General features: G+C 40.4%; 56 protein-coding genes (1 of these 56 only partly in view). 36 read left to right on the forward strand and 20 right to left on the reverse strand.

Going from position 1 to position 57,671, the window contains the following annotated elements; all coding sequences use genetic code 11:
* Positions 1 to 561: 561 nt before the first annotated feature.
* Complete coding sequence (locus tag AC2HW8_RS07480) at positions 562 to 894, reverse strand: thioredoxin domain-containing protein (protein WP_484327364.1); 333 nt, start codon at positions 892 to 894, stop codon at positions 562 to 564.
* Between the two features lie 120 nt (positions 895 to 1,014).
* Here AC2HW8_RS07480 and AC2HW8_RS07485 point away from each other — a divergent pair, with 120 nt between their 5' ends.
* The 6 genes from AC2HW8_RS07485 to AC2HW8_RS07510 all read left to right on the forward strand — a co-directional run bounded on the left by AC2HW8_RS07485 (position 1,015) and on the right by AC2HW8_RS07510 (position 5,469).
* The gene (locus tag AC2HW8_RS07485) at positions 1,015 to 1,197 is read left to right on the forward strand and encodes a DUF1540 domain-containing protein (RefSeq protein WP_015524182.1); all 183 of its coding nucleotides are present in this window, start codon (positions 1,015 to 1,017) and stop codon (positions 1,195 to 1,197) included.
* Between the two features lie 69 nt (positions 1,198 to 1,266).
* Positions 1,267 to 2,193: an AEC family transporter gene (locus tag AC2HW8_RS07490; RefSeq protein WP_484327365.1), complete on the forward strand. Its 927-nt coding sequence runs from the start codon at positions 1,267 to 1,269 to the stop codon at positions 2,191 to 2,193.
* 61 nt (positions 2,194 to 2,254) lie between these two features.
* A complete protein-coding gene (locus AC2HW8_RS07495; RefSeq protein ID WP_484327366.1) occupies positions 2,255 to 2,794 on the forward strand; it encodes a nitroreductase family protein in 540 nt (179 codons plus the stop codon).
* A 12-nt stretch (positions 2,795 to 2,806) separates the two neighbouring features.
* Entirely contained in the window at positions 2,807 to 3,328 is a 522-nt protein-coding gene (locus AC2HW8_RS07500; protein ID WP_484327367.1) for a nitroreductase, read from the forward strand.
* A gap of 31 nt (positions 3,329 to 3,359) precedes the next feature.
* The gene (locus tag AC2HW8_RS07505) at positions 3,360 to 4,256 is read left to right on the forward strand and encodes a LysR family transcriptional regulator (RefSeq protein WP_021884069.1); all 897 of its coding nucleotides are present in this window, start codon (positions 3,360 to 3,362) and stop codon (positions 4,254 to 4,256) included.
* A gap of 100 nt (positions 4,257 to 4,356) precedes the next feature.
* Positions 4,357 to 5,469: a 5-methyltetrahydropteroyltriglutamate--homocysteine S-methyltransferase gene (locus tag AC2HW8_RS07510; protein WP_484327368.1), complete on the forward strand. Its 1,113-nt coding sequence runs from the start codon at positions 4,357 to 4,359 to the stop codon at positions 5,467 to 5,469.
* 55 nt (positions 5,470 to 5,524) lie between these two features.
* Here the strand turns inward: AC2HW8_RS07510 and AC2HW8_RS07515 are convergent, their stop codons facing one another.
* From AC2HW8_RS07515 to AC2HW8_RS07530, 4 genes are all read right to left on the reverse strand, one after another.
* Positions 5,525 to 6,457: an ABC transporter permease gene (locus AC2HW8_RS07515; RefSeq protein WP_117951428.1), complete on the reverse strand. Its 933-nt coding sequence runs from the start codon at positions 6,455 to 6,457 to the stop codon at positions 5,525 to 5,527.
* Between the two features lies 1 nt (position 6,458).
* Positions 6,459 to 7,370 carry an ABC transporter ATP-binding protein gene (locus AC2HW8_RS07520; protein WP_484327369.1) on the reverse strand — a complete coding sequence of 304 codons (912 nt, stop codon included), beginning with the start codon at positions 7,368 to 7,370 and terminating at the stop codon, positions 6,459 to 6,461.
* A 115-nt stretch (positions 7,371 to 7,485) separates the two neighbouring features.
* Positions 7,486 to 7,932, reverse strand: a complete 447-nt coding sequence (locus AC2HW8_RS07525; RefSeq protein ID WP_117968027.1) for a DUF3021 family protein — start codon at positions 7,930 to 7,932, stop codon at positions 7,486 to 7,488.
* 9 nt (positions 7,933 to 7,941) lie between these two features.
* A complete protein-coding gene (locus tag AC2HW8_RS07530; RefSeq protein ID WP_021884074.1) occupies positions 7,942 to 8,382 on the reverse strand; it encodes a LytTR family DNA-binding domain-containing protein in 441 nt (146 codons plus the stop codon).
* Between the two features lie 170 nt (positions 8,383 to 8,552).
* Between AC2HW8_RS07530 and AC2HW8_RS07535 the strand changes: the two genes are divergently transcribed.
* Both AC2HW8_RS07535 and AC2HW8_RS07540 read left to right on the forward strand, forming a co-directional pair.
* A complete protein-coding gene (locus tag AC2HW8_RS07535) occupies positions 8,553 to 9,071 on the forward strand; it encodes a hypothetical protein (protein ID WP_117951425.1) in 519 nt (172 codons plus the stop codon).
* An 88-nt stretch (positions 9,072 to 9,159) separates the two neighbouring features.
* Complete coding sequence (locus AC2HW8_RS07540; RefSeq protein WP_015524174.1) at positions 9,160 to 9,342, forward strand: hypothetical protein; 183 nt, start codon at positions 9,160 to 9,162, stop codon at positions 9,340 to 9,342.
* Between the two features lie 85 nt (positions 9,343 to 9,427).
* Here the strand turns inward: AC2HW8_RS07540 and AC2HW8_RS07545 are convergent, their stop codons facing one another.
* The 5 genes from AC2HW8_RS07545 to AC2HW8_RS07565 form a co-directional block, all read right to left on the reverse strand.
* Positions 9,428 to 11,572, reverse strand: coding sequence for a transglutaminase-like domain-containing protein (locus AC2HW8_RS07545; RefSeq protein ID WP_117968029.1), 2,145 nt, complete (start codon positions 11,570 to 11,572; stop codon positions 9,428 to 9,430).
* On the reverse strand, positions 11,569 to 12,531 hold the full coding sequence (locus AC2HW8_RS07550) for a DUF58 domain-containing protein (RefSeq protein WP_484327370.1): 963 nt from the start codon (positions 12,529 to 12,531) through the stop codon (positions 11,569 to 11,571). Before AC2HW8_RS07550 ends, AC2HW8_RS07545 begins: the two co-directional genes overlap by 4 nt.
* 2 nt (positions 12,532 to 12,533) lie before the next feature.
* Positions 12,534 to 13,460, reverse strand: a complete 927-nt coding sequence (locus tag AC2HW8_RS07555; protein WP_484327371.1) for an AAA family ATPase — start codon at positions 13,458 to 13,460, stop codon at positions 12,534 to 12,536.
* 598 nt (positions 13,461 to 14,058) lie between these two features.
* Positions 14,059 to 14,907 (reverse strand): HAD family hydrolase, encoded by an 849-nt coding sequence (locus AC2HW8_RS07560; RefSeq protein ID WP_046433624.1) that lies wholly within the window; start codon positions 14,905 to 14,907, stop codon positions 14,059 to 14,061.
* A 9-nt stretch (positions 14,908 to 14,916) separates the two neighbouring features.
* Positions 14,917 to 15,930, reverse strand: a complete 1,014-nt coding sequence (locus AC2HW8_RS07565; protein WP_484327372.1) for a peptidylprolyl isomerase — start codon at positions 15,928 to 15,930, stop codon at positions 14,917 to 14,919.
* 271 nt (positions 15,931 to 16,201) lie between these two features.
* On the opposite strand from AC2HW8_RS07565, the gene AC2HW8_RS07570 reads away from it, so the two are divergent.
* Positions 16,202 to 17,128 carry a S1 RNA-binding domain-containing protein gene (locus AC2HW8_RS07570; RefSeq protein WP_484327373.1) on the forward strand — a complete coding sequence of 309 codons (927 nt, stop codon included), beginning with the start codon at positions 16,202 to 16,204 and terminating at the stop codon, positions 17,126 to 17,128.
* A 68-nt stretch (positions 17,129 to 17,196) separates the two neighbouring features.
* Positions 17,197 to 18,366, forward strand: coding sequence for a DNA recombination protein RmuC (locus AC2HW8_RS07575; protein WP_298176359.1), 1,170 nt, complete (start codon positions 17,197 to 17,199; stop codon positions 18,364 to 18,366).
* A gap of 57 nt (positions 18,367 to 18,423) precedes the next feature.
* Here the strand turns inward: AC2HW8_RS07575 and AC2HW8_RS07580 are convergent, their stop codons facing one another.
* The 5 genes from AC2HW8_RS07580 to AC2HW8_RS07600 form a co-directional block, all read right to left on the reverse strand.
* A complete protein-coding gene (locus AC2HW8_RS07580; RefSeq protein WP_117968039.1) occupies positions 18,424 to 18,729 on the reverse strand; it encodes a hypothetical protein in 306 nt (101 codons plus the stop codon).
* 3 nt (positions 18,730 to 18,732) lie between these two features.
* Positions 18,733 to 19,986, reverse strand: a complete 1,254-nt coding sequence (locus AC2HW8_RS07585) for a M56 family metallopeptidase (RefSeq protein ID WP_482594289.1) — start codon at positions 19,984 to 19,986, stop codon at positions 18,733 to 18,735.
* Between the two features lie 3 nt (positions 19,987 to 19,989).
* Positions 19,990 to 20,370 carry a BlaI/MecI/CopY family transcriptional regulator gene (locus AC2HW8_RS07590; protein ID WP_015524166.1) on the reverse strand — a complete coding sequence of 127 codons (381 nt, stop codon included), beginning with the start codon at positions 20,368 to 20,370 and terminating at the stop codon, positions 19,990 to 19,992.
* A gap of 296 nt (positions 20,371 to 20,666) precedes the next feature.
* Positions 20,667 to 21,380 carry a queuosine precursor transporter gene (locus AC2HW8_RS07595; protein ID WP_296178567.1) on the reverse strand — a complete coding sequence of 238 codons (714 nt, stop codon included), beginning with the start codon at positions 21,378 to 21,380 and terminating at the stop codon, positions 20,667 to 20,669.
* A 1-nt stretch (position 21,381) separates the two neighbouring features.
* Entirely contained in the window at positions 21,382 to 22,077 is a 696-nt protein-coding gene (locus AC2HW8_RS07600; RefSeq protein WP_303672239.1) for a radical SAM protein, read from the reverse strand.
* Positions 22,078 to 22,498: 421 nt separating this feature from the next.
* Between AC2HW8_RS07600 and AC2HW8_RS07605 the strand changes: the two genes are divergently transcribed.
* From AC2HW8_RS07605 to AC2HW8_RS07660, 12 genes are all read left to right on the forward strand, one after another.
* A complete protein-coding gene (locus AC2HW8_RS07605) occupies positions 22,499 to 22,993 on the forward strand; it encodes a YceD family protein (protein ID WP_015524163.1) in 495 nt (164 codons plus the stop codon).
* 27 nt (positions 22,994 to 23,020) lie between these two features.
* Positions 23,021 to 23,209 carry a 50S ribosomal protein L32 gene (gene rpmF / locus AC2HW8_RS07610; RefSeq protein ID WP_015524162.1) on the forward strand — a complete coding sequence of 63 codons (189 nt, stop codon included), beginning with the start codon at positions 23,021 to 23,023 and terminating at the stop codon, positions 23,207 to 23,209.
* A 156-nt stretch (positions 23,210 to 23,365) separates the two neighbouring features.
* A complete protein-coding gene (locus AC2HW8_RS07615; RefSeq protein WP_303665244.1) occupies positions 23,366 to 24,673 on the forward strand; it encodes a DUF512 domain-containing protein in 1,308 nt (435 codons plus the stop codon).
* A gap of 4 nt (positions 24,674 to 24,677) precedes the next feature.
* On the forward strand, positions 24,678 to 26,000 hold the full coding sequence (der, locus tag AC2HW8_RS07620; RefSeq protein WP_015524161.1) for a ribosome biogenesis GTPase Der: 1,323 nt from the start codon (positions 24,678 to 24,680) through the stop codon (positions 25,998 to 26,000).
* Positions 26,000 to 26,725, forward strand: coding sequence for a glycerol-3-phosphate 1-O-acyltransferase PlsY (plsY, locus tag AC2HW8_RS07625; protein WP_015524160.1), 726 nt, complete (start codon positions 26,000 to 26,002; stop codon positions 26,723 to 26,725). Before der ends, plsY begins: the two co-directional genes overlap by 1 nt.
* 113 nt (positions 26,726 to 26,838) lie before the next feature.
* Positions 26,839 to 27,180, forward strand: a complete 342-nt coding sequence (locus AC2HW8_RS07630; protein WP_015524159.1) for a histidine triad nucleotide-binding protein — start codon at positions 26,839 to 26,841, stop codon at positions 27,178 to 27,180.
* A 15-nt stretch (positions 27,181 to 27,195) separates the two neighbouring features.
* Positions 27,196 to 27,732, forward strand: a complete 537-nt coding sequence (locus AC2HW8_RS07635; protein ID WP_015524158.1) for a phosphoribosyltransferase family protein — start codon at positions 27,196 to 27,198, stop codon at positions 27,730 to 27,732.
* Positions 27,733 to 28,099: 367 nt separating this feature from the next.
* The gene (locus AC2HW8_RS07640) at positions 28,100 to 28,627 is read left to right on the forward strand and encodes a hypothetical protein (protein ID WP_484327374.1); all 528 of its coding nucleotides are present in this window, start codon (positions 28,100 to 28,102) and stop codon (positions 28,625 to 28,627) included.
* A 12-nt stretch (positions 28,628 to 28,639) separates the two neighbouring features.
* A complete protein-coding gene (locus AC2HW8_RS07645) occupies positions 28,640 to 30,880 on the forward strand; it encodes a ComEC/Rec2 family competence protein (protein ID WP_484327375.1) in 2,241 nt (746 codons plus the stop codon).
* Position 30,881: 1 nt separating this feature from the next.
* Positions 30,882 to 31,925, forward strand: a complete 1,044-nt coding sequence (holA, locus tag AC2HW8_RS07650; protein WP_304004642.1) for a DNA polymerase III subunit delta — start codon at positions 30,882 to 30,884, stop codon at positions 31,923 to 31,925.
* Complete coding sequence (locus tag AC2HW8_RS07655) at positions 31,925 to 32,503, forward strand: ribonuclease M5 (protein WP_119252409.1); 579 nt, start codon at positions 31,925 to 31,927, stop codon at positions 32,501 to 32,503. Before holA ends, AC2HW8_RS07655 begins: the two co-directional genes overlap by 1 nt.
* A gap of 67 nt (positions 32,504 to 32,570) precedes the next feature.
* A complete protein-coding gene (locus AC2HW8_RS07660) occupies positions 32,571 to 32,963 on the forward strand; it encodes a putative ABC transporter permease (protein ID WP_015524153.1) in 393 nt (130 codons plus the stop codon).
* A gap of 45 nt (positions 32,964 to 33,008) precedes the next feature.
* Here AC2HW8_RS07660 and AC2HW8_RS07665 read toward each other — a convergent pair whose 3' ends face one another.
* Positions 33,009 to 34,307 carry a hemolysin family protein gene (locus AC2HW8_RS07665; RefSeq protein ID WP_295024039.1) on the reverse strand — a complete coding sequence of 433 codons (1,299 nt, stop codon included), beginning with the start codon at positions 34,305 to 34,307 and terminating at the stop codon, positions 33,009 to 33,011.
* A 253-nt stretch (positions 34,308 to 34,560) separates the two neighbouring features.
* Here AC2HW8_RS07665 and AC2HW8_RS07670 point away from each other — a divergent pair, with 253 nt between their 5' ends.
* The 7 genes from AC2HW8_RS07670 to mscL all read left to right on the forward strand — a co-directional run bounded on the left by AC2HW8_RS07670 (position 34,561) and on the right by mscL (position 43,847).
* A complete protein-coding gene (locus AC2HW8_RS07670) occupies positions 34,561 to 35,370 on the forward strand; it encodes a ClpP family protease (RefSeq protein WP_046433573.1) in 810 nt (269 codons plus the stop codon).
* Positions 35,371 to 35,514: 144 nt separating this feature from the next.
* Positions 35,515 to 36,474 (forward strand): undecaprenyl-diphosphate phosphatase, encoded by a 960-nt coding sequence (locus tag AC2HW8_RS07675; protein WP_295239599.1) that lies wholly within the window; start codon positions 35,515 to 35,517, stop codon positions 36,472 to 36,474.
* Positions 36,475 to 36,495: 21 nt separating this feature from the next.
* The gene (locus AC2HW8_RS07680) at positions 36,496 to 39,252 is read left to right on the forward strand and encodes a DNA translocase FtsK (RefSeq protein WP_484327376.1); all 2,757 of its coding nucleotides are present in this window, start codon (positions 36,496 to 36,498) and stop codon (positions 39,250 to 39,252) included.
* 19 nt (positions 39,253 to 39,271) lie between these two features.
* Entirely contained in the window at positions 39,272 to 41,185 is a 1,914-nt protein-coding gene (locus AC2HW8_RS07685; RefSeq protein WP_444449822.1) for a YgiQ family radical SAM protein, read from the forward strand.
* A 130-nt stretch (positions 41,186 to 41,315) separates the two neighbouring features.
* Positions 41,316 to 42,077, forward strand: a complete 762-nt coding sequence (locus AC2HW8_RS07690) for a ComEC/Rec2 family competence protein (protein WP_484327377.1) — start codon at positions 41,316 to 41,318, stop codon at positions 42,075 to 42,077.
* Between the two features lie 73 nt (positions 42,078 to 42,150).
* Positions 42,151 to 43,377 (forward strand): tyrosine--tRNA ligase, encoded by a 1,227-nt coding sequence (gene tyrS / locus AC2HW8_RS07695; RefSeq protein ID WP_303665081.1) that lies wholly within the window; start codon positions 42,151 to 42,153, stop codon positions 43,375 to 43,377.
* 32 nt (positions 43,378 to 43,409) lie between these two features.
* Positions 43,410 to 43,847 carry a large conductance mechanosensitive channel protein MscL gene (mscL, locus tag AC2HW8_RS07700; RefSeq protein ID WP_101029152.1) on the forward strand — a complete coding sequence of 146 codons (438 nt, stop codon included), beginning with the start codon at positions 43,410 to 43,412 and terminating at the stop codon, positions 43,845 to 43,847.
* Positions 43,848 to 44,240: 393 nt separating this feature from the next.
* On the opposite strand, the gene AC2HW8_RS07705 is transcribed toward mscL, so the two are convergent.
* A complete protein-coding gene (locus AC2HW8_RS07705) occupies positions 44,241 to 44,471 on the reverse strand; it encodes a helix-turn-helix domain-containing protein (RefSeq protein ID WP_303665938.1) in 231 nt (76 codons plus the stop codon).
* Between the two features lie 145 nt (positions 44,472 to 44,616).
* On the opposite strand from AC2HW8_RS07705, the gene AC2HW8_RS07710 reads away from it, so the two are divergent.
* Complete coding sequence (locus tag AC2HW8_RS07710; protein WP_484327378.1) at positions 44,617 to 46,431, forward strand: RICIN domain-containing protein; 1,815 nt, start codon at positions 44,617 to 44,619, stop codon at positions 46,429 to 46,431.
* A 128-nt stretch (positions 46,432 to 46,559) separates the two neighbouring features.
* Here AC2HW8_RS07710 and AC2HW8_RS07715 read toward each other — a convergent pair whose 3' ends face one another.
* From AC2HW8_RS07715 to AC2HW8_RS07725, 3 genes are all read right to left on the reverse strand, one after another.
* Positions 46,560 to 46,865, reverse strand: coding sequence for a phosphatase PAP2 family protein (locus AC2HW8_RS07715; RefSeq protein ID WP_302307646.1), 306 nt, complete (start codon positions 46,863 to 46,865; stop codon positions 46,560 to 46,562).
* 239 nt (positions 46,866 to 47,104) lie between these two features.
* Positions 47,105 to 48,937: an asparagine synthase (glutamine-hydrolyzing) gene (asnB, locus tag AC2HW8_RS07720; protein WP_484327379.1), complete on the reverse strand. Its 1,833-nt coding sequence runs from the start codon at positions 48,935 to 48,937 to the stop codon at positions 47,105 to 47,107.
* Positions 48,938 to 48,950: 13 nt separating this feature from the next.
* Positions 48,951 to 50,021: a nucleoside recognition domain-containing protein gene (locus tag AC2HW8_RS07725; RefSeq protein WP_484327380.1), complete on the reverse strand. Its 1,071-nt coding sequence runs from the start codon at positions 50,019 to 50,021 to the stop codon at positions 48,951 to 48,953.
* 73 nt (positions 50,022 to 50,094) lie between these two features.
* On the opposite strand from AC2HW8_RS07725, the gene AC2HW8_RS07730 reads away from it, so the two are divergent.
* The 6 genes from AC2HW8_RS07730 to AC2HW8_RS07755 form a co-directional block, all read left to right on the forward strand.
* Entirely contained in the window at positions 50,095 to 50,367 is a 273-nt protein-coding gene (locus AC2HW8_RS07730; protein ID WP_021884105.1) for a YabP/YqfC family sporulation protein, read from the forward strand.
* 9 nt (positions 50,368 to 50,376) lie between these two features.
* On the forward strand, positions 50,377 to 51,555 hold the full coding sequence (locus AC2HW8_RS07735; protein ID WP_484327381.1) for a sporulation protein YqfD: 1,179 nt from the start codon (positions 50,377 to 50,379) through the stop codon (positions 51,553 to 51,555).
* A gap of 81 nt (positions 51,556 to 51,636) precedes the next feature.
* A complete protein-coding gene (locus tag AC2HW8_RS07740; protein ID WP_015524141.1) occupies positions 51,637 to 52,410 on the forward strand; it encodes a TIGR00282 family metallophosphoesterase in 774 nt (257 codons plus the stop codon).
* Between the two features lie 221 nt (positions 52,411 to 52,631).
* Positions 52,632 to 54,278 carry a DAK2 domain-containing protein gene (locus AC2HW8_RS07745; protein WP_484327382.1) on the forward strand — a complete coding sequence of 549 codons (1,647 nt, stop codon included), beginning with the start codon at positions 52,632 to 52,634 and terminating at the stop codon, positions 54,276 to 54,278.
* 74 nt (positions 54,279 to 54,352) lie between these two features.
* The gene (recG, locus tag AC2HW8_RS07750) at positions 54,353 to 56,398 is read left to right on the forward strand and encodes an ATP-dependent DNA helicase RecG (RefSeq protein WP_484327383.1); all 2,046 of its coding nucleotides are present in this window, start codon (positions 54,353 to 54,355) and stop codon (positions 56,396 to 56,398) included.
* Between the two features lie 27 nt (positions 56,399 to 56,425).
* Positions 56,426 to 57,671 carry the 5' portion of a D-alanyl-D-alanine carboxypeptidase family protein gene (locus AC2HW8_RS07755; protein ID WP_484327384.1) on the forward strand. Its footprint extends 107 nt past the window's final position, so only the first 1,246 of its 1,353 coding nucleotides appear in the window; the start codon lies at positions 56,426 to 56,428; its stop codon lies beyond the right edge, outside the window.

Here is a 57,671-nt window from a genome sequence, read left to right on the forward strand (position 1 = left end):
TGTTTTACCTACAGGATTCAGTTGCATCCTAATTGTTTTTTGAACTGAATTTCTGTGTGTAAGATGCGATATTTTTTTATGCTCTTGCATAAAATATTAGCTCTCCTTTCGTGTTTAAAGTTATTTTTTCTTGTCTACAATAAAACTAATAATCTACCAAAGTAGAAATTACAAAACTCACATCACTCACAACATTAATTTTTATATTAGTTTATTGTAAGGGATTTGTTTTGTTAATTGAATTTTACCACATTTAAACAATAAAATACAATTATAATTGCCTACAAACTTATTCATATTTCTTTGTACAATATAACAGATACATATGTAATTATAAACAAATAATAATAGTGTTTTTTATAATGCCTATTCTTACACTCTTTTTCGGTTAATGCAAAAATGCACTCACAGACTTTTGATAAGAAAAAGGCTTTGACCTTTTACAGTCAAAGCCTCATACTGCCATGGCAATGTCTTGGGTTTATTAAGTTTTGTCTTACTGCTTTATAAAACCTCGGCATATTCTGTGGCAGTATTTTTGTTTAAATTTCGTTTGGATTTTTACTTTATCATTTTTAAAAATTCCTGTTTTGTCAAAAGCTTTGCAAAGCCGTAGTCACGACATATTTTTTTGCAAATCCTTTTTGTTTCATCGTCCATACCGCAGTCAAGGCAAATTACACAGTCATTTCTTCCTCTGCTTATCCATTTTACCTTTGCGGCAGCACTTCGCAAAATATATTCGGCATTTTCACATTTTCCGCTGACGGGAGCAACAAACATAACGGTATTATTTTTTCTGTTACGAAAGAGAAAAAATGTTAATTCACGGACAAATGCACAAATTCCGATTACGGCAAAAACAACAAGAAAAACAGCCGATACAACATTCATGTAATTCACCTCAGTACATTTTATTGCAGATGTTTCAAAGTGTGCGGTATAAATCCGCAAAATGCAGAAACAATATAAAAAGCGGCTAATCCGCAAAAATGAATGAGGAGAATGAATACTATGGAAAACAATGCATATTGTAACCAAAGCATTATGTGCTCGGTAACAAACTGTAAGCATCACAACAGCACAAAGGACTACTGTTCGCTTGAAGCAATCAAGGTCGGAACTCACGAGGCAAATCCGACTGTTTGTCAGTGTACGGACTGCCAGAGCTTTGAAGCAAAGTGCAGCTGCAAGTAATTTGATTTGAAGCTTACACCCTCAGCCCCTCGGACTGGGGGTGTTTTGGCTTTAAAAGGGGATGAATTTGTGGAGATTTTTTCATCGGTAATTTTTCAGATTGCGGTTTTGTTTTCGTTTATATTTATCGGTTTTACAATCCGACAGGGCGGATTTTTGCCGGAAAATTCAGCCGAAATTTTTTCAAAGCTTGAGAACAGAATTCTTATGCCCGCCGTTGTAATTAACACATTCCGCACCAATTGTACAGTAAAAAACATAAGCGAAAAATGGGTGTTCATTGCCTACAGCACGGGGGTTCTGTTGTTTTGCATTGCAACGGGATTTGTTGCGTCAAGGTTCCTCAGTAAGACGGAATATCTGAAAAAGGTGTACCGCTATTCAATTTCCGTTTCAAATTTCGGATTTGTCGGAACTGCAATGGTGTCGGGAATATACGGCGCAGAAAGCATGGAGCTTTTCGACTATCTTATGTTCACTTTACCGCTTAATCTGTTTACTTATTCAATAGGAATTGCGTGGCTTGTGCCGAACGGACACGGCAAATTTTCAATGAAAAATTTTGTTAATCCGATTTTTGTTTCAATTTTTATCGGAGCAATTCTCGGTTTATTGCCGATTCCGAAATTCAGACTTGTAACAACAATAATCAATTCAACCGCCGCCTGTATGTCTCCGATTGCAATGATTCTGACAGGCTTTGTAATAGGCGGCTACAGCTTTGCAAATCTTTTCGGCAAATGGCAGACCTATGTTGTTGCAGGAATCCGCCTTGTGTTTCTGCCAACGGTTTCGGTGCTTGTGTTAAAGCTTTTTAACGCACCTCAGGAGGCAGTTGTTGCAACACTTTGCGCAAATGCAATGCCGCTTGGACTTAACACGGTAATCATTCCGTCAGCCTACGGAAAAAGTCCCGATGACGGTGCAAGTATGGCGCTTGTGTCACAGTTGACGGCAGTTTTTACGATACCGATTTTGTTCTATATTCTGCTTTAACCCTTGATTAATTCCCACTCCATTGGTACAATATAGGTATAAAAATGTTGGAGGTTTGATTATGGAATTATCTGAGGCTTTAAATAACAGAAAAAGCACAAGACATTATATAGATAAAAAAGTTGACAAAAGCCTGCTTGATGAAATGCTTTCGGCGGCAAATCTTGCTCCTTCGTGGAAGAACTCGCAGACGCCGCGCTTTTATGTTGCAACAGGCGATAAAAGTAAGAATGCCGTAAGAGAGGCACTCCCCGAATTTAACAGAAAAAATTCAGAAAATGCGTCTGCATATATCGTGACAACCGTTGTTCTCAACCGTTCGGGTTTTGACAAAGACGGTACTGCCGTGACTGAAATCGGCAACGGCTGGGGATATTACGATCTCGGTCTTAACAATATGGCACTTTTGCTAAAGGCAACCGAACTCGGCATTTCAACCCTTGTTATGTGTATCCGTGACGGTGAAAAGCTCAGAAAAGAATTTGACATTCCCGAAACAGAGGCTGTTGTCAGCGTTATCGCAGTTGGTTACACTGATTCCGAAATCGTAAGACCAAAGAGAAAATCTGTTGAGGATTTTGCAAAATTTTATGAGGAATGAGAGGTTTACATAATGAGTGAATTTATCGAAAAACTGAAATCAAGAAGAAGCGTCCGCAGTTTTAAGTCCGATATGCCGCCAAAGGAAGTTATTGACGAAATCATTTCCGCAGGTCTGTATGCACCGTCAGGAATGAACAGACAGCCGGTTATTATCGTTGCCGTTACAAACAAAGAAATGCGTGACAAGCTTTCAAGAATGAATGCCGAAATTATGGGAAAAGATGTTGATCCGTTCTATAACGCTCCCGTTGTTCTGATTGTGCTTGCCGACAAAGCTGTTCCTACATATTTGTATGACGGTACTCTTGTAATGGAAAATCTTATGCTTGCCGCCCATGATGAGGGACTTGGAAGTTGTTGGATTCACCGTGCAAAGGAAGAATTTGAAAGCAAAGAGGGCAAAGAAATTCTCGAATCACTCGGTATTGAGGGTGACTATGAGGGTATCGGTCACTGCGTTATCGGTTATGTGAACGGTGAATATCCCAAAACTTCACCGAGAAGAGAAAACCGTGTTTTTTATGTTGAATGAGGGAATTTGTTTTTGAAAGGATTGAACAAGGTTGACTTTGCAACAGTTAAAATATGTTGTCACCGTTGCCCGCACAGGCTCAATGAGTGAAGCGTCAAAGGAACTTTTTATTTCCCAACCGGGACTTACAACATCAATTCGTGAGTTGGAAACGGAAATGGGCATAAAGATTTTTACACGCACAAACAAAGGCGTTGTAACTTCAAACGAGGGTGAAAGATTTCTCGGTTATGCACGACAGGTTCTTGAACAGGCAAGCCTGCTTGAGGGAGTGTATAAGTCGGGAACAAAGATAAAGCAGCAGTTCTGCGTTTCAACCCAGCACTACTCGTTTGCAGTCAATGCATTTGTTGATCTTATCCGACGGTTTGCAGGCGAGGAGTACGATTTTTCACTTCGTGAAACCGAAACCTACGAAATTATTGACGATGTTGCAAAGATGAAAAGCGAAATCGGAATTCTTTATCTCAACAGCTTTAACAAAGATGCGCTGATGAAAATTATAAAATCAAAGTCGCTGACATTCACCGAGCTTTTTACGGCAAAGCCTCATGTGTTTGTATCAACCGACCATCCGCTTGCAGACAAAAAATCCGTTACAATGGAGGAGCTTGCCGATTATCCGTATCTCTCGTTTGAACAGGGTGAGCATAATTCTTTCTATTATTCGGAAGAAATTTTCAGCACGGTCGGGCGTACAAAAAATATCAGAGTGACCGACAGAGCAACCCTGTTCAACCTTTTAATCGGACTCAACGGCTACACAGTTTGCAGCGGTGTAATCGACAATGAGCTTAACGGTGATAATATAACCGCAATCCCCCTTGATGAAGAGGGCAATATGAAAATCGGTTATATCGAAAATAAAAAGATTCTGCACAGTAACCTTGCCGAGGCATATATTGAGGCTTTAAAGAAACATATTTGATATAAGAAAAACTAATAGCAAACGGCTGATAACAAGTATTTTACAAGTCTGTGAATTCATAATATAATTAACTCATCAAATTTCCACGGAGGTATTTAAGATGAGTAAACAGCACACACCATTTAGATTTGAAACAGTAGGCAGCTTTTTAAGACCCGATTATCTTAAAAAAGCAAGACTTGATTTTGAAAACGGTAAAATCACAAAAGAAGAGCTTACCGCAGTTGAGGACAAGGCTATTCTTGACCTTGTTGCAAAACAGAAAAAAGCCGGTATAAAAGCGATTACCGACGGTGAATTCCGCAGAGCAACATGGCATCTTGACTTCATGTGGGGATTTAACGGAGTTGAACACAAAAAAACCGAAAACGGTGTTGCATTCCACGGCGAACAGGCTTTGATTGACGATACATGGCTTTCCGGCGAAATCTCGGTTGACAGTCATCCGTTTGTTGAACATTACAAATTTGTAAAGGCTCTTGAGGATGAAAACACAGTAGCAAAGCAGACAATTCCTGCTCCCGCACAGTTTTTCCAGCAGTTCATCATTCCTGCAAATATTGAAACGACAAGGAAGTTCTATCCGACAGATGAAGAACTTATCAACGATATTGCAAACGGATACAAAAAGGTAATCAAAGATCTTTACGATGCAGGTTGCAGAAATATCCAGTTTGACGACTGCACATGGGGCGTCCTTGTTGCGGAGGGTAGCGTAAACCGCTATGGCGAGGATGCAGATTTTAAGAGTATCAGTGAGAAACTTCTCAAGGTAAACAACCTTGCAATTGAGGGTAAGCCCGATGACCTCGTAATCAATACTCATGTTTGCAGAGGTAACTATCATTCTGCATACTTCAGCAGCGGTGCATATGATCCTGTTGCAGAGAAACTTTTCGGTGAAGAAAATGTCAACGCTTATTATCTTGAGTTTGACGATGAGCGTTCAGGCGGTTTTGAACCGTTAAAATATGTGAGCGGTGACAAAAAGGTTGTTCTCGGTCTTATCACAACAAAGTCACCTGTTCTTGAGGATAAGCAGACTGTAATCAATCGTATTCATGAGGCGGAAAAGTATATTCCGCTTGACAGATTGTATCTCAGTCCGCAGTGCGGTTTTGCATCATGCGAAATCGGTAATAAGCTTACCGAGGAAGAGCAGTGGGCAAAGCTTGCTCTTGTAAAAGAAATTGCAGAAGAAGTTTGGAAGTAACTATATATAAAAAAGCCGACACTCCGAAAAGTGTCGGCTTTTTATCTGTCATAAATCAGTCCTTGCGTTTTGAACTGAATTTGTATGATATAAGGTTGAGGACAAGGAAAATTAAGATTGCACCGATTGAGTACATCATCATAAATGTGAAATCCACTTCGTTTCCGAAAAGGTTGAGGTTGGTTGCAAACGCTTTTTCTGCCTCTGCGGCAAACATTCCGTGGTCTGCTCCTGCGAGTGAGGTCGAAATATCGTTAATGCACGGACTGACAAGCACATTTCTTATCATAGCCGCAATGTGTGAGCCGGGGATAAGATTTACAAATGTCTGAACTCCGTCCGAAAACTGGCTGACGGGAATGTATGCACCGATTACAAAACCGATTGCAACCGAAATAAGTGTGTTGAATGCGGCATAGGTTGAATTCTTTTTGAAGAATGACGCAACAAACATAAGAATAAGTACAGCCGAAACAGAGCCTAAAATCACAAGTCCGTATAATTTTAAAAGCTCCGTAAATTCGGGAAAGCTTGAACCCGATATGCACGAAAATGCGATGCCTGCCGTCAGCAAAATTGCGCTGATTACAATTGTGTTTACAACCGCACCCGAAAAGTAGGAGAGAACAACCGTACTGCCCTTTACGGAAGAAGCGTTGTAGTCGTAGTCAATCTTGTTCTGCTTGTCGGAAATCATTACCGAAAGCGAGTTCATTGCAACCGTTACAACAGATGTTCCGATAACGCCCGATACAAGCCATGAATTTACAAGTGCGTTAATCAAATTGTCCTCTGTTTTGATGTTGAAGCCGTCGAGCATTGAAGTCATTGAATCGACATAATTCTGCTTGAGAAACAAAAGATATAATCCGAGTATGATAATCTGCGTCATCATTGAGAAGATAATTGCGGTTTTGTCCTTTAAATATACCTTTATATTTCGTTTTGTCATACCCTTGTATGAGCAAAGTGTTCTTTGAAATTTCATATCAGTCACCCAGCCTTTTACCCGTTACGGTCAGAAACACATCGTCCATATTGCCTTTGATAATCTCAAAATCGACAATTTCAGTATGTTTGTTTGTGATTTCAAGAGCCTGTCTGCTGTTTTTGATTTTGATTTTATACGCATCTCCGACTCTTTCAAATTCGAGATTATCGGCCTTGAGAAGATTATCGTTTCCAGAATTTTCTTCCGTGTACCAAACAAGGCTGTTTGACGAATAATCTTTTTTGAGATTATGCGGAGAATCGTTGGCAACAATTTTGCCCGAATCAATAATCACCACATTGTCGCAGTCAACTGTTTCTTCCATATAGTGGGTTGTGAGGAATACCGTAAGTCCTGTTTCTTTGCGAAGATTGTGGATGATTTCCCACACCTGCAGCCTTGTTTTCGGGTCAAGTCCCGTTGTCGGTTCGTCAAGGAACAGGAGCTTAGGTCGGTTAATAAGCGCCCTTGCAATGTCAACCCGTCTGCGCTGGCCACCGCTCAATGTTCCGTATTTTCTTTTGAGAATTTCCGAAAGGTCAAAGGTTTGTGTAAGGCTTTCAATTCTTTTGGCGATTTCTTTTTTGTTGAGTCCGTAATATGATGCTCTCGATTCAAGATTTTCTTTAACGTTAAGCTGTTTGTCAAGTACAGAACCCTGAAAAACAATTCCGATAAGCTCCTTGATTTTGTTTTTTTCTTTGTCAAGGTCATATCCACCGATTTTAACATTGCCCGATGTTTTTTCAAGCACCGTACAAAGAATGTTGATTGTGGTTGATTTGCCTGCGCCGTTAATTCCGAGAAATGCGAAAAACGAACCTTCTTCAACCGTGAATGATATATCATTTACTGCGTGAACATCTTTATAATTCTTTACAAGATTTTTAACTTCGATTATGTTACTCATTAAAAATCCCCTCCTTCTGTCAACATAGTAGCACCTTGCAATTCAAAAGAAAAGCAATTTTAGCTGTGTTGCAAAAAGAGGGGAGTAAGTTGCGATTTTGTATGTCAAAATGCAGTTATTCGTCCTGATAATCCTCGTCTGCGTTAAATTTTTTGAGCGATTCATTAATTGATTTTGCCGTGCGTGTCCGTGTAATGTAGCTGAAAAGGAATGTCAGCAGATACACGGCGGTAATCATTGCAAAAACCAAAAGCGCCATAGGAAAATTCTTGTACCAACCAAGCAAAAATCCCTCGGTCATAACAATTGCCTGAATAAGGCAGAAATGAATGACAATTCGTATGCGAGCCTGCAGTTTGGTGGGTTCTTCTTTAAAGTAAAAAAGCAGAGTCGGAATTGAAGTTACCGCAGCTGTTCCCATTACAACCCACGGAAAATCGGGGGGATAGTATTCGATTAACGCAATTGAATTTGCAAGGCTTACAACAAAAAGCATTGCAACCGTGATTATGAAATAGTCCTTTATGACTTCTTTTATAATTTCTTTTAAAGAATCATTCATAACAATACCTCACATTCCAAGCTTTTTCTTCAAGGTCGGCACATACTGCCTTGAAATAATTGCCGTTTCACCGTTTACAAGCTTTGCCTCAAAACGGCTGTTGACAGACGGTGATACGGAACGGATTTTACCGATATTCAGTATCATTGACTTTGAACATCTGAAAAATTTTGTTCCTTTTAAAATTTCTTCAAGCTCATACAGCTTTTGTTTGGTTTCATAAATATTGTTTTTGCAGTATATAAAGGTTTTGTTGTCAACCGATTCTATGTAGAAAATTTCCTTTGTGTCAAGCTTGAACATCTCGCCGTCTTTTGATGCAAGAAGAAAACTTTTCTGCCCCTTAATGCTGTTTGCAAGCGACATAACCTCGTCGCTGATTTCATGACAGCAAATTATAATTTCTTCCCGTTCCTCAATCCCAACCTGACGGATTGTAACATTAAACATCGCATTCCCTCCGTTCATCAACCATTTTACCATATCAAAAAGAAAATTAACAGTACCGAACCCTAACTTGCAAAATTATGTCGGTAAATTACAATTTTTTGTTGACAAATAAAAATATTACTAATAGAATAATACTATTATTTATTATCTGATTTATTGGAGAGGTTTAAATGAGAGCGTTGACATTTAAAGGATATCTTCTTTCACAACTACAGGAATTGTCGGGAGTGGGCGGAACATCGTTGTACTCGTTTTCAAAACTTGCCGAAAATAATTTTCGCCTTAAAGATGCTTTATGCCTTTATCTTATGATGTTTACCGATAAAAATTTAAAGAATAAACTTCTTAAAAAGTACGACTATCTTAATGACGGTTGCGAAAAACTTTCGGGAATTACGGACAATAATGTTGAAAAATATGTTTCCGAAAAAGAATTAAGCGAGTACAAAACAATCTATGATAACTACCTTTACAGATTAAACAAACACAATAATGAAACAAAAATCAAAAATTTGATGTATAAAAAAATCTGTGAAGTTAAACAGCAAAAGTGTATTACAAACTACCGCATTTATAAGGAATTGAACCTTAATGCAGGTAATGTCAATTCTTTTCTCAAATACGGCAACACTGATAAATTGAGTGTTGAAACAGTAAGAAAAGTTCTTGCATTTATTAATGAATATTAATAAAAATATATTGACAATATAATATTGCAATGATATAATCAGCTAAACAAAAATACTAACATTGTATTGCTTTTGAGAGGTGTTGTTTATGTTTTGGTTAGTTTTCTGGTTTTTGGTGTGTGTTGCAATTCTTGCTTACGGAATTCGCAGAATGGCAAATCACGATTATCGTTTTGGCTCGGGACTTTTCAAGAGCAGTGACAGCAATCTTGACGAAAAGGACGAGTTTGTCGATAAGGATTATTATGACAAAAAGAATCTTTTTAAATAATATAAAGCAAAATCTAAGGCTCTTGAGTTGTTTTCAAGAGCCTTTTGTTGTGTAAAAACGCTCCCGTATTGTACGGGAGCATTTCTTATTTTATTGCCTTTATAAACTTGTAATACGGCTTTTTGATGCGAGGAAGATTATTGTAAATTTCTTCAACGGAATTATAGTAAGCGTTTTCAATAATTTTCAGTTCATCATCGCTTATCGTGTGATTGCTGAATCTCGCCTTTTCGTACACGGATTTCACTTCATCTGTAATCAGAAGATGCGAAATTTTCGTGAGATTTTTAAGTTCTTTATAAATGCAGATTGCCCGTTTATTGTTTCTTCCTGTTTCAAATCTTTGTTTTCTCTTTTTGATAATGATAATTCTTCTTGAGAAAATTGCGATTAAAGCAAGGGCAACAATTCCCAATGACATCATAGCGATTGTAAATCCGTTAAATTCAAATAAAGATTTACTGTCATTTTTCGGCTTTGTGCCGTGAGAAACCGTGCCGTTTGTCGGAGCAGTCGGTGCTGTTGTCGGTTCAACGGTTGTTGGCTGAGTTGTGTCCGTACTGCCGCCGCTTGCTCTTTGAGAGCCGACATACCTTGCCGGCTGAAACGATGACGGTGTACATTCAAGCGGAATCCAACCCGCCGTATCGCTGTAATACTCAACCCATGCGTGAGCGTTGTCGGTTGTTACAGTCACGGTTTGATTTGCGTATGCGGTTGCATAGTAGCCTGTAACATATCGTGCCGGAATCCCGAGTGCCCTCAGCATAAGCGTGCCGGCTGTGGCAAAATGAACACAATATCCCGTGTTGCTCTCGTTGAGAAACCAAGTTGCAAAATCTTTGCCCGACGGCATTTTCGGAGTTTTCAACGAATAGGTTTTACTGTTTGAAATATAGTTCTTTACCATTTCAATCTTTTCGGAAACGGTAAGCTCCGAGTCGAGAAAGCCCTCTTGGTCAGCAATCCTACGCAATTCAATTTGTGTTTTTCCCGGAATTTCAAGATAGGTGTCATACACAAATGCTTTGTAATCTTCCGCTTCGGCTGAATTATTGTATCTGTATGTGTTTTCAGCATAAAACGGATAGTGCGAATAATTAAATTCGTTTTTATCCGTATCGTTTTTTACGCACACATCAGCAACCGAATTGAGATTGTCGGGTAGACTTTCCAAAAAGTAGGGAACATAGGCAATCTTACTTTCATTCAGCATATGAACCCTTGTATCGGTTAAAGCGTTGTTTCCGATTGTTGCCGTAAACGGTACGAAATCCTGCGGATATCTTGCGGCATTATTGTCTGAAATGATACTCCATATATTGTCCCTATAGTTGGCATATGCTGTGCCTTTGAGATAAATATTACCGCCAACTGCCGAAGTGACCGTCATAACAGGTGTATGCGTCTGCGTCAGCGGAGAGATATCGCTGAGATTTTCTTTTTCTTCAAGTGAACCTTTGATTTCATTAAGGTTTTTTTCTGCGGTAGTTTTTCGTCCGTCATCAATATTAAAGCTGTTTTCAATGCTCTGCAAAAGGTTTTCCTGCCAGTCAAATCGCTCATATTTTTCAATCGGATTGAACGCAAGCAAAATTGTCATCACAACAAGCATTGTTCCGAATGAAATTGCCGCAATCACACCGCCCTGTGACGGTCTGAATTTGCGTGTGTTCTTTGAAATGTACAAGGCAATAAGACTTGCAATTGCAATAAAAAGACAAACGAGCGACGGAAGAGTGTTTATAAGAATGAAGCAGGGGACAAGCAGTACCATTGACAGCAATGACGGAATCAAAATACGCTTGTATCGTATCAGGCTGATTGTAAAAACTGCACTCAGTATTGCCGAAATGAACACAAAAAGTCCTGTTGCACTTGTGCCGAGGGTATCTCCCAAAATGATTTTGTTCTGTACGGGAAGATATTGCGAAAGCAGTTTTAAAGCCTGAGTAATAACATAACTCAATTGCTCAAGTATGCTTTCAAGTGAAAACAGCAGAGTGAATACAAAAACAATCATAGTGATTGCTACGCTGATAAACAGTACACCCGACTTTTTGACAAGGGAGGCAAGCAATCCGTAAATTGTGCAGAAAATTGCCGTAGGAATTACTATGATGTACCATTCTGTTTTTATATCAAAAGAGGTGACAAGACAGTAAAACAGGCTTGAAATCAATGTTACGCAGAGAAGGATGTCAATCGTAAAGCTTGTTTTGTTTTTCACAACAAGTCAACCTCCTCACGATCGGCAAAAATATTGTAATGCTGAAAATCATTTGTGTCGGCAACAAAGCTGCTTTCCGTGTTTAGATAGAGTGCGGAAAAATAGTTTAATATATCGTTTTCGCATCTTATCTCAAAAGGATTGCCGCTCCTGTCACAGGCAAAGCAAATGCCTATGCTCTTAATCATATATCGGCAGACATACATCAGCTTTGCAAAAACAACATCATTTTCGTCTGCATTATCTCCGAAAAAAGGCATTATAAGACAGTTCTTGATTATCGGAACATTCGGTTCTTTTACAATCAGCGCATCGCTTTTTGACGAAAGCTTCCAATGAACATTGCGCAGACTGTCACCGTGACGGTATTCACGAAGCTCATAAATTTCGCTGTTGCCGACAGGCTTAGGCTTATATCCCGTAACCGTGAAATTACTGCTGTCGGGGATAATTTTCGGTTTTTGTTGTTTTGGAAGGACACGAACAAAGCTACGCTTTTTAATCCTGATCGGAAGAAAAAATATGCCGAGCATATCGTAAATTTTACCGTTTTTGCATACAATGTCAAGCTGTCCGCAATGCTGTGTAAGACTGTTGCATTGTCTGATTAACGGCTTTGTAAATGTACCCGAAAATCTGATTTTTATGTTTTCACAAAGATTTGCTGTAAGGTTGGTTGATTTTATATTCAGCGTGAGCATAGGGCAGAAGAGCGGTTTCTTCTTCTTGCCTGATATTGCAATGTAAAACTCATCCTTGATAAAAACATTTTCTTTTGCAAAAATTTCAATATCGGAGCGTACACTCCGTATCATAAAAGGCAGGCTCAGCAAAAGCGAGATTATCGGAATTGAAACAACCGTCAGGAACAAAAACCATGAGAACCAGGCGTAATAAAAAATGCTGAACAAAAATGTTCCCGTCAGCAGACAAAGATAAATTATTATGTTCCTTATCATTTTCAAGTCCTCGGTTTTGGAGTTTTTCTGAGAATTTCGTGCAGAATTTCTTCGCTGTTCTTTTTTGATGCAGAGGCTTTTGCGTTGAGAATTATCCTGTGGTTTACGGTGCAGATAAAAATATTCTGCACATCTCTCGGCACAATGTAATCTCTGCCCTCGGCAAATGCGACAGCCTTTGCCATATCGGTCAGTGAAAGCGTTGCTCTCGGGCTTGCACCTCTTGAAAGCAACGGATGTTTTCTTGTTGCTGAAATGAGTGACACAATATATCTTGCCATATCATCGCTGACAAAAACATTCTGAACCTCCGACTGCATCTCAAGAAATTCATTTTTGGACACAATGCAGTTTACTGAGTTAAGGGGATTTTTACCGCTTCTGTTAAGCAGCATTTTACATTCCGCATCGCTGTCGGGATATCCCATTGAAAGCCTTACCGTGAATCGGTCAATCTGTGAATCAGGCAAAAGCTGTGTTCCCGACGCTCCTGTCGGGTTTTGCGTTGCAATAACAGAAAAAGGCTTTTCAAGCTTGAAAGTGTTGCTTTCAACAGTAACCTGCCGTTCTTCCATTGCCTCAAGCAAAGCCGCCTGAGTTCTGCTTGAAGTTCTGTTTAACTCGTCTGCAAGAAAAAGATTACAGAATACAGCGCCCTTGTTGAAAGTAAATTTTCCTGTATCCTTGTTATAGACCGCAAAGCCCGTGATATCTGACGGCAAAGTGTCGGGAGTGAACTGTACTCTGCCGTATTCAAGACCGAGCGCCTTTGAAAACGCAACCGCCATTGTTGTTTTTCCCACACCCGGAATATCCTCAATAAGAATGTTTCCTCCTGTGAGCAACGCAAGCAGAGTGGTGACAACCGCCCTGTCTTTACCGTTTATTACCTTTTTTACCTCATTGGTTATAAGTTGAAATTTATTCATTATTTGTTCCTTTGTGTTAAAATTTGTTGTTATATTATTTATACAATAATTGAATCTGAGCAACGCTCTCTACTTAAATTATATTTGATTTGCTTTTTTATTGCAAGTCTTTTTCGTAAAATACAGACCAACTACAGATGTGAAGATATGTTTTTAGGTTATGCAGAATATATGCAAAAAAAACGGCAGTCCGTAAAGAACTGCCGTCTGAAAATTAAATTGACAAATAAGAATTAAACTGTTAGAATAAAACCGTGATACCTGCATTAAACGGTAGGCGGTTTCTCCTCACAAGAGGAGGTGATAACCATGACAATTTCCGATGTATGTTTACTCGGCACTTTAATCGTCAGCGTTATCGCTCTTTGTTACCAAGTTTTCGGTAACAAAAAATGACTTCTTTTTAGTACATAGCAATATGTACACTTAAATAAAAAAGAAACTAACCGCCCAAAATTCTCCCAACGGCGGTTAGCTTCTAACCAATACAGTGGAGAACCCGCTTATCGCAGGTATCTCTTTCTATAAATATATTAAACCAAATAAAGAAAAATGTCAAGCATCGTTTTGATACTTGACTTTTTTTATTCAACCGAAATTATCTTCCGAGAATTTCTTTTTTCTGCTCATGGTTTTCATCGTACAAAAGACCGCAGACAGCCATTTTTCTGATGATATTTTTAACGGTGAGGTCAAGACCTGTGTTTTCCGAATAGTCGGCAGGATAGATAAAATCAACTCTGTCTTTCATCAGCAAGTCCTCAACCTTGCTGTCCTTTTTTCGGTAAACCGCAATTGAATACCCGCCGTAGGCTTTCATCATTTTCATACACGGAACATCTGAAAGACCGTCGCCTATGTAAATCATATTGCAGAACGGAACCCGTTTGCTGTCCTCCGGCATTGAACGGTTGAGGTCAACATCATTTGCAACATCAAGAACACCTTTATTGATTCTGTAAACAAACTGCGTTTTGTTGGTGTAATTTACATCGGTTTTAGGCCATACGGCATTGCCGTTTTCATCGTAAAGAAATTCACACGCAAAAATGCTTTTGAAGTTTTTGCTGATTTCCGTACCTTCAATAATTTCTTTCATACCCGAGGAAATTACATAATGTTCAACCTGCATTCCAAGCTTTTCGCCAAAGTCGGAAATCCTTTTGAACCAATCCTTTACGCCGTCAAAAAACTCAACATTTTTTCCCATTTCAACAAGGTCATTTCGCAAAAGAGGCATATTCCTTTCACGGGACATTTTTACCATTGCGTACATATACGCAAGAATTGAGTCCATATGTTCGCTTTGACCGAGTTCGTTTGAAAATTTCCAGAACTCGTCTTCGGTCATATTAAGACGGGGGATAAAGCTGTAATCCTGCATATCCTTCGTACATAGGGTACGGTCAAAGTCATACATAATCGCTGCAACGGGCATTCTGTTCATAACCGCTCCTTATCCGACTGTGGTCGGCTGTGTGACGCTTTTGGCAGATGTCGAATCTGCCTGAGTTGTTGATTCCTCTTTATATTGTGTAATTTTAATGCTTTTGATAACAATGTTCTTAACGGGAATGTCATCCTTGTCAACCTTAGCCGAGGCGATTTTGTCAACAACATCCATTCCGTCAATTACCTGTGCAAATACCGTGTAGCCTCTGTCAACCGCATTGTATGCACCGTCAAGATAGGCGTTTCCGCCGTTTTCCTCATACAGCTTTTTAACGCTGTCGGGAACGCTGTCGGTATCGTAACAGTTTGTGCCGTTTTTCTCAATGAATGCAGTCAGAAGGTTTGAATCCTTGTAGTTTGCAAGCTGGGTTTTGATAGAATCCCATTGACTTGCAAGATGTTCCCAGCCGCCTTCATTCTTATATGTTTCGGCAGTTTTCTGATTGATGAAGAATGCACTTTCGTTTGTGTCCGCACCTGTGTTTGACATTGCAACAGCGCCTCTGATATTGAAAAGCCTGTCGCAAAATTCATCTTCAAAAGCCTCGCCGTACGAGCTTGTACCGCAGTAACCGCCGTTGATCATAAAGTCTTTTGTTACTTTGCTGAAAAGTGAATTGTTATACTTTCCTGCTTTTGCAAGGTTTACAAAGTTTGTAACCGCCTTTGGTGCCTGTTCGGGGAAAAGTCGCATTGTTATGTCGCCGTATGAGGTGTGAACAACTGCGATTGTATCGCCGTTCTTCGGCATATCAAGCTGAAAACCGACAGGGTTTGAATCGTGAATAATGTTCGGATTGATTCCGAGAGTAGCGGTATCAATGCCGATGCTTTCAAGATAGTTCTGTGCGGTAGGTTCATCAGCCGTGCTTACGGCAGTAGTTGCAGGTGTTATTTCGTCGGGAGTCTGCGAGACTTCAGCCTTCTTGTTACCGCAACCCGAAAATGCCAATGCAGAAACACACATAATTGATGCAACCGATACGGCACACATTTTTTTAAGATTGTAAGTATTCATAGATTTGTTTCCTTCCTGTCAAGCCTCGTTGTTATGTAATGTTTACAAAGTTTCCAAAAAACAACCTCGGCTCTTCTAATCTGGATTTTATTCTAAAACACACATATTTATAGTACCATAATTTAAATATAAATGCAAGTTTGCCGCTTTTTATGAAGGAAAGCGTAGCAAATGCAATAAAATTTTTCTGCAAAAAATTGCGTTCGTGTAATAAGACAGAAAACTTTTTCATATGATTTTCTGTAAACCTAAATATGACGGAGGCTTTAAAATGTCAGAATATTTACCCGAAGGAAAACTTATATCCGAACAGGAAAACATAAATATACTTCACTCATTAAAGATGCTTGAGGATGCAAAAAACAGCGAAAAGATTCTTGAGGCAAAGGCTTGTGTGTGCGACAGCAGTCACAACCTTATTGTTGACCTTGCAGGCATAAAAGGCATAATTCCGAGGGAGGAGGGTGCAATCGGAATTAAGGACGGCTCTGTTCGTGACATAGCCGTGATTTCAAGGGTGAACCGTCCCGTCTGTTTCGTTGTCACCAACATAACCGAGGACGAAAACGGCAAACCGATTGTAATGCTTTCCCGTGAAAAAGCACAACGCAAATGCCTTGACTCATACATTTCAAGGTTACGGTGCGGAGATATTGTGCCTGCCCGCATAACTCATCTTGAAAACTTCGGTGCATTCGCAGACATAGGCTGCGGAATCGTTGCACTTATGCCCATTGACACAATTTCGGTTTCAAGGATTGAACACCCTGCCGAGAGATTTACTGTAGGAATGGACATCAAAGCTGTTATCAAATCTGTTGAAAACGGTCGTATAAGCCTCAGTCACAAGGAGCTTCTCGGCACATGGGAAGAAAATGCCGAAAGGTTTTGTGCCGGTGAAACCGTGTCGGGAATTATCCGAAGCGTGGAAAACTACGGTGCTTTTGTGGAGCTTACACCAAATCTTGCAGGACTTGCAGAAACAAAAGAGGGAGTCCGTGCAGGTCAGCAGGCAAGCGTTTACATAAAAAGTATCATTCCCGAAAAAATGAAAATCAAACTGATAATTATTGACACCTTTGATTACAAATATAATCCGAAATGCCCCGAATACTATTGCGACAGCGACCGTATCGACCGTTTTGTATATTCACCTGAAAATTGTCGGAAACGGGTTGAAACAATATTCGATACCTGAGTTGACAGAAAAACTCCCGAATGATATTATTTAATTGTGAAATCGAATTATTGTTCGGGAGGTTTAATATGCAGTTTACGACATCCGAGATTATTGTGCTTTTATTTTGTGCAATAACGCTCATTCTAAGCGTTGTCACATTAATAACAGTTCTCAAAAAGAATAATAACAACAGAACGGAGGACGAACTTCAAAGGATATTGCTCAATCAGCAAAGCTTTGCACAGTCGCAAAATGACAGGGCGGTTCAGCTTGAACAAAGACTTCACAGCTTTTCAGCCGACAATGTTCAGAGCCTTGAAAATATCAGACGCTCGGTTGACGAAAAGCTTGAAAGTATAAGGCGGGAAAATCTCCGTCAGCTTGATGAAATGCGACAGACAGTTGATGAAAAGCTTCAAAAAACACTTGAAGAAAAAATGAATAAGTCATTTTCGCTTGTCAACGAAAGACTTGAACAGGTTTATAAGGGACTCGGCGAAATGCAAACGCTTGCGGTAGGTGTGGGCGATTTGAAAAAGGTTCTTTCAAATGTCAAAACAAGGGGCATACTCGGCGAAATTCAGCTTGGTGCAATTCTCTCCGAAATTCTTACAAAGGAGCAGTATGAGGAAAATATTGCAACAAAAAAAGGCTCAAAAAATGTTGTTGAGTTTGCAATCAAACTGCCTGCTGACGGTGCCGGTACAGTATATCTGCCTGTTGATTCCAAATTTCCGGGCGATACATATTCTGCTCTCCGTGATGCGGTTGAAAGCTGTGACAAGCAACGCATTGAATCGGCACAAAAAGCACTTGTTCAGCGTATAAAGGGCGAGGCAAAGGATATTCACGATAAGTACATTGATCCGCCGAACACAACGGAATTTGCGATTATGTTTCTTCCGTTTGAGGGGCTTTACAGCGAGGTTGTCAATATGGGACTTGTTGAAGTCCTTCAGCGTGAGTATAAGGTGAATATTGCAGGTCCGAGTACAATGGCGGCTCTGCTCAATTCGTTGCAAATGGGATTCAAAACCCTTGCCGTGCAAAAGAGAAGTGCAGAGGTTTGGAAAATACTCGGCGGTGTAAAGACCGAGTTTGACAAGTTCAATGATGTGCTTGTAATGACACAACAAAGACTTGATCAGGCAAACAAGGAGCTTGACAAGCTTGTCGGAGTTCGTACCCGTCAAATTCAGCGTCAGCTTAAGGATGTTGAATCGGTTCCCTTGTCAGAACAGAATCTTTTTGAATAAACAAAAAATTAAGGCGAAACAGACTTATGTCTGTTTCGCCTTTGTTGTTATTGCAGATTAACCTTTGTAGTCAATCCATTCGTCGTCAACCCATTCTTGCTTTGTATCGTTCCATCTTCTGTACTGGAGCTGTCCGTGACTTCCACGACGCCATTTCTTGTAAATTACATCAGCTATCGGCTGAACAGAAGTTGAATCGGCACCGCTCTCCAAAGCTGAACTGTCAGGAGTTGCAACTTCAACAACTGCAACGCTGTCGGGGGTTGAATCTGTTTCTGCTGCACTTGCAACCATAACGGTTCCCTGTGCGATAATTGCTGTCATAATAAATGCTGTAAAAATTCTTGCGGCTTTCTTTTTCATCTGTCATTTCTCCCTTAATATAAGACAATAATTATAGTAGCCGTCTTCTATATCGGAATAGGGGATAATAATAGAATCATCTTTTGTATAGACAACGCCTTTCTTTTCATCGTAAGGCTCAAAAATAAGGTGAGTGGTTTTGTCTTTTTCAACGTACACATACATATTTGTTTCGTCATATACTTCGACTTTATCGTTGTATTCGCCCGATGATACAAGATCGGCTACACAATCCTCGTATGTGGCGTCCCAACCGGGGACAATCAAAAAGCAGTATGAAGCAAAGAATATACCGACAATAAGCAATGCCATAAAAGCTGTAACAATATTGTTTATAATTGTCTGCTTTTTCTTCGGGTACAGAATCATTTCCATTCTGCTTACAATTTTTTTGCCCTTTTCGTTGGTTACAAAACTCATTCCGACAAGCGCACTTTTCAGTGCAGTTTCCCTGTCGCTCTCTTCACTTTCTTGTTGTTCTTTATAGGCTTTCATTTGCGTTACAAGAACTTCGTAATACACAGTACATCTGTTCTCGCTAAGCTTGCTTGTAACACGCTTGTCACACCTGAGTTCAAGACAGTAGGTTAAATCCTTTTTCAAAAGGTGGGCAAACGGATTCCACCAAAAAATTCCGCAATAAATTTCCGTCAGCAATTTAATCCAAATATCCTTGTTTTTTATATGACAGCATTCGTGCGTTGCGATATATCCAAAATCCCTGTCGTCAAATTCATGATTCGGAATAAGAATAACAAGATTGAAAAATCCGTATGTAACAGGGGAGATAACGCAATCGGTAATTTTTAGCTTAACTTTTCTTCTGATTCCGCACTTTTGCGAAATGAGGTCAAGCTTTGCCTGCATTTCGGGTGTGCCGTCAATAACATTTGCTTTCAGAGCTTTGAGTGCTTTGTAATACTTAATCATCACCCATAAAATGTATATCACACTTCCGACAATCCATACTGACACAAGCAGGTTGAGCCATGTGAATTCCGGAACAAACAGCACATCTTTGTTGGGAGTCAGAACATCCATTATTGCGGCATACACATTTTTATCGGAAACTGTATATGTAAATTTGAATTCAAACGGAAATACCATTCTTACAAATGTTACAGCATACAATCCTAAAATTGTATAAAGACCGTAGTAATTACAAAAGGCAATCTTTTTTCTGAAAAAGTAAAGCAGCACTATAAAAATGCTGCTTATTGCAATAGAAAACAAGAATGAATAAAAACTTATTTGCATAGATTATTTGCCGAGTTCTTCACGGCGCTTTTTAAGGAGAGCTTCAAGCTCATCAAAAACATCTGAGCTTTCGGTTCTCTCAATAAGCTCGGAGAAGAGAGTCGGAATATCGCTGTCGGCAAAATTCGGTCTGTCCGAAATCTGCTTGATTGCATAAGCGTCCTTTGTCATTGTAGGAACAAAAGTACGGGCATAGTTCTTAGTCATCTGCTTAACACCGACAACTTTAATCATGTCCTTCTTGAGAAGAGAATTGATAAGAAGGTTAATGTAACTCTTTTTCCATGTTTTGTTTACAGCCTTCTTAACAATTTCTGAGCTTGTGAGCGGCTCATCGAGGTCCCACAATAAGTACATAATTTCTTCTTCACTTTTAGTAAGCATGATATTTACCTCCAAAATTAAGTTTATAAATAATATTAAGCATTCAACTTGACTTCATTATACTATTTGGTACAGAAAAAGTCAATAAAAATCTTAAAAAATTATGTGATTCAGGATAAAATCAGCCAATTTCGCACATATTGTTAAAAAATGACTATAAAAATGCGGAATGTTGTATATTATAAAAAGCATAATATTATGGTTTATTCACAAAATTCTGAAAAAGCACAACAAGTCACCGCAAAAAATATTGCGACGACTTGTCTTTTTATTGAAAATATTCAATTAAGCTGTTTTTATTCCGAAATCTTTTTCTGTTCCTTTTTATCGTGGATAAATCTTGCAAGATACACCGCAGGGGTGTCGAGCAGACTTGTAAAAATGTAGATTACATAGCTTGAAAGGAAGATTGAAACGAGTGTTCCGAAATCATAAGTTCCCCAAAACGCAAAAGCGGTGAAAAGGGCTGTGTTAAGAATTTGACTGATAAGCGTTGAACCGTTATTTCTCAGCCATAAAAATCTTCTCTTGTCACCGAATTTCTTTTCCGTGAACTTCCACCACTTGTGATAGAGCCAAACATCGAACAGCTGACTTATTGCATATACAATAAGTGATGCAAAAATCATTCGGGGAGTGTTTGAGAAAACCGCCTTGATTGACGGCATAATCGTGTCGTTCGGACTCGGATTGTAAAGCATCCAGCTTTGTGAAAGCACAAGAAAAAATACCGATGAGAGTATTCCCGTAAGAACCGCCTTGTTGGCGGCTTTTTTGCCCTCACATTCCGAGAGAATGTCCGTAATCAAAAATGTTACCGCAAAAAGCACATTACCGAGAGTCTGTTCCATTGAAAAAGCGTTTACAAGGATTAAAGCCTCAATGTTCGCAAGAATTGTTGCTACGGCTGAAACACAGTAAAGTCCCGCTTTTCCGAAAAGAGCATATCCCAAAATTGCCGCTCCGTAGATAAATACTACAGAGAACATAAGTAAAAGTTCATTAATCATATCAGTCACCTACTCCAAAATCCGTGTTGTTAATTAAAATATCCGTTCTTGGGTTATCCTTATATACAGGATAGATTTTCTGCATAAACTCTTTTATGACAGCTTTGTCGGGTTCAACTTCCGTTGTGTTGTCACACATAATGTTAACGCAAATTCGTTCAAAATATTTTAATCCCAACTCAATATCCTTTTGCATGGTTTCGGCTGTCTGACCTTTAATTCCAAAAAGGAAATTAGCTTCGTCGAAATTCTCAGCAATAACAGCTGGACTGCTCTCTTTGATTCCTTTTTTCAGAACATTTTCTCTGAAATCGCAGTCAAAGGTTTCAAGACCGAGCTTCATTTTCAAATCAAAATCCGCAAAATCTTTTCTGAGCTGACTGATTTTGTTCCGATAAAGATAATGTGCCTCAAAATGAATGGTATTTATCTTTTTTTCTTTGCACACCTGTTTGATAAAATCAAGTGTTTTTTTGTCAAGCTCAAAAACCGAGCCTGAGTTAATGACCTCAAGGTCACCGAAAATTCCCGTAACTTTTTCAAGCACGGCTTTGTTAAGACGAAAGTTTTCATCCTCGTCACTGCACCTGTCGGTGTAGTAGTCGCAGAAGATGCATTTTCTGTAAACGCAACCGCTTCCACGCAGAAGAACAATCTCCCGATTGTTCTTTTCATTAATAATACTGTATCTCTCCATACTCTCTTTCCGACACAAAAAAAGCACCCACACAAAAGAGGGTGCAAAAAGGGCGTAAAAAGCCCTGTGCCTTTCTCCTTAGTTTTGATAGAAGGAGCAGCCTATCGGCGTCCTTCCGGCAGGATGGTTACGAACTGCCACACAGTATGCTATCACAAATTCCGTTTTATGTCAACTGCAATTTATTATTGCATTATATATGTTTAAGAGGTATAATGAAAAGCGAAAATCAAGTGCAAAGTAACTTCTTGAGTGACTTTGCAGGCTCAAAATTCCATATGGGAAAATTAGCGAATATTGTCATAAATTCCCGAAAAAAACAGCCTATTTTCTTGTATTTTTTAGTTGACAAAGGGACAAACCTTTTGTATAATAATAAACAGCGTTTTAATATGTGTCTATGCTGTCAAGAGGTGCAGATATGCTTTTTGAGCTTAAATCCGTCTTTCAGAATGACGGTGAAGAAAAACAAGTTGAATATAACCTTGACTTGTCAGGTCTTGATGTTGACGGAGTTTATCCATTCAAAACTCCCGTTGTCGTGACTGCCAAAGCAACAAACAGAGCAAGTTTGATTACTCTTGTAATCAATGCACACTTTGATTACAGCCGTGACTGTGACCGTTGCGGTGAGCCTTATACAAGAGAGATGAATATGAGCTTTGAACACAGGCTTATTCAGACTCTTGCCGATGAGGAAAATGATGACTATATTGAAACACCTGATTTTACACTCGAGCTTGATGATGTTGTAATTTCTGACATTTTTCTTTCGCTCCCGTCAAAGAATCTTTGCAGGGACGATTGCAAAGGTCTGTGTCAGATTTGCGGACAAAACCTCAACAACGGTGAATGTTCCTGTGATAAGCGTCAAACGGATCCAAGACTTGAGATACTTAAACAGTTGATTGACTAAGATAAATTTTGTAAGGAGGTTTTTGTAATGGCAGTACCCAAGAACAAAACATCACACGCAAGAAAGAGCTCAAGACGTTCAACAGTATGGAAGATTAATGCTCCTGAACTTACTGCTTGTCCTAACTGCGGTGAATTAACAGCAGCTCACAAGGCTTGCACAAACTGTGGTATGTACAACGGCAGACAGGTTGTTGTAAAGAAAGACGAACAGTAATTTTTATTACAAACATTACGGGCGGCAGTTATCTGTTCGCCCTTTTGTTTTGCAAATTTTACCGTATATACAAAAACAATTTGCAAACCTGTTGATTAAAAACGGTATTTTGTGTAGAATAAAAGTGTATGTAAAAATGTTTTGCGAGGTGAAGGTGTGGCTGTTAAAATTTTTGATGTCACAACCGGCAGTCATGCCGACAAAGCAGGGATAAAAAAAGGGGAAACCCTCCTTTCAATCAATTCAAACGAGATTGTCGATGTTCTTGATTACCGATTCTATCAGGTAAACCGCAAGCTTACTCTTGAGGTTGAGGATGAGAACAAAAATGTTCGTACCATAGAAATGACCAAGGGAGAATATGAGGAAATCGGTCTTGAGTTTGAAACCTATCTTATGGACAAACAGCATTCGTGCCGTAATAAGTGCATTTTCTGCTTTATTGACCAGCTTCCGAAGGGGATGCGTGAGTCGCTCTATTTTAAGGATGACGACAGCCGACTTTCGTTTTTGTTCGGCAACTATATCACGCTGACAAATATTACAGAGCACGAAATTGACCGAATTATAAAAATGCACATAAGCCCGATTAATGTGTCGGTTCACACAACAAACCCCGAGCTTCGTTGTAAGATGATGAATAACCGCTTTGCAGGCGATACATTGAAATATCTCAAACGCTTTGCAGACGCAGGAATAACGCTTAACTGTCAGATTGTTTCCTGTCCCGGAATTAATGACGGTGACGAGCTTGTCAGAACATTGACCGATCTTGAAAACCTCGGGGTTAATATGACTGCGATTGTTCCTGTCGGACTTACACGCTACCGTGAAAACCTTTATCCGCTTGTTCCTTATAATAAGGAAACGGCAGGGCAGACAATTGATATAATTGAAAAAATGGGTGATGAGTGCGTCAAAAAGCACGGCAGACGAATTTTCTTTCCGGGTGATGAATTTTACCTCCTTGCCGAAAGAGAAATCCCGTCACCCGAATTTTATGAGGACTTTTCCGCTCTTGAGGACGGAATCGGTATGATTGCGTATCTGACCGATGATGTCAGCTGGAAGCTTGAAGAGCTTGATGCAGACGAAAGCCTTTGCCATAAGGTAACAATTGCCTGCGGTGAGGGAGTGTTTCCGTACATGAAGCGGATTATGTCGATGATTAACGAAAAATTCCCGAATATAACTATAAATACAAGGGCGATTAAGAACAACTTTTTCGGCGGCGGAGTAAATGTGTCGGGACTTGTCACAGGCGGTGATCTTATTGATCAGCTCCGTGGCGATGACCTTGGTGACAGGCTTATTATCACGTCATCAATGCTCCGTTTTGAAAACGATTTGTTTCTTGATGATGTTTCAACAGATGATGTTGAACGGGAACTCGGTGTAACTCTTGTTCCCGTCAATAACAACGGAAACGACCTTGTAGAGGCTGTAATTGCAGGAAAGGACTGATAAGATGAACAAACCCGTAATTGCCGTTGTCGGCAGACCAAATGTGGGAAAGTCAACGCTTTTCAATAAACTCATCGGTCAGAGATTGTCAATTGTTGACGATACTCCCGGTGTTACCCGTGACAGAATATACGGTGAGGTGGAATGGTGCGGAAAAACTGCCTTTATTGTTGACACAGGTGGTATTGAACCGAAATCAGATGATATTATTCTTGTGCAGATGCGCCGTCAGGCTCAGCTTGCAATCGACACGGCTAATGTTATTATTCTTGTAACAGACTGCAAGTCGGGCATGGTTGCAACAGATATGGATGTTGCGCAGATGCTCCAGAAGTCGGGCAAGCCTGTTGTGCTTTGTGTAAACAAGTGCGACACACTCGGCGAACCGTCACCTGAATTCTATGAGTTTTATAATCTCGGTTTAGGCGATCCTATCGAGGTTTCAGCCGTTCACGGTTACGGTACGGGCGACCTTTTAGACAAGGCTTTTTCAAGCTTTGATTATGATGAAAATGCGGAAGATGACGACACAATCATCAATGTTGCGGTAATCGGAAAGCCGAACGCAGGCAAGTCATCTCTTGTAAACAAAATCACAAACGAGGAACGCTGTATTGTGTCCGATATAGCAGGCACAACCCGTGACACAATCGACACGCTTGTTGAAAATAAGTACGGAAAGTTCAACTTTACCGATACCGCAGGACTTCGCCGTCAGAGCAAAATCTATGATAATATCGAAAAATACAGTATTATCCGTGCAAAAATGGCTATTGAACGCAGTGATGTGTGCGTTATTATGATTGATGCGACAGAGGGCGTTACAGAACAGGATACCAAGGTTGCAGGTCTTGCGCATGAGGCAGGCAGAGCGTGTATAATTGCCGTAAACAAGTGGGACGCTGTCGAAAAAAACGATAAGACAATGCAGGAGTTCCGCAAAAAGCTTGACGCAGATTTTGCGTTTATGTCATATGCGCCAAAGGTATTTATTTCCGCAAAAACAGGTATGCGTATCGACAGACTGTTTGAATATATCATAAGCTGTAATGACAGCGCAAACCGCAGAATCAGAACAGGTATGCTCAACGAGCTTCTTGCACAAGCTACAACAAGAGTTCAACCGCCGTCGGACAAGGGTAAGCGACTTAAAATTTTCTATATGACTCAGGCTTCCGTAAAACCGCCGACATTCGTTTTCTTCTGCAACAATGCACAGCTTTTCCACTTCTCATATCAGCGTTATCTTGAAAACAGAATCCGTGAGGCTTTTGCTCTTGAGGGTACGCCGATCAAAATTGTGGTAAGAGAGAGAGGAGAAAAGTAATGGAGCATATTTCGGCAATTTTAGCAAACTGCTGGTGGATGATTCTGCTTTCGGCATTGATTGCATATCTTCTCGGCAGTATCAACACGGCTGTTCTTGTCACAGGCATTGTGACAAAGGGCAAAAAGGATATCCGTCAAATGGGCAGCGGCAATGCAGGCTTTACAAATGTACTGCGCAGTGTCGGTAAAGTTCCGGCAATCATCACCATTGTGTGTGACGCACTGAAGTGTATTATCGCCGTGCTTATCGGAGGTTTCATCTTCTCGTTTGCATCGGTTGCATTTCAGGGTGAAAGCCCTATTTTTATAAACGAGCTTATCAACTGCGGAAAATATGTTGCAGGTATTTTCTGTATTCTCGGACATTCATACCCCGTGTATTTTCACTTTAAGGGCGGCAAGGGTGTTGTAACCGCCGCCGCTCTTATGCTGACAGAGGATTGGCGTGTATTCATCGCAATTATTGTAACTTTTCTAATTATCTTCCTCTGCTCAAAAATTATATCACTTGCAAGTGTTCTCTGTGCGATTCTCTATGCGCCTTACACCTTTGCAATGACATTTATCTTTGACTTCATAATTTACAAGGATTATTCTCTTACATATGTAATCTTTTCAACTGCGGCGGCTCTTTTAATCGGCGTTTTCGTTCTTGTAAAGCACAAAGAAAACATCAAAAGACTTCTTAAAGGTGAAGAAAAGAAAATTACAGCCAAAAAATGACGGCAGTATTGACCGAAAAGTGATTTGGTTGTACAATAACTTTGGTATGATATTTGTTATATTTTAAATATTTCTGATACGGAAAATAAATTATATTGAGAGGTTGAATTAAAATGTCAGATTGTATTTTCTGCAAAATCGTTGACGGCTCAATTCCGTCAAAAAAAGTTTATGAAGACGAAAAAATTCTCGCTTTCTATGATCTTGAACCACAGGCTCCCGTTCATGTGCTTGTAATTCCAAAGGAACACATCTGCTGTGCAGACGCAGTTAATGAAGAAAATGTCGGCAATATTGCTCACATTTTCACTAAAATTCCCGAAATTACAAAATCACTCGGACTTACAAACGGTTACCGTATTGTAAATAACTGCGGTGAGGACGGCTGTCAGAGCGTAAAGCATATGCATTTCCACATCCTCGGCGGCAAAAAGCTCAATGGCACAATGGCGTAAAAGGGGACTGCAATAATGGATACATATAAGATTAATATTGAAGGACTTGACAGAGAACTCAGAAAATTTCCTGTAAACGATAAGCTTGATATTGCCGCATTTATTATGTTTGGTGACATTGAGATGACAGAGGTTGCCGCAAGAGAACTCCTCAAGCGTGTTCCCGAACACGATGTTGTTGTGACTGCCGAAGCAAAGGGTATTCCGCTTTGCTATGAAATGGCTCGTCAGGGCTGCAGAAACTATGTTGTCGCAAGAAAAAGCGTTAAGGTTTATATGGGCAATCCTATCGGAGTGACCGTTAATTCAATCACAACAAAAAACGAACAGAAACTCTACCTCGGCGAAGATGATGTAAATCTTCTCAACGGCAAGAGAGTTCTCCTTGTTGATGATGTAATTTCAACAGGCGAAAGTCTTCACGCTCTTGAAACGCTCGTTGAAAAAACAGGCGCAAATATCGTTGGCAGGGCATCAGTCCTTGCCGAAGGTGACGCTAAGGACAGAGATGACATTATATTCCTCAGCGAACTTCCGCTTTTCTTTAAGTAATACTGAGTAATTATAAAATCAAATTTAAACAGCTGTTGAAGTGTGCAGATTATACCGTCCGCATATTTTGACGGCTGTTTTCCTTTTTTATACCATAGATATAAAGTGTAAAAATTAAAGTGCAGAAATTGTTCAACTTATAAATGATTGAATAGAAACAGTGGTGAATAGATAATTTAATGAGAAGAGATATCAGCAAAATTAACAAAAATAAAAATATTTTTTAAAAATAATATTTATATTGACAACTGAAATTCTACATGATATTATAAAAATACCAAAAACGATATACTTGATATGATGAAAATTGACTAATTGTTTTTTGCAGATAAAAATAACCAAATAAATAATAAAAGGAGATGCCATTATGAAAAAAGTATGTTTATGCCTTGCTTTTGTGTTGGCAGCGGTATGTATTCTATGTTCCTGCTCTGATTTACCTGCACCAAGTACCTCTGAAACCGTGAATCCTTCCGTAGATGTTACTTTGAAAAAGTGGGAAGATTGCGGAGCGAGTATTGATAAAGCGGAAGAAATTTCCAGAATTAAGTTTGGCGAAAGTTTGAAAAATATTGTAAGTGTAAGAGCTATTCCATACACGGCGATCGAAGTGGTTTGTTCGTTAGATAAATCTGCCTCTGACAATACTGTGACCTTGCGCAAGGCTGTCAGCTATGCTGTAAAAAGCAGTGAAAATCTCAGCGGAGTCAATACAAACGGACTTTCTCCCACAATGGCGACTTTTGAAATTAAGGGTGCGAATTTTGTAAATGAAAAAGGTAAAACTGTAGTAGGAGAATATAATGATAACAATTATAAATATTCTTTTTATTGCAAAAAAGGATTGAATGGTAACCGAGTGTATAATTATATTAAAAAAATGATTACTGAATAAGGATTGATTTTTATGAAACGGCTGTTTGGACTTATAGGATTTACTTTCCTGTTTGTCCTTTCAGCCGTTTTTTATTCGGATTTTAATGAAATTGTCTTTGCGATTATCGGCTCATTGGGATTGCTTTCTGTTGTTGTCGGTATATTTTTAATTGCTTCAAAGAAAAATAAATCATTCGGCAAGTCGCTGTGCGTATTTGCTTTTGCCGTAATATATTCTGCGGGCAATATGATCACCTATTCCGAATATATTAACAACACGGTCATAAATAAATATTCTGATAAAGAAATTACAGCAAGCGGATATATCTGTGATGAAATCATCACCACCGATTCATCATGCAGTTTCGTAATCAAAACCGACAAAATCAACGGTCAGCCGTCAGATGCGAAAATTCAGATTATTTCGTACTCAAATGTTGATGCAGAGCCTTTTGAAAAGGTCAACTTCACGGCTCATACATACAAGAATAATGTAAACTCTCAAATCAGTCACGGAATTTTTCTGAAAGCATATTCCTATGACGGCTTCAAAATTGATGCGACAGGGGAGAAAGTGTTTGATTTATATTCATTTGCCGTTGAGGTTAGAATGACAATGAAAAATTCACTTGATATGCTGTTGCCGGAGGATTATTCAACGCTCTGCCGTGCCGTTCTTTTGGGCGAGAAAACAGCTCTTGATTCAAGTGTTAAAGATGATTTTTCATTGACAGGCACTTCGTTTTTAATAGTGGTTTCTGGAATGCATCTTGTTATAATCACTTCGTTTGTATTGTTGTTGGTGAGAAAATTAACAAAAAACAGATTTTTAATAACAGGTTTTACCACATTCACGGTTATTGCCTTTATGGCTGTAACGGGCTTTGCGCATTCGGTTGTCCGTGCCGGAATTATGATGATAATTGTGTCGTTTGCATCGTCAAATCTCAGAATAGCCGACTCGCTGAATAACCTTGGTTTTGCCGCAATTGTTCTGACAGCTTTCAACCCGTATGCCGTAGCCGATATCGGTATGTTGCTTTCATTTTCGGCAACGACGGGCATAATTCTGTGGTCAAGACCGATTGAACGCTCTGTGCTGAGATTCTTTCACTACCAAAACAAGCGTAAGGACGGTTTTGTCGGAACGGTTGTCTATTATATCAAAAGGCTGTTTAAAATCTGCGTAAATATGCTGTCGGTTTCAGTATCTGCATTTCTGTGGATTTTGCCGATAACCGCTGTTGCATTCAACAGAATTTCCCCGACAGTCATACTCGTTTCTCTGTTATGTGAACCGTTTGTTTCGGCACTTTTGGTGTGTTCTCTGTTGTGTTCGGTACTTTTTATTTGCCCGTTCATATCATTTTTTGCATACCCGTTTGGACTCGTTTCGGGATTATGTTCAAAGGCAATTTTGTGGTTGGTTTCAACTTTTTCACAACTCCCATTCAGCACAGTTAAAACCCATTCGCTCTATTGGTTTGTGTGGATAGGTGTCAGCGTACTTCTCGCAATCGGCGGATTGTTTGTAATAAATCGAAAATTCTATGTCAGAATTTCTGTTTCGGTATCAATTTCGGTCCTCGTAATCGGAGCGTCGCTTAATGTGCTTTTAACAGCCGATAACGGCGAAATGAAAATCTATAATGTCGGCAACGGTGTTTTTGCAACAGTCAACTGTCCCGACAGCTGTTCCGTGATTTCATGCGGAGGCAACAGAGCAAGCGCAGACGATGTGACTGCCGATATCAGCGAAAGCTATTCCGATATTGAATATATGATAATTCCAAATCAGAATAATAAATATTCTTCTCTTGAACGCTTTGCGGTCACAAAATTTGACTTAAATAATATTTTGGTATATGATAATAACATTGAAAAGCAAAATCTTTTGAACGCTTTTGACGGTAACAGCCGACAGACTTTCGGCGGAAACAGTCATTTTACGCTGAATCTTTCCGATACGGTGACGGATGAGGTAATCTGCGTTGACAACACAATGTTTCAGTTCATAAAAGGGAAAAATATGACCGTATTGTTTGTGCCGACAGATGCAGACCTTTCAAATCTGCCCGAAAAGTATCGCAATCCCGATTGTTTGCTGATTGATTCCGTCCCAGAAAATTTCGATTTGATATCATGCGATACCGTGATATTTTCGGGATTGGAAAAGCAGTTTAAGAAAAATTATGATTCTATTAAAGAAATCAGTTCAACCGTTATTTCAACATCTGAAAGGAACATAACGGTCAATCTGAACGGAGGATAAAATGCCGCGCATCACCGAAGCAGACCTGAAAAAACAAATTAAAAACAAAAGCTTTTCGCCTGTGTACCTAATCTACGGTTCGGAGCAGATGTTTGTCAAAAGTTACACAAAAAAGCTTTGTGAGGCTGTTGCAGGCAAAAATCCGTCCGATTTTAATTATCATACATTCAGCGGCGACATCGATTTTCAGGAACTTGCCGCATCCCTGCAAATAATGCCGTTTATGGCAGAACGCAACTGTGTTGTTGTGACCGACATTTACTTTGATAATATGGTAAAGGATAGGCTTGATACTCTTAAAGAGCTTACAAGCAGAGCATGGGACGGTACGGTTCTCATAATTTCAATGCCGACTTATGTTCCGTCAAAGAATAAAACTTCCTTTACAGCTCTTATAAAGCGTGTTGAAAAAATCGGCAGCGTCTGCTGTTTTGAAAAAATCAATTCACAAATTATCGAAAAGTATGTTGCAAAGTGGGCAAACGAAAACGGCAAGCTGATTTCACACCTTAATGCGTCAAAGATTATTTCAAATGTCGGTGATGACCTCAATCTTCTGAAAAACGAGGTCAACAAAATTGCCGCATATGCAAAGGGTGAGGAAATTACCGACAGTGATATCGACCTTTTGTCAACCGTAAACCTTGAAGCAAGAACATATGATATGGCTGACGATGTTATTAACGGCAGAGGTGACAGAGCGTTCAGAAAGCTTGACACACTTTTCTGTCAGCGGGAAGAACCGATTAACATTCTCTATGCACTTTCATCCGCCTATGTCGATGCGTATCGTATGCGTGTTGCAGATGAATGCTCAGTCAGTAAAGAAACCGTGGCGAAAGATTTTGCCTACAAAAATCGTGCGTTTGTGTTAAACAGGGCGAGAACCTCCGTTTCAAGGACTTCAACCGAGTCACTTCGGAAAAGCCTTGATGTGCTTGTTGAAACAGACGAAAAGCTGAAATCAGTTTCCGTTAATCAAAGATTTTTAATTGAACAGCTTATTTCCCGTTTGCTTTTGATTGCAAAGGAGGGCAGAATCTAATGCTCAAAATCCGTGAGGCTGTCATAGTTGAGGGTAGATATGACAAGATAAAGCTTTCATCAATTGTAGATGCTCCGATAATCGAAACCAACGGTTTCCGTGTTTTTTCCGACAAAGAAAAGCAGTCGCTTATCCGCAAAATTGCCGAAACAAGGGGAATACTCATAATGACCGACAGCGACGGTGCAGGTTTTGTAATAAGGAATTTTCTTAAAGGCTCGGTCGATAATTCAAAAATTAAAAATTGCTATATTCCTCAAATCAAAGGCAAGGAAAAACGCAAGGCAAAAGGCGGTAAAGAGGGGCTTTTGGGTGTTGAAGGTGTCAGCGATGAGGTTATAATAAATGCAATCCGCAAAAGCGGTGCCGAGATAATCGGTGAAGAAAATAATATTCCCGAAAGGAAAATTACTAAAGCCGATCTATTTGTCCTCGGACTTACGGGAACTGAAAATTCAGAAATAAACCGCAAGAAGATTCTTAAAAAACTCGGTCTGCCGTCATATCTTTCAACAAACGCATTTTTGACCGCAATTAACTGTCTTTATTCTCTTGAAGAACTAAAAGAGATGCTCTGACAAAATAAAAAATTCATAGGTTAAATAAATCACCTGTTTCGGCAAAAACTAAAACAGGTGATTTCTTATGAAAAAAAGTTTACGGTTGCGTAACGATTGCATTCTCTTTTCAATAGGCGGAGCAGGCTACGCTCTGCTTGAAATTTTGTGGCGGAGAAAAACTCATTGGTCAATGGCGGTTACGGGCGGAACTGCGTTTGTGTCGCTTTTCAGATTTTACAAGCGCTTTTCAAAAATGAATATGCTGCAAAAATGCATATCGGGAAGTGCGATAATTACCGCACTTGAATACTGCTGTGGCTGTGTTGTCAATCTGAAATTCAGGCTTAATGTCTGGGATTATTCAAACTGCCGACTTAATTTAAAAGGGCAGATTTGTCCGTTTTACAGCACCCTGTGGGCATTTCTTTGTATCCCCGTCAGCGCATTATGCACTTCTCTCTGCAAAAAAATACAGTAAAAAACAGGAGCAGTAAGTAAAAATACTGCTCCTGTTATGTTTTATTTATTCAGACTTTTTGTTCTCGCTTTTTTCATCGGATTCGTTTTCTTCGGAAGTGTCGCTTTTCTTGACAACAACCCGTAAAATACGCTGATCCTTAACCTCCATAATGGTAAACTTAAAGCCGTCGGCCTCAATGTTGTCACGCTTGTGGGGGATTGTTCCTGCGTGTTCAAGAATATAACCGCCGACCGTTACGCTGTCACATTCAAGACTGTCCTCGTCCATATCAAACAGACCGAGCATATCTTCAAGCTCCATATCACCGTTTACAAGGAACTCGCCCTTGCCGATTTTGTAGTAGTTATGCTCAATTTCCTCGTCCTCGTCCCATATTTCGCCGACAATTTCTTCGAGCAAATCCTCCATTGTAACAATACCGAGTGTTCCGCCGTATTCATCCGTAACGACCGCAAGATGAATTTTTGTGCGTTTGAATGCATTAAGGATTTTTGAAAGCTGTTGTGTTTTGAACACAAAGTAAGGTGGCTGCATAAGCTCCTTAACATCGGGCGCTTTACCGTCTGCAAGTCGTTCGAGATAATCTCTTGTATGGAGAATGCCGACAACATGGTCAACCGTGCCTTCGTACACGGGAATTCTTGAATAGCGGTTTTCAATGATGATATCCTTGATTTTTTCAGGCGAGTCATCAACGCTGATAAATGTGATGTCAACCCTCGGAGTGAGAATTTCCTCGGCGGTAGTTTCGTCAAAGTCAAGTGCGGAGCGAACCATCTCGCTTTCGCTCTCTTCAAGAACGCCTTCTTCCTCAATGCTCTCAACAATGTATTTAAGCTCATTTTCAGTAACTGACGGAGCGTCACCGCTGCTGCCTGCAATCTTTAAGGCAATCATTTTGAATCGTGTGAAAATCCACACAAGCGGTGTAAGAAGTGTCATAAGTCCTCTGAGCAATCCGGCTGTTTTGAGTGAAAAGGCATCGCAATGTTCCTTTGCAAGACATTTCGGCACAATCTCACCGAATGTCAGAACAAGAAAAGTTGTTGCACCCGTTGCAATTGCCGAGCCTGCGTCACCGAAAAGATTCATACACAGCACAGTCGCAATTGAAGAACAGCTCAGGTTTACAACATTGTTGCAGATGAGAATTGTTGTAAGGGCATTGTCGAAATGCTCTATTATGTAGAGCGCTGCTGCCGCTTTTTTGTTGCCGTCATCCTTGTAACGCTGAACACGCACCTTGTTTACAAACGAAAATGCGGTTTCAATCGCCGAAAAGAACGCCGAAAGCAAAATAAGAACTAAAATGACAACACCCATAATTATGTCAGATGTCAACTGAATATCACTCCATAACAACTTCCGACAGGTTCTGTCGGAATAATATTTCTTTAATACTACTATAATTCTTTTAAATAATTATTACTTATTAGAAATAAAGAAATAAAATTATTGAAATAATTTTGCTGTAATGGTATAATAAGCACTAAAGGCTTTTTACAATTGAACAATGTGGCTTGTGCGTCTTATTTTTTGGTATGCATACATTTTGCTTGCAATTTTGGTGAAACTATTCTCGGAGGTGCATACAATGCCACAAAAATCAAAATCTTCAAAAGTCTCATCAAAAAAAGGGAACTATGTTAAAAATCCTGCGCCGGATGATGATCCGCAAAAGCTTGCAAACGACAGCCCCATAAGTGAAGAACAAACAGACCGAATCGGCGAAACAGGTTCTGTTCTCACAACTCATAAGGACTGTGTGCTGCATTGCCTGACGATTATCGGTCAGATTGAAGGTCATTACATTCTTTCGCAACAAAACAAAACCACAAAATACGAGCATGTCATCCCTCTGCTTGTTTCGGTTGAGGAGGACGAAAGAATTGACGGACTGCTTGTGCTGATTAATACAGTCGGCGGAGATGTTGAGGCAGGTCTTGCAATTGCCGAGGTGATTTCGGGAATGAAAAAGCCGACCGTTTCCATCGTACTCGGCGGAGGTCATTCAATAGGAATTCCGCTTGCTGTTGCGGCAAAGAAAAGCTTTATTGCAAAGAGTGCGTCAATGACGGTTCATCCCGTCAGAACAACAGGCCTCACACTCGGAGTTCCGCAGACCTTTGAATATTTTCAGCGTATGCAGGACAGAATCACAACCTTTGTTGCCGAAAATTCCAATATTACAAAAGACCGTTATAATCAGCTTGTGCTTAACACGGGTGAGCTTGTAATGGATATCGGAACTATTCTTGAGGGAGAAGAGGCTGTTGAAGAAGGCTTGATTGACGAGGTCGGAACAGTTTCCGACGCAATTGACGCTCTTTATGATTTGATTAAAGAAAACAAAGAGAGCAAGCCAAAGTCTGCAAAATCACGCTCAAAAAAGCAGGAAAAATAATTTCGGGCGTTTTGCCCGAATACATATATATTGTGACGCTTATGATTTGTATGAAATCTTAATTATGCCAACCCATACGGCCTTTCAGCGTACAAATAACAAAGAAGATTTGTAAAACTTATTTTTTGGAGGGAATACATAACCATGTCAATTTTAGATGCTATTATTCAGGGGGTTGTTCAGGGACTTACCGAATTTTTGCCCGTATCAAGCAGCGGACACCTCGCAATCACACAGCACATTCTCGGTGCAGGCACAGGCGAAAGCAATCTTTTCTTTAATGTAATGCTCCATGTCGGCACACTTGTTGCCGTTGTTGCATTCTACCACAAACTTGTGTGGGATCTTATCAAAGAATTTTTCCTTATGCTCAAGGATATTTTCACGGGCAAGTTCAAATGGAGCAAAATGAATTATAACCGTAATCTCGTTGTAATGCTCATCATCGGTCTTATACCGCTGTTCTTGCTTTTTCTGCCAATTCCCGGAACAGATATGAAACTCAAGGACCTTGCAGACCGGCTTTCCGCAAGTCCTGTTCTCATAGTAACTGCCTGTTCGCTCATTCTTACAAGCGTACTTTTAACAATCGGTATTATCTGTAACCGCAAGAGTGTTGCCTCAACTCACAAACATCTTGCAACAAAGAGCAATGCCAAGGCAACAAGAGATAATTTTAATGTTGTTGACGCAATCCTTGTCGGTGTAACACAGGTTTGTGCCGCACTCCTTCCGGGACTTTCCCGTTCAGGCTCAACACTTTCGGTCGGTGAGATGAGAGGAATCTCAAAGCAGAAGGCACTTGACTACACATTCGTACTCGGTATCCCGTCAATCCTTGCGGCGGCACTTCTTGAGGGTGTGGATGCAATCAAGTCACCCGAAGGTTTAAGCAATATTGAATTTCTTCCGCTGATTATCGGAATGGCGGTTTCCGCAGTTGTAGGCTATCTTGCAATCGTAATTTTTAAGTGGTTCCTGAAATCCGACAAAATGGAAATTTTCGTAATCTACACAGCGATTGTCGGTGTTGCATTTATTGTAATTTCAATCATCGAAATGAACACGGGCGTAAACCTTTTCACAGGTGCGCCAATTGCATAAATTTTAAATGGAGTGATTTTATTGGCAGCTAACAAAAAAACAGCTGACAAAACTAAAAATACTGCGTTGGGAAGAAAAAAGACTTCTTCAAAAACCTCATCAAAAGGTGCAAAAACTGCAAGCAGAACCAAAGCATCCGCTGTTCCGAAAAGGAGCAGCGGACTTTCGCCGCGCGTAAGAGCAATCCTCTATGCCGCCGTTGCGGCTGTTTTTGTCTGCATAATTTTCATAAAAGGTTCAAATGTCTGGACAATGATACGCAGTTTCTTTTTCGGAGTTCTCGGATTCGGAATTTTTCTTGTTCCCGTAACACTTTTTTATTTGTGTGTTATGACCGAAAAGGAGAAACAGGTTGCACGCTATAAGCTGAAGCTTTTCCTTTGTGTCGTCATAATTCTGTTTATCGGTGCGTTGATTTACGCAGGCAGCGGTGCAAAATATTCTGATATGAACTTTTTTGCGTGTCTTGGCAATCTGTTCAAGGATGCCTCCGACACCTCAAGGTATATGACTTTCGATTGCGGAATAATCGGCGGACTGCTCGGCTATCCGCTTGTTGTCCTGTTCGGCAGTACAGCCGCACTTTTTACAAGCTTTGTTGTAACAGCCGCACTTATCCTTATTGTTGCGAACATTTCCATTAAAGATATGACAGCGGCGGCGTCAAGGACAGCCGTACATATCCGTGAAGCAGGTGAGGAAAGGGCAAGAGTTCGCAGAGAACGCAGAGAAGAAAACCGTGAGAGAAAGCTTGCCGAAAGAGGCGATATCGACATTGCGCTTGAAGGTGAAAACAGAAAGTCCTCGGGAAGTTTTATTGACATTCCGCTTGATGACAAAAAGACAAAGGTCAAGAAAGCAAAGTCGGCAGTAAACGGAATTGACACGGATATTGCCGATTCAAAGGAAGAAAATGCCGCAGACAAGGATCTGTCGCAGGATCTCATCAACATAATCAATCGTGCAAGCAAGCCTATGGGCAAAAGTGCCAACAATACGGTTTCTGCAATTGCAGAGGATATCTCAAACGAAAAGTCAGCTCCTAAGGCTGAACAGACAGAGGTCAAGCCTGATGCCGAAACTGAGAACATCGTCAAAAAAGCACTTCTCAAAAGCAAAAAAGACAACAGTGAGGAGGCCGGCGACGAAATTGCGGAACAGCTTGACAGAGCTGTTCGCTCCGATAATTCTCAAAAAGAAGAAAAGAAGTATCAGTTCCCACCGATTCAGTTGCTCAAACCAAAGCTAAATTCCGATGACAGCGATGCAATGGAAGAAATGCAGAATAATGCCAAAAAGCTTATTGATACCCTCACAAGCTTTGGCGTAAAGGCAAGCATTGTAAACATCTGCCGAGGTCCGTCCGTAACACGCTATGAGTTACAGCCTGCCCCCGGTGTTAAAATCAGCAAAATTACAAATCTCTCTGATGATATCGCACTCAGCCTTGCCGCAAACGGTGTTCGTATTGAAGCGCCTATTCCGGGTAAGGCGGCAGTCGGAATTGAAGTTCCGAACAAGGTTGTAAGCATGGTAACAATGCGTGAATTGATTGATTCGGACAAGTTCAGAAACAGCAAGAGCAAGCTCACAACCGTTCTCGGAAGAGATATCTCGGGTGAAATTGTTGTTACCGATCTTGCAAAAATGCCGCACTTGCTCATTGCAGGTACTACGGGTTCAGGTAAATCCGTGTGCGTAAACTCAATTCTTATGAGTATTCTCTACAAGGCAACTCCCGATGAAGTAAAGCTGTTGCTTATTGACCCGAAAATGGTTGAATTTTCAAAATATAAGGGTATTCCGCATTTGCTCATTCCCGTAGTATCCGATGCCAAAAAGGCGGCAGGTGCACTTGCTTGGGCAGTAAACGAAATGCTCCAGAGATATAAAATTTTCTCCGAATACGATTGTAAGGATATTGATTCATATAATTCTCTTATCGAAAAAAATATGAATTATATGGAGAAAAATCCACCTGTTGTTAATGAAGAGGGAGAAGAGGTTCAGCCTGTTCTTGAAGTGAACGGACTTCCCGTTGCCAAAGAAAAAATGAGCCGTGTCGTAATTGCTATTGACGAGCTTGCCGATTTGATGATGGCGGCTCCGAGCGAGGTTGAGGACTCAATCTGCCGACTTGCTCAGATGGCTCGTGCCGCAGGTATGCACCTTATCCTTGCAACCCAAAGACCTACCGTTAATGTAATCACAGGTCTTATCAAGGCGAATGTACCGAGCCGTATTTCACTCAAGGTAAGTTCAAACACAGACTCCCGTACAATTCTTGATACAGGCGGCGGTGAAAAGCTCATCGGCCGAGGAGATATGCTGTTTTTGCCTGTAGGTGCTCCAAAGCCTATTCGTGTTCAGGGTTGCTATGCTTCCGATGAAGAAATCGAGGGTGTAACCCACTACATAAAGAAAGCATATTCTGCTCAGTATAATTCTGAAATCGAAGAAAAAATTAAAAGAATTGCTGCAGAAGAAATTGCTCAGGGCAAAAAATCGGGTGATTCAGATTCATCATCTGACGAAGGTCTTGATATTGACAGCAAAATGGAAGAGGCAATCAAGTGCGTAATTGAAGCAGGACAGGCATCAACCTCACTCTTGCAGAGAAGACTCAAGGTCGGCTACGCAAGAGCAGGCAGAATGATTGACGATATGGAACAAATGGGAGTTGTAGGCCCTCATCAGGGTTCAAAACCGAGAGATGTTCTCATGACCTACAACGAATGGCTTGAACGCAGAAATGCACTTGAAAACAGAGCCGATTAAAAATAAAGGAGGGTTCAATATGGCTTTTTTACCGATGAACGCAAAAGAAATGCGTGATCGAGGTTGGAACGAAGTCGATTTTGTATATGTTTGCGGTGACAGCTATGTTGACCATCCGTCATTCGGTGCGGCAATAATCACGAGAGTTCTTGAGGATTGCGGTTACAAGACAGCATTCCTTGCACAACCTAATTGGAAAAATGATGATGATTTTACACAGTTCGGAAAACCAAGGCTCGGTTTTATGGTGTCAGCAGGCAACATTGACAGTATGGTTGCCCACTACACGGTTGCAAAGCGTAAAAGACATGATGATGCCTATACGGCAGGCGGTAAAAACGGCAGGCGTCCCGACAGAGCCGTCACAGTTTACTGCAACATAATCAGAAAATTATATCCTGATTCTCCCATTATAATCGGAGGTCTTGAGGCATCACTCAGAAGATTTGCTCATTATGATTATTGGAAAAACGAGGTAATGCCCTCAATTATTTTCGACAGCAAGGCAGATTTGCTTGTGTACGGAATGGGCGAGCTGCAGACAATTGAAATTGCAAAAAGACTTTCCGAGGGCTATCCTGTTGAATCGCTTTACGACATCAGAGGTGTTTGCTATAAAATTCGTACAGACGATTATGTGCCAAAGTCGGTTGTCGAACTTCCAAGCTACGAGCGTGTAAAAGAGGACAAGCGTGACTATGCAATTGCATCACGCAGGGAGCTTGAGGAGGCTGATGCGGTAAGGGGCAAAACCCTCATTCAAAGGCACGGAAAGTATATTCTTGTGCAGAATCCTCCGATGCAGCCGCTTGACACAAAACAGCTTGATTATGTCTATTCTCTGCCGTATGAGCGTTGGTATCCAAAGTGTTATGAAAGTCTCGGCGGCGTACCCGGTATCAACGAAGTATTGTTTTCAATCACACACAACCGTGGTTGTTTCGGTGCTTGTAATTTCTGCTCACTCGCTTTTCATCAGGGCAGAGCGGTAACCGTCAGAAGTGAAAAGAGTATTATTGAGGAGGCTGAAAGTTTTCTTGATAATCCACGATTCAAGGGCTACATAAGCGATGTCGGAGGACCTACCGCAAACTTCAGACTTCCGTCATGTGAAAAGCAGAAAAAGCTTGGACTTTGTAAAAACAGAAGATGTCTTGCACCGACACCTTGCCCGAATATGCAGGTGTCACACACGGAATATCTTGATATTCTGCGAAAGCTGAGAAATCTCAAGGGGATTAAAAAGGTGTTTATCCGCAGCGGAATCCGTTTTGATTATCTTATTGAAGATGAAAATGACGAATTTTTCCGTGAACTTGTAAAGTATCACATCAGCGGTCAGCTGAGAGTTGCCCCTGAGCATTGTTCGGCGGCGGTTCTTGACAAAATGGGCAAGCCGCATATTGAAAGCTACAAGCGTTTTTGTAAGATGTTCTACGATTTTACGGGCAAGGAAAATAAAGACCAGTATGTAGTGCCGTATCTGATGAGCTCACACCCCGGTTCAACACTTTCGGATGCCGTAGAACTTGCACTTTTCTGCAAGCATGAAAACATTCACCCAAAACAGGTTCAGGACTTCTATCCGACTCCGGGTACAATTTCAACGAGTATGTTCTATACGGAGCTTGATCCGTACACTCTCAAAGAGGTTTATGTTCCGAAGTCTGAAAATGAAAAGGCAATGCAAAGGGCGTTGCTGCAGTATTTCATTCCCGAAAACAAACCGCTTGTAATCAAAGCACTCATCAAAGCCGGCAGACGGGATTTAATCGGTAACGATAAAAAATGTCTTGTAACTCCGATGGCTGGACAAACGCAGGGCGGTTATTCAAAACAGAACAACAACCGCAATTCGCAGAATCAGAAGGGAAGAGGCAAAAACGGCAAAGATAAGTTCGCAAAGTACAGACGAAAAAACAAAAAGAAATAAAATCTTTTTCATACTGAAAATATCGGTATGCGTACTTTTCATTGCCTGTGTACTGCTTGTTTTATTCGGAAAACCTCTCGGAATTCCCGATTGGAACGATGTCTATACATTTTTTGGGATTTCAGCCGATATGGAGTCCGATTTTTCTGTTTCGTTTATCAATGTCGGTTCGGCTGATTGTACGCTGATTAAATGCGGAGATAAAAGCGTGCTGATTGACGGAGGAACAAATCTTGTGACCGATAAAATTACTGCCTATCTCAAACGCAGTTCGGTAACTCATCTTGATGCCGTAATCGTGTCACACCCCGACAGCGACCACATCGGTTCGCTGCCCGATATCATAGATGAATTCGGTACGGATGTTGTTTATTTCGGAAAATATTCCGACAGCCACAATATACCCGAATACGAAAAACTTGTTAATTCTATAAAAGAAAATAATATAAAAACCGTAATTCCGGTTTCAGACAAACCCGTTGAAATCGGAAATATGACCTTTAAATTTTATCAACCCGAAAAGGACTTCGGCAACACAAACGATAATTCGCTTGTAACAATGCTTGAATATGACGAAAAGCGATTTCTCTTTACAGGCGACATTTCGTCAAAAAGGGAAGAATCAATGGTTAATTCCGACAAAGAATTAAAATGCGATGTTCTCAAGGTTGCACACCACGGCAGTAAGTATTCTTCAAGTGAAGATTTTCTTGCAAATGCAAGCCCCGAAACCGCTGTAATAAGCGTTTCGGCTGACGATACGGCACTTCCCGATTACTATATAACAGCCTTGCTTAACAGCGTGTGCAAAAATGTTTATCGGACAGACAGCGATAAAACCGTTATGATAACAGTCGAAAACGGTGAGATTTGCACCAAAACTCATGCCTGAAAGGTTGACTATAAATTAAATAATGTTATAATATTATTGTTTAACTGACAAAAATCGAAAGGAATTTTTAAATATGGGAGTATATGAAGAACTCGTAGCCAGAGGACTTATCGCTCAGGTTACGGACGAAGAAGAAATCAGAGAGCTTGTAAACAGCGGTAAAGCCACATTCTATATCGGCTTTGACCCGACAGCCGACAGCCTCCATGTAGGTCACTTTATGGCTCTTTGCCTTATGAAAAGACTTCAGATGGCAGGCAACAAGCCAATTGCACTCGTAGGCGGCGGCACAGGTATGATCGGTGATCCGTCAGGCAGAACAGATATGCGTCAGATGATGACAAAGGAAACAATTCAGCACAATGTTGATTGCTTCAAAAAGCAGATGAGCCGTTTTATCGACTTTTCTGAGGGCAAGGCTCTTCTTGTAAATAACGCAGACTGGCTTCTTGATCTTAACTATGTTGAGCTTCTCCGTGATGTAGGCGCTTGTTTCAGCGTTAATAATATGCTTCGTGCAGAATGCTACAAGCAGAGAATGGAAAAGGGACTCAGCTTCCTTGAATTTAACTATATGATTATGCAGTCATACGACTTCTATGCCCTCTATCAGAAGTACGGCTGTAATATGCAGTTCGGCGGTGACGACCAGTGGAGCAATATGCTCGGCGGTACAGAGCTTATCAGAAGAAAGCTCGGCAAGAACGCATATGCAATGACAATCAATCTTCTCCTCAACTCAGAGGGTAAGAAAATGGGTAAAACCCAGTCGGGTGCAGTATGGCTTTCAGCCGAAAAGACAAGCCCCTACGATTTCTACCAGTATTGGAGAAATGTTGATGACGGCGATGTAATCAAGTGCCTTAAAATGCTCACATTCCTTTCGCTTGAAGAAATTGATGAGCTTGCAAAGCTTGAGGGCAGTGAAATCAACAAGGCAAAAGAAATTCTTGCTCATGAGCTTACAGAGCTTGTTCACGGCAAAGAGGAGGCTGACAAGGCTCAGGAGGCCGCAAGAGCAATCTTTGCCAACAAGACAAATACTGACAATATGCCTTCAACAACTCTTACAGAGGCTGATTTTGCAGACGGCGAAATCGGGATTCTTGACCTCATGAAGAAGTGCGGACTTATCCCTTCAAACGGTGAGGGCAGAAGACTTATTCAGCAGGGCGGTGTTTCTGTTGACGATGAAAAGGTAACAGATGTTTACGCAAAGGTTGCAAAGTCTGATTTTGAAAAAGGCTATGTTGTAATCAAAAAGGGTAAAAAGGTTTACCATAAGGCAATTCTTGGCTGATTTTGAAAATTAAATAAGGGGATTAGGGCAAAATGAAAAAGTTTTTTTCGGAGTTTAAGGAATTCATAATGCGTGGAAATGTGCTTGATCTCGCAGTCGGCGTTATCATCGGTGCGGCTTTTCAGGCAATCGTAACTTCTCTCACAAGCGACATCATTTCGCCGATTCTCGGTATCTTCGGCGGTGTCAACTTTGATCAGTTTCAGGTTACAATCAACGGCGCAACAATTATGTACGGTAAGTTTATCACAGCGGTAATCAACTTCCTGATTATGGCTTTCGTAATCTTCCTTATCGTAAAGCTTGTCAACAAGGTTATGTCACTCGGCAAAAAAACTGAACCCGAAGAAGCTCCCACAACAAAAAAGTGTCCGTTCTGTTTCAGTGATATTGATATCAAAGCCACAAAATGTCCCCATTGCACAGGCGATATCATCGACCTTACAGAAAAAACAGACGACAAAAAATAATATCGTTGTTACATAAACAGATATTACACAACTTAACAACCAACAAAAAGCCACAGTAGAAAGTTAAAATCTACTGTGGCTTTTTAAATTGAAAATTATGATTGAATGTAATATGTTACCTCTTGCACAATCTATGCCGTAGGGGCGTTCATCGGACGCCCGCAAGTAATTTAACAGAATATCCGATAAATATAATTCTATAAATGTGCCAAAATGATTGACAAACCGTAACAACGATAATTAAAATAAAAAATCGCTTGTTTTGTGTTTACACCCAAAACAAATGGCGAACACGGTTCGCCGCTACTGTTTGACAATTGCTTTGCAATATTAATGCTAAAATTCCCTAAAAAATATAATATAAAAGCCACGGCAAAATTTCCGTGGCTTAAATTATTTGTTGCTATTGCTGTTTTCGTTATTCTCATCATCTTCAAACACGATTATATCTTCAACCCTGCATTTGAAAATCTTGCACAAATCATCAATCTTAGTTGTGCTGATCCCCTGATTTTTCCTCAGTCTGTCAATTGTCGCACTGCTGATGTTGTGCTTGTTGATAAGAGTGTAGGTGCTCTCATTACTTTTCTCCAAAGTTTCCCAAAAGGGAGTGTATTTTATCATTAAATCACCTGTATTTAAAGGTAATATAAGATTTTGCACTTGACAATAGTTATAAATATGACTATAATACAAATATACAATAATATGCACACCCAAACAATAATTATGCGTATATTGTACAAATAAATAATTAGGGGGAATAGAGATGAAAAAGATAATTTCTGTTATGTTATCAATTAATATTGTGGTTTTGCTGTTTGTTTTTTCTGCGACTTTTTCTGTAGGTGCAATTACGCAGTCAGAATTTGATAGCAAGATAAATAGTTTGCGTTCACAGTACCCGAATTATAGTACTTGGGCTAATCAGAGTTTTGATGGTGGTACTGAATGCTATGGCTTTGCAAGACTTATTGGATATAATGTTTTTGGCTCATATCCATCTTCTTGGTCAAGAGTGTATAGCATTGATAATGTGAAAAAAGGTGACATACTTCAATACGGAAATACAAGCGGCAGTGGACACACTGTTTTTGTTACAAATGTTTCAGGTGATACTATTACTTTTGTAGATTGCAATGGTAACGGTAATTACAGCGGTTCATCTTATGTTAGATATTGTGGTATAAAGTGGGATAATACGATTAGTAAATATGGCAAGATGTTTAATAAATATAGCTTTTCTTATCTATTATCAAGTCCTCAACTTGACTCCGATATTACGACTGTTGATTTAGGTACGGATTTTTATGCGTCAATAACACATATTGCTTCATGGAATCACTTAACAGTTGAGGATAATAACAATGTTGATATTTGTTGGGAAACATATAGAGATAATCAATATTGGAAATTTTATAGACAATACGATGGTAGTTATAAAATTGTGTCAGCTAAGAATGATAAATGCCTTGATGTGGAAAATGGAAGCAGTGATGATGGTGCTAATATAGGCGTATATGAAAATAATGATACTGATGCCCAGCGTTGGTATATATATAAGTGCGGAAATGGTTATCAATTGAAACCAAAATGTTCTGACTGTGTAATGGAAATGAACGCTTGGAATTTTTATCAAGGGGTTAATCTTGTTTGTGGTACAAAAGATAATTCTGATGCAGAAATTTTTTCAATAAATAAAAGAAATTTTGATGAGCTTGCTGAAACTACATTGAATTATTCTGACAATAATGGCTCAATTACCTTTTCGTGGGATACTCCAAAATGCACATCTAATTATAATTTAAAAATATATAATGGTAATAGTGTGTGGAATGGTGAAGCTCCTATTAATATATGGAATGTACAGGAAAATAGTTATAATATAGAGTTAGGAGAAGGCACATTTACAGCTGTTTTACAGACTTATAACGCAATTCAAGATTATCATGAGTGTAAATCAATAACATTTACTACAAATGTTAGTAGTTATTCACCTATAAAAACTGTTGTTTCAAAAGGACACATATACGAATTGTATGATAAACCAACATCTTGGGAAACAGCAAAATTGGTGTGCGAAAATAAAGGTGGTCATTTAGCTACAATTACATCATCTGAAGAACAAAAGGTTATAGAAAGTTTAATTCGCTATGGTAAGAGGACATTTTACAATGTAGGTGCTACAAATCTTGAAAATATAAATGAATGGAAGTGGGTAACTGGAGAATCAATGAGCTATACAAATTGGGCAATTGGTGAACCAAATAATGTTGCAAATATAGAACGATATCTATCCGTATTTAATAATGAAAATTATCTTGCTCAGTGGAATGATACAACTAACGCTTCAACATCAGGGGTTTCTAATGGCTTTATTTGTGAATATGATGGATTAGCTTGTGATGTAGATTTAGATGGTTTGGTATCAGTTACTGACGCAACATTATTGCAAAAGTATGTTGTGGGTATAGCAACGCTTACTGATGACCAAAAGTTGCTTGCTGATTGCAACGGTGACGGAGTGATTGATGTTAGAGATGCTACATACATTCAGAAAATTATTGTAAAAATACCCGTATAAAATTTAAAAAATTCATAAATATTTTCACTCAACAAAAAGCCACGGCAGATTTTTTACTTTCTGCTGTGGCTTTTTAAATTGAAAATTATGATTGAGCGTAACATTGTTACTGTCTGCACAATTTTATATTAAAATACCAAAAACAAAAATACAATTCCGCAGAGGATTGCTATTGCTGCACCGACTATGACATCACGCACATAATGCACTCCTGCACACACTCTTGACACGGAAATTATAACCGCAATGAAGAGGTATGCAATTCCTGCCCACACATTGAACCGCAAAATTGCCATTGCAATGATGAATGCACTTGCGGTGTGGCGGCTCGGCATACTGTCGGGCTTGCTGTTCTTTGCAAAAACAGGCGCAACTCCGTACCGCACATACGGGCGTTCTTCTTTTATGATAATTCGCAGAAGTGTTATTCCCAAAAACACCCCCGCAGGCACAGTCAGCGACTTTAAAAACAAATCTTTTTGCCATAAAAATGTATATACAAGCAAAATCGGATAGCTTGCAAATACTGTCAGCGGAAAAATTTTATATACGAATTTCAACACATTTTTTGCGGATTTGTTATTCTTGAAGAAATCGGTCAGTTTAATATATTGTTCACGGTTAATTTTCTACATCTCCCAATGCTTTTTACACTCCGATTTTAACATAACCGTTACACTATTTCAACATTATATTTATCAAACCAGTAGTCAAGTTCGATTATATACGCAAGAATCTGCGGTGCTTTCATCAGCTGACCGTACCACGGATTTGTGATTTTATCGGGATTTTCAATGATATCTTCAATTCCTTTTCGGTTAAGCAGTTCGTTTAGAATTGAACGCTTTTTAAGAATTTTTCTAACCCTTTTTACACACTCATTGAAGTAAATCGGATTGTGCGTTTTCGGGTACGGGCTTTTCTTTCGCCAGCAAATTTCTTCGGGCAGAATATCCTCAAAAGCCTTTCGCACAATTCCCTTTTCACGGTTGCCCCATGCCTTTAATTCCCACGGCATATTGTACGCATATTCAACAAGTCTGTAATCGCAGAACGGCACTCTTACCTCAAGTCCGCTGAACATTGAGCATCTGTCTTTTCGCTCAAGCAGACATTGCATAAACCAGTAAAAATTCAGGTAGAACATCTCTCGCATTCGCCTGTCAAGGTCGGTGTCGCTTTTAAGCTTTGGGGCAAGGCTTATTGTGTCAAGATACCTTTGTCTGACATACTCCTCGCCGTTTTTCAGCACACCGTCCTTGAGAATGCTCCTGCGAATATCCTGACTTTTTGACCACGGAAAACAATCCTCAAAAAGTATTTCATGGTTGTGATACCACGGATATCCGCCGAAAAGTTCATCGGCACATTCTCCCGAAAGTGCAACGGTGTAGTTTTGCTTGATTTCTTTGCAGAAGAGCAAAAGTGACGAGTCAACATCAACATACCCCGGCAAATCCCTTGCCTGAACACTTTCATAAAGTGCGTCGCACACAAGCGTGTTGTCAAGGACAATTTCCCTGTGCTTTGTGTCGGCATTTTTTGACATCATCGAAATAAATTCGTAGTCGGGAGTAGGCTGAAAATTGCTCTTTTGAAAATATTTTTCGTTGTCACGGTATTCAACCGAGTAGGTGTTGATTTTGCCGAGTTTGTGTTCCTTGTTGTACATTGATGCGGTCTTGACAATTATACTGCTGTCAAGCCCTCCTGAAAGGAAAAAGCACAGCGGAACATCACTCACAAGCTGTCGCTGAATTGCATCAGTCAGCAGATATCTCGTCTTTTCAATGGTAGTTACTTCATTGTCTGTATGCTCTTTTGCCTCAACGGTGTAGTATTTTTTTCGGCGAAGCTTTGAGTGCCTATACATTGCACATTCGCCCGGATTAAGCTCAAATACTCCCTTGAAAACTCCGAACGAAGGCGTTCTTGCAGGTCCTAAAAAGAAAATTTCATTGAGTCCCTGTTCGTCAATTTGAGGCTTTACAATCTTGCTTGCAAGCAATGCTTTTATTTCTGACGCAAACAGCAAGCCACCGTTGTATTCATAGTAAAACAGCGGCTTAACGCCGATTCTGTCCCTGCACAAAAACAGAGATTTGTCGCTTGTGTTGTAGATTGCAAAGGCAAAAATTCCGTTCAGCTTTTTGCAGCAGTCCGCACCGTATTTAATGTACGATTTCAGCACAACCTCCGTGTCGCTGTGACCTCTGAAATGAAAACCCGATGCTTTCAGCTCCTCACGAAGCTCGGCTGTGTTGTAGAGTTCGCCGTTATAGACAATGACATAGGTCGTGTCCTTGTGACGAACAGACATCGGTTGTTTGCCATTTTCACGGTCAATTACAACAAGCCGCCTGTGCATAAGCGCCGCCCCTCGGTTAATGTACAAACCGTTTTCGTCAGGACCTCGCCTGTCAAGCGTTTCAGACATTCTGTTGAGCAAATCGATTCTTTCGCTCATATCCTGTGAGTGGTCAATCCATCCTGCTATTCCGCACATAAAGTAACCTCCGTCAATTTTGTTTGTAATTTTTGAGTGAATATAAAAAGCATAAAGCGGTAAAAAGCAAAGCCGCTCCCGAAAGGACAGTTCCTCCGAAAAAACTGAAATTTTCAACCGTTGATGTTGAAAAAACATCGGTTGTGACGGAGAAAAGTTTTATTCCTAAATGCGTAAGCAATGCGGTGATAAATCCTTGCAAAATTCTGCAAAAGAAAAATAACATTTTATTAACCTTAATATTTCCAAGTGCCGAGAAAATCTGAAAATGTACGCAAAGTCCGCTGAATCCTGCCGAAAATGCAACAACCTCAATCGGCAAATCTTTCGATACCGCAGTAACCGCATTGCAAACTTCCGTGAGTATCAAAAACGGTTTTTGAATATTTTCATCCGTAATGTGTGAGCAGAAAATCTCAGTAAATGCCGAAAACAGCACCACAAATGCACAGATTGCAAACATTCCTCTTGCACCGTCAAGAACAGACTTTACAAGTGCGTCACCTTTTTGCGGAGTGCTTATTAATATTTCCGAATTGGAATTATCATCAAGTTTGTTTCTGCAAACGAATTTTAAAGCAAATCCAAGTATAAAAACCGAGATGCATTGGGCGGCAAATATAATAAACCCGACTTCAATGCTTGAATAAAGCTGTACACCGATAAAATTCACAAGAAACCCCGGTCCCGAACACACCAAAAACAGACCTGCCCGTTTACACTCACTTTCACTTGCCGCACCTTTTTTATAAAGTGAATTTACCGTCTTTGCACCAACGGGATAACCTCCGACAAGCGAGAGAATTATTGCCGATGCAAAGCAGCCGTCAAGTCCGAAAAGCGGTTTTGTCAGCCATGAAAGATGTCTGCCGATTTTTTCTGCAAGACCGCTATCTGTAATATATGAGGCAAGCACCATGAAAGGGAAAAGTGACGGTACAAGCGTTGAAAGGCACAAGCCTATGCCGTTTTCAGCACCCTTTGAACATTCTTTTGAAAACAAAAGAGCCGTAATGCATAAAAGAAAAATTCCGATTGATTTAAAAATATTCACCGCCTTTACGGCACTTTTACTCAGGAACATATTAATCACCAATTAATATATATGACGGCAGTTGCATAAAAATAAATGAGAAACGAAAACAGGGGAGATTTTTTTGCCAAAGAAGAAACGAATTGCCGATAAAAACGAAAGATTGCCTTCTCCGATGTTTGATATGGGAACAATGCCGTATATAGAGATGCTCGGAAACCGCAGAATAACCGTTGAGGGTTCAACGGGGATTTTGCTCTATGACAGCGAAAGCATAAAAATTAATACCTGCAAAACCGTAATTTCATTTTGCGGGAGAGGAATGACATTGAAGTGCATTTCAAGCTCCTGCGTTGAAATTGAAGGCTTTGTAACCGATATCAACTTTCTTTCGTGAGGTGAAACTATGCTCCTTAAAATAATACGCTTTCTCAGAGGAAGTGTGGACTTTACCGCAAGCGGAAAATTTCCCGAAAGATTTATGAACATAACCGCAAAAAACGGTGTGAATCTCTGGAATCCCGTTCCGAAAAAGAACGCAATATCAGCCTCAATGTACCTTTCCGACTACAAAAAAATCAGAATCCTTGCACGCAAATCAAGGGTTAAAACAAGAATAACAGCCAAACACGGACTGCCGTTTATTATTAACCGCTATAAGAAGAGAACAGGACTTTTTGCAGGTGCGGTATGCGGAATTATTCTCTGTATTTTTCTTTCAAATTTTATCTGGTCGGTAAAAATTTCGGGTACAGAGGAAATCAGCAATACATATCTTGAATCGTTACTTGGTGATAACGGGATTTCTGTCGGTGTGTGGAAAAACAATCTCGATACAGATCAGATAGAACGCAATATTCAGCTGAAATGCGACGATATCCGCTGGATGAGCATAAACATAACGGGCAGTCTTGTCACGGTTGAAGTTAAGGAAACCTACAAAAAGCCTAAGCTTGACACCTCAAAAAATCCTTGCAATGTAAAAGCCGTTAAGGACGGAGTCATAACACGGATTCAGGCATATAACGGCAGACCTGTTGTTACAAAGGGCAGCGGAGTTGTGAACGGTCAGATTCTTGTCAGCGGGCTTGACGAAACCAAGCAGGGCGATATGCGTTACTTAAGAGCAAACGCAAAGGTTTATGCCGACATTACCGAACAGCAAACGCTTTCAATTCCGAAAAAAGTAACCTACAGTTACGCTGGTGAAAATTATGTTGACAGAAAAAATTTCAGATTTTTATGGCTTGATTTTCCCTGTAACCTTGCCTTTGAAAACTACGACAATTTTGTAAGCACAGTTCACGGAGAAAATCTGTTTATAAATGATGTTGTTCTGCCGGTAGGACTTAAAATCAGAACCGACCGTGAACTTGTAACAACCGAAAACTTTGTAAGTAAAAACAGGGCTGAGGAGATTGCAAAGGCTGATTGTATTCTCTATGAGATTTTTACAAAGAATAAAAGCAAGGTTATTTCAAAACAAATTTCCGTTAAAGAAAATAAAGGTAGCTACAGGGTGACAACAGATTATATTTTTAACGAAAATATTGCAGATCAGGTTGATTTTGATGTGACAGAATAGAAAAGTTGTGTTATAATCAATTTGTATGTTTTGCTTTGAACGACTGAAATTTTGCAATCGGACACAAACGGAGGGATAGCTATGAGAATTTTATGTATAGGTGATGTTGTAGGCAGTATCGGTTGTGAATTTCTTCGCAACAATCTTCCCACGCTCAAAAAGGTGAAAGGCGTTGATTTTGTAATCTGCAACGGTGAAAATTCCGCTGACGGCAACGGACTGACTCCCGTGTCTGCTAAGCATCTTTTTGACAGCGGAGTTGATGCAATTACACTCGGCAACCATTCTTTCCGCAGAAAAGAAGTCTATGACTGCCTTGACTCAAATCCCTTCATTGTCAGACCAGCCAATTTTCCCGAAAATTCAACACCCGGCAAAGGTATAATTAATGTTGACACAGGGCGAAGGATTGTGTCGATTATAAATATTATGGGTAATTCCTATATGGATAACAACCTGAATTGCGCTTTTGAATGTGTAGATAAAATGATTAAACAGGCTGAAAGCAAAATCATAATTGTTGATTTTCACGCAGAGGCAACGGGTGAAAAAAGGGCAATGGGTTATTACCTTGACGGCAGAGTTTCCGCAATGTTTGGAACACACACCCATGTTCAGACCTCTGACGCACAGGTCCTTCCGAAGGGAACCGGCTACATAACCGACACGGGAATGACGGGTACAATACATTCCGTTCTCGGTGTAAAGAGCGAAATTATAATTGCAAAGCTGAAAAATAAGCTTCCGCAGCGTTTTGACCTTGCAAGCGGAGAATGCAAAATGGAATGTACGCTTTTTGATGTTGATGACAAAAGCGGAAAGTGCGTTTCAGCCGAGTCAATGCGTATTGAATAACACAAATCAGCATAAAGTAAATTGTTTCCAATTGTCAAAAAATATGAAACAATCCCGATTAAGTCGGCTTTTTTTGCAGATAATTAGTGTATTATACTATTGCAAAAAACAAGCTGATAATGTATAATGTTATAATGTGAATTATTGTAAAACTGCGTTTGTCGGTGTAAAATCGGCTTATGCAGTTGATTAAGAAATGTACATTAAAAGGATGTGCCTAAATGATAAACGGACAAATTCTCAAACAGGCTGTTATTTCCGGTGCGAATAATATTTCAAACCAAAAAAACAGTATAAATGATCTTAATATTTTCCCTGTACCCGATGGAGACACAGGTACAAATATGTCAATGACAGTCAATGCGGCTGTTGCAGCGCTTGAAGATTTTGACGGTACCTGTGCAGGTGATGCCGCAGGTATCACAGCCTCTGCAATGCTCCGTGGAGCAAGAGGCAATTCGGGTGTTATCACTTCACTAATCTTCCGTGGCTTTGCCCAGGGACTTAAAGACATTGAAGAAGTTGACGGCAAAAATCTTGCCGCAGCACTCGGAATCGGTGTTGACGCCGCTTACAAGGCTGTTATGAAACCGACAGAGGGAACAATTCTCACGGTTGCAAGAATGGCTTATGAGGCAGGTATCGAAGCCGCTAAGTATGACAGAGATGTTGTGTCTGTATGGCAGACAATCGTTGACAAGGCTAACGAGGCGCTTGCAATCACTCCTCAGCTTTTGCCTGTGCTTAAAAAAGCAGGCGTTGTTGACGCAGGCGGTAAGGGTCTTTGCGTAATCTTTGAGGGTATGCTCTCTGTAATTAAGAACGGCATTATGATTGAAGCTGACGATGACACAGCTCCTGCAACCGTCAGCACATTTGAAAGTGCCGCCGCTGAATTTGACGATGACATCAGATTCACATATTGCACAGAGTTCATCGTTGGCAGAAATGCCGAGATTGAAACTGAAATCGGCGAGCTTCGCAGTTATCTTGAATCAATCGGTGATTGCGTAGTTGTTGTAAATGATGATGAGATTATCAAGGTTCATGTTCATACGGAACAGCCGGGCAATGCTCTTTCAAAAGGACTTGAGTTCGGTCAGCTTCTCACGGTTAAGGTTGAGAATATGAAGGAACAGCACAAGAATGTCAAGTCAACAAAGAAAAAGGCTGAAAAGGAAAAGTTTGTTCCCGCAGAACCTGAAAACGATTTCGGCTTTGTTGCAGTTGCCGCAGGTAACGGTCTTAGAGACCTTTTTAAAGACCTCGGTTGTGACAATGTTGTTTCGGGCGGTCAGAGTATGAACCCGAGTACAGACGATATCTATGAGGCAATTATGGCAACTCCTGCCAAGAATGTTCTCGTTCTTCCAAACAATAAAAACATCATTCTTGCCGCAGAGCAGACAATCCCGATGGTAAAAGACAGAAATGTCATCATTGTTCCGACAAGAACAATTCCGCAGGGTATGACGGCAATGCTCAACTTTGATCCCGAGATTTCTGCCGAAAGCAACGCACAGCTTATGACGGACGCACTTGCGTCTGTGGGCACAGGTCTTGTAACCTTCGCCGCAAGAAGCAGTGAATTTGGCGGTAAAAAAATCAAAGAGGGCGACATTATCGCTCTTGAAAACGGCAGGCTTACAATCACAGAAAAGAGCACAGTTAAGGCTCTTGTCAAGCTTGCAAAGGATATGGTCAGCCGTGACACTTCATTCATTACTCTTATCTACGGTGAGGATGTAAGTGAGGAAGAGGCAGAAAAGGCATACGGAGAGCTTCGTGAAAAGTTCGGTTCAAGAACCGATATTACTCTTGTAAAGGGCGACCAGCCTGTTTACTACTTTATTCTCAGTGTAGAATAAGCATTTAAATCGGATTTTTTCAGGGAGCATAATTTTTACGGTTATGCTCCCGTTTTGTATAACGGAGGTGCGGTATGACATCACTTTATAAAACTCCCGTTACAAATTTGAACGGAATAGGTGAAAAGCGTGCCGCACTTTTTGCAAGACTCGGGATTAAAAGCGTTGGAGATTTGATTAATTTCTATCCACGCACATACGAGGATTGGAGCAACATCAAGCATATTGACGAGCTTGAATATGGTGAAACCGTCTGCATAAAGGCTGTTGTCGCAACATCTGTAAACGATACCCGAATAAGCGGCGGAAGAATTATTTCCAAAACCGCAGTCTATGATGAAACGGGTTCAATTCAGCTTGTGTTTTTTAACAATAAATACATCAGCTCAATGCTCAGACAGGGCGGAGAATATTTCTTCTACGGAAAAATCTCATCCGACAGCTACGGAATGCAGATTGTATCTCCGACTTTTGCTCCTGCTGTCAAGGGAACACAAATCCGTCCGATTTACAGACAAACGGCAGGACTTCCGAGTAAATCGGTTGAATCAGCCGTACGACAGGCACTTTCAATGCTGCCGTCAAAAATTAAGGATCCTTTGCCCGATGCCATAAGAGAAAGATTTGACCTTTGCTCACTCAGACAGGCGTTGTTTGACATTCACTTTCCGAAGAACCGCCAACAGCTTGAAGCAGCCCGAAAAAGGCTTGTTACCGAAGAGCTTGTTGTGCTGAACCTCGGAATGAGAAATCTGCGTGACCACAGCAGAGGAGTAACCTCTCTTGAAATCACAAAGGATTATTCAAAAGAATTTGAATCGCTTTTGCCGTTCACAATGACAAATGCCCAAAAACGGGCGGTGTCGGACTGCATAAACGATATAATCAACAAATCATCTCCGCTGAACCGACTTGTTCAGGGCGATGTAGGTTCGGGCAAAACGGCTGTGGCAGCCTCGGTCTGCTACACGGTTGCCAAAAACGGATTTCAGACCGCATTCATGGCGCCGACTGAAATCCTTGCCCGACAACATTACAAAACATTTCAAAAGCTTTTTGAAAATACGGATATCAAGGTTGGTCTGCTGACAGGCACACTCAGGGAATCCGAAAAAAAACAAATCAGAAAATCACTTGCAGACGGTTCGATTGATATGGTAATCGGAACACACGCTCTCATTACCGATAAAACCGAGTTTAAAAATCTTGCGCTTGCCGTAACCGACGAACAGCACAGATTCGGCGTTGCGCAAAGAGCAAAGCTTCTCGGCAAGGGCAACAATCCGCATCTGCTTGTTATGAGTGCCACCCCGATTCCGAGAACACTCGGACTTATCATTTTCGGCGACCTCGACATTTCAATAATTGACGAACTTCCGCCGTCAAGAAAACCCGTGAAAACCGTGTTGCGAACTTCTGCAATGCGTGGCGGAGTGTATGACTTTATCCGCAGTGAAGTAAAACACGGCAGACAGGCGTATATAGTTTGTCCCCTTGTTGAAGAAGGCGAGCTTGACGATGTTGCGTCAGCCGAAGAATATGCCGCAGATTTGATGTTGCGGGAATTTCCTGACATAGCAGTCGGCATAGTTCACGGACAGATGAAGTTTGATGAAAAAGACGAGGTTATGCGTAAGTTTGTCGAGAATGAGTATTCCGTTCTTGTTGCCACAACGGTAATAGAAGTCGGCGTTGATGTTCCGAATGCTACGGTTATTGTGATTGAAAATGCCGAAAGATTCGGACTTTCACAGCTCCATCAGCTGAGAGGAAGGGTTGGCAGAGGCAGTTCGCAGTCCTATTGTATTCTCATCAGCGACAAGGGCAGTAAGACAACAAGAGAACGGCTTGAGGTCATGTGTTCAACGAACAACGGTTTTGTCATTGCCGATGAAGATTTGAAAATGAGAGGACCCGGCGACTTTTTCGGTCACAGACAGCATGGACTTCCGCAGATGTCAATTGCCGATTTTGCCGACACAAAAAGCCTTGAACTTTCTCAAAAAATTGCAGACTGCATAATGGACCGTTACGGCGATATCCGAAACGATGAAATACGATTGTTAAAAGCAGAGGTAGACCGCCTGTTTGAGCGTGGCGGACAAAATGCTTTAAACTGAAAAACTATAAATGGGAGAATTAAGTAAATGAGAAAAACCATAACCAAAACACTTTCACTTCTCTGTATGCTTTGCATCATTATCTGTTCCGCTTTCACATCGGCAGGCGCTGCGTCCTATCCTAATGATGTAAAAACCGAGTCGGACTCAATCCTTCTTGTAAATATGGATTCAGGTCAGACCGTGTATGAAAAAGACGCCGACTCAAAGCGTTACCCTGCATCAACAACAAAGATTATGACCTACATAATTGCGGTTGAAAACATTGCCGATCTTGATAATACAAAAATTCCGATTAAGCAGTCGGTTCTTGATGTTCTCAAAAACACAGGCAGTTCCCTTGCAAATGTTGAAAATCATGTCGGCAAGAGTATGACTGCAATCGATTTGCTTTACAGCATGATGGTTCCCTCGGGTAATGATGCCGCAATGGTTCTTGCCGATTATATCGGAGAAGGCAATGTTGATAACTTTGTCAAGCTGATGAATGAAAAGGCAAAGGATCTCGGTTGCGAAAACACTCATTTTGCAAATCCTGACGGACTTCACGATCCCGACCACTATACAACCGCCCGTGATATGTACAAAATCACAACCTATGCTCTCACTCTTCCTCGCTTTGAAGAAATCACAAATACCTGTACATACACTTGTGACGGTGACGATACAGCCCTTGTAACAACCAACTACCTCATTGATGCCAACCGTGGCGGTGAGTATTACTATATGTATGCAAAGGGCATCAAAACGGGTACGACTAACGAGGCAGGCAGATGTCTTGTAACGACAGCGTCGGCAGACGGCTATTCATATATGGCAATTCTCCTTCACGCACCGTATGAGGAAGGTGTGACCGAGGACTACGCAACAATGACCGATGCGGCAGACCTTTTCCGCTGGGCGTTGACAAGTCTTGAAATGAACACGGTAGCCACCTCGTCAAAGCCGCTTTGCGAAGTAAAGGTTAACCTTGCATGGGGCAAAAACAGTACATTGCTTTATCCCGAAACCGACCTCAGTGCAATTGTTCCGAAAGACTGCACAGATGAGAATATAATTATTGAACAGGATGTTCCCGAAAGCGTTGACGCACCGCTTGACAAAGGCTCGGTAGTCGGCAAGGCAACAATCTATTACAAAGCAGATGCAAACAGCGAAAAGCAGAAGCTTGCCGAGGTTAATGTTGTTGCAGGCGAAAAGATTGAACGCAGCGGAATTCTCTATGTGTTCAACATCATCGGCACAGTATTCCAGTCCTATTGGTTTATCGTGA

This window comes from Ruminococcoides sp. (assembly GCF_057037865.1).

Coding starts and splice junctions, on each gene's coding strand:
- AC2HW8_RS07480 (WP_484327364.1), bottom strand. CDS start 894: ATGAATGTTGTATCGGCTGTTTTTCTTGTTGTTTTTGCCGTAATCGGA.
- AC2HW8_RS07485 (WP_015524182.1), top strand. CDS start 1,015: ATGGAAAACAATGCATATTGTAACCAAAGCATTATGTGCTCGGTAACA.
- AC2HW8_RS07495 (WP_484327366.1), top strand. CDS start 2,255: ATGGAATTATCTGAGGCTTTAAATAACAGAAAAAGCACAAGACATTAT.
- AC2HW8_RS07500 (WP_484327367.1), top strand. CDS start 2,807: ATGAGTGAATTTATCGAAAAACTGAAATCAAGAAGAAGCGTCCGCAGT.
- AC2HW8_RS07510 (WP_484327368.1), top strand. CDS start 4,357: ATGAGTAAACAGCACACACCATTTAGATTTGAAACAGTAGGCAGCTTT.
- AC2HW8_RS07515 (WP_117951428.1), bottom strand. CDS start 6,457: ATGAAATTTCAAAGAACACTTTGCTCATACAAGGGTATGACAAAACGA.
- AC2HW8_RS07520 (WP_484327369.1), bottom strand. CDS start 7,370: ATGAGTAACATAATCGAAGTTAAAAATCTTGTAAAGAATTATAAAGAT.
- AC2HW8_RS07525 (WP_117968027.1), bottom strand. CDS start 7,932: ATGAATGATTCTTTAAAAGAAATTATAAAAGAAGTCATAAAGGACTAT.
- AC2HW8_RS07530 (WP_021884074.1), bottom strand. CDS start 8,382: ATGTTTAATGTTACAATCCGTCAGGTTGGGATTGAGGAACGGGAAGAA.
- AC2HW8_RS07535 (WP_117951425.1), top strand. CDS start 8,553: ATGAGAGCGTTGACATTTAAAGGATATCTTCTTTCACAACTACAGGAA.
- AC2HW8_RS07540 (WP_015524174.1), top strand. CDS start 9,160: ATGTTTTGGTTAGTTTTCTGGTTTTTGGTGTGTGTTGCAATTCTTGCT.
- AC2HW8_RS07550 (WP_484327370.1), bottom strand. CDS start 12,531: ATGATAAGGAACATAATAATTTATCTTTGTCTGCTGACGGGAACATTT.
- AC2HW8_RS07555 (WP_484327371.1), bottom strand. CDS start 13,460: ATGAATAAATTTCAACTTATAACCAATGAGGTAAAAAAGGTAATAAAC.
- AC2HW8_RS07560 (WP_046433624.1), bottom strand. CDS start 14,907: ATGAACAGAATGCCCGTTGCAGCGATTATGTATGACTTTGACCGTACC.
- AC2HW8_RS07565 (WP_484327372.1), bottom strand. CDS start 15,930: ATGAATACTTACAATCTTAAAAAAATGTGTGCCGTATCGGTTGCATCA.
- AC2HW8_RS07570 (WP_484327373.1), top strand. CDS start 16,202: ATGTCAGAATATTTACCCGAAGGAAAACTTATATCCGAACAGGAAAAC.
- AC2HW8_RS07575 (WP_298176359.1), top strand. CDS start 17,197: ATGCAGTTTACGACATCCGAGATTATTGTGCTTTTATTTTGTGCAATA.
- AC2HW8_RS07580 (WP_117968039.1), bottom strand. CDS start 18,729: ATGAAAAAGAAAGCCGCAAGAATTTTTACAGCATTTATTATGACAGCA.
- AC2HW8_RS07585 (WP_482594289.1), bottom strand. CDS start 19,986: ATGCAAATAAGTTTTTATTCATTCTTGTTTTCTATTGCAATAAGCAGC.
- AC2HW8_RS07590 (WP_015524166.1), bottom strand. CDS start 20,370: ATGCTTACTAAAAGTGAAGAAGAAATTATGTACTTATTGTGGGACCTC.
- AC2HW8_RS07595 (WP_296178567.1), bottom strand. CDS start 21,380: ATGATTAATGAACTTTTACTTATGTTCTCTGTAGTATTTATCTACGGA.
- AC2HW8_RS07600 (WP_303672239.1), bottom strand. CDS start 22,077: ATGGAGAGATACAGTATTATTAATGAAAAGAACAATCGGGAGATTGTT.
- AC2HW8_RS07605 (WP_015524163.1), top strand. CDS start 22,499: ATGCTTTTTGAGCTTAAATCCGTCTTTCAGAATGACGGTGAAGAAAAA.
- rpmF (WP_015524162.1), top strand. CDS start 23,021: ATGGCAGTACCCAAGAACAAAACATCACACGCAAGAAAGAGCTCAAGA.
- der (WP_015524161.1), top strand. CDS start 24,678: ATGAACAAACCCGTAATTGCCGTTGTCGGCAGACCAAATGTGGGAAAG.
- plsY (WP_015524160.1), top strand. CDS start 26,000: ATGGAGCATATTTCGGCAATTTTAGCAAACTGCTGGTGGATGATTCTG.
- AC2HW8_RS07630 (WP_015524159.1), top strand. CDS start 26,839: ATGTCAGATTGTATTTTCTGCAAAATCGTTGACGGCTCAATTCCGTCA.
- AC2HW8_RS07635 (WP_015524158.1), top strand. CDS start 27,196: ATGGATACATATAAGATTAATATTGAAGGACTTGACAGAGAACTCAGA.
- AC2HW8_RS07640 (WP_484327374.1), top strand. CDS start 28,100: ATGAAAAAAGTATGTTTATGCCTTGCTTTTGTGTTGGCAGCGGTATGT.
- AC2HW8_RS07645 (WP_484327375.1), top strand. CDS start 28,640: ATGAAACGGCTGTTTGGACTTATAGGATTTACTTTCCTGTTTGTCCTT.
- holA (WP_304004642.1), top strand. CDS start 30,882: ATGCCGCGCATCACCGAAGCAGACCTGAAAAAACAAATTAAAAACAAA.
- AC2HW8_RS07655 (WP_119252409.1), top strand. CDS start 31,925: ATGCTCAAAATCCGTGAGGCTGTCATAGTTGAGGGTAGATATGACAAG.
- AC2HW8_RS07660 (WP_015524153.1), top strand. CDS start 32,571: ATGAAAAAAAGTTTACGGTTGCGTAACGATTGCATTCTCTTTTCAATA.
- AC2HW8_RS07670 (WP_046433573.1), top strand. CDS start 34,561: ATGCCACAAAAATCAAAATCTTCAAAAGTCTCATCAAAAAAAGGGAAC.
- AC2HW8_RS07675 (WP_295239599.1), top strand. CDS start 35,515: ATGTCAATTTTAGATGCTATTATTCAGGGGGTTGTTCAGGGACTTACC.
- AC2HW8_RS07685 (WP_444449822.1), top strand. CDS start 39,272: ATGGCTTTTTTACCGATGAACGCAAAAGAAATGCGTGATCGAGGTTGG.
- AC2HW8_RS07690 (WP_484327377.1), top strand. CDS start 41,316: ATGGAGTCCGATTTTTCTGTTTCGTTTATCAATGTCGGTTCGGCTGAT.
- tyrS (WP_303665081.1), top strand. CDS start 42,151: ATGGGAGTATATGAAGAACTCGTAGCCAGAGGACTTATCGCTCAGGTT.
- mscL (WP_101029152.1), top strand. CDS start 43,410: ATGAAAAAGTTTTTTTCGGAGTTTAAGGAATTCATAATGCGTGGAAAT.
- AC2HW8_RS07705 (WP_303665938.1), bottom strand. CDS start 44,471: ATGATAAAATACACTCCCTTTTGGGAAACTTTGGAGAAAAGTAATGAG.
- AC2HW8_RS07710 (WP_484327378.1), top strand. CDS start 44,617: ATGAAAAAGATAATTTCTGTTATGTTATCAATTAATATTGTGGTTTTG.
- asnB (WP_484327379.1), bottom strand. CDS start 48,937: ATGTGCGGAATAGCAGGATGGATTGACCACTCACAGGATATGAGCGAA.
- AC2HW8_RS07725 (WP_484327380.1), bottom strand. CDS start 50,021: ATGTTCCTGAGTAAAAGTGCCGTAAAGGCGGTGAATATTTTTAAATCA.
- AC2HW8_RS07735 (WP_484327381.1), top strand. CDS start 50,377: ATGCTCCTTAAAATAATACGCTTTCTCAGAGGAAGTGTGGACTTTACC.
- AC2HW8_RS07740 (WP_015524141.1), top strand. CDS start 51,637: ATGAGAATTTTATGTATAGGTGATGTTGTAGGCAGTATCGGTTGTGAA.
- AC2HW8_RS07745 (WP_484327382.1), top strand. CDS start 52,632: ATGATAAACGGACAAATTCTCAAACAGGCTGTTATTTCCGGTGCGAAT.
- recG (WP_484327383.1), top strand. CDS start 54,353: ATGACATCACTTTATAAAACTCCCGTTACAAATTTGAACGGAATAGGT.